We start from the raw sequence: 43,403 nt of genomic DNA, 5'->3' as shown, positions 1-43,403 counted from the left end.
ATGTAGCCGTTGCCGCCGAAGATCTGGATGCCCTCGCCGGCCATCCAGGTGGCCTTCTCGGCGCACCACAGGATGACCGAGGCGCAGTCCTTGCGCACCTGGCGCACGTGGTCCGCCCCCAGCATGTCCAGATTCTTGGCCACGGTGTAGGCGAACGACCGGCCCGCCTGCAGCACGGTGTACATGTCGGCCACCTTGCCCTGGATCAGCTGGAACTCGCCGATGCTCTGGCCGAACTGCTTGCGGTCGTGGATGTAGGGCACGATGTTGTCCATAACCGATTGCATGATGCCCAGCGGCCCGCCGGTGAGCACGGCGCGCTCGTAGTCCAGCCCCGACATCAGCACCCTGGCGCCGCCGTTGAGCGTGCCCAGCACATTGGCCAGCGGCACCTCCACGTTCTGGAACACCAGCTCGCCGGTGTGGCTACCGCGCATGCCCAGCTTGTCCAGCTTCTGCGCGATGGAAAAGCCCGGCATGCCCTTTTCGATCAGGAAGGCGGTGACGCCGCGCGCGCCCAGTTCGGGCTCGGTCTTGGCGTAGACCACCAGGGTGTCGGCGTCCGGCCCATTGGTGATCCAGAACTTGCTGCCATTGAGCAGGTAGTAACTGCCTTTGTCCTCGGCCTTGAGCTTCATTGACAGGACGTCGCTGCCGGCGCCCGGCTCGCTCATGGCCAGCGCGCCCACATGCTCGCCGGAGATCAGCTTGGGCAGGTACTTCCTGCGCTGCGCCTCGCTGCCGTTGCGCTTGATCTGGTTCACGCACAGATTGGAATGCGCGCCGTAGGACAGGCCGACCGCGGCCGAAGCGCGCGAGATTTCCTCCATCGCCACCATGTGGGCCAGGTAGCCCATGTCGGCGCCGCCATATTCCTCGGACACGGTGATGCCCAGCACGCCCAGCGCACCCATCTTGGCCCACAGGTCCATGGGGAACTGGTCTGAGGCATCAATCTGGGCAGCGCGCGGCGCGATCTCGGCCTGGGCAAATTCGCGCACCGCGTCGCGCAGCGCGTCGACCTCGTCACCCAGCTGGAAGTTCAGGCCTGGCAGGTTGTTCATGTCGTGTCTCCTTCGGGGATGTCAATGCCGGACGTTCTCGCGCCCGGTGACGGCCATCAGCGTGGCGTTCATGGTGGCAACCAGCTTGTGCGCGCCGTCCTCGCCGATGGCGTAGGCCTTGCCCTCGGCCACGGTGATGGTGCGGCCCGGCTTGAGCACCTCGCCCACCATGCGAAAGCGCACGCCCTGGGCCGGGGCCAGCAAGTTGATCTTGAATTCGATGGTCAGCACGCCGGCGTCGGCCGCCATCAGGGTGGAGCCGGCGTAGCCGCAGGCCGAGTCCAGCGCGGTGGCGACCATGCCGGCATGCAGGAAGCCGTGCTGCTGCGTCAGGCCGCTCGCCCAGGGCAGCTCGATCACCACCCGGCCGGGCTCCACCTCGGCCAGCGTGGCGCCTATGGTGGCCATCGCGCCTTGCAGGGCGAAACTGCTGCGCACACGCTGTGCAAAGGCGGGATCCCGGGGTTCGAAACGCGGTTCAGTCATGGCGGCCTTGCTGATTGACGTTTACGTCAACGTCAATTATGCCTGCCGCAGCTTGCGCGCACGGCCCGCGGGGACGGCGGCCTCTTGCACCTTGGGGCGGGACAGCAAGGCCCTGGCCTCCTTCTCGTGGACCTTGACCTCCTCCAGATTGGCCTGCAGCTCGGCCAGCTGCTCCTCGATCTGCTTGCGATGGCCGGCCAGCACGGCCAGGAATTTCTTGAGCTGCGGACCGGTGTCGCGCGGGCTGTCGTACATGTCGATGATCTCGCGCGCCTCGGTCAGCGACAGGCCCAGGCGCTTGGCGCGCAGCGTCAGCTTGAGCCGGGTGCGGTCGCGCGCGCTGTAGACGCGGTTGCGGCCACCCGGGCCCGAGCGCTCGGGCTGCAGCAGGCCCATGTCCTCATAGAAGCGCATGGCGCGGGTGGTGAGGTCGAATTCCTTGGCCAGGTCGCTGATGGTGTAGGTGGTGGTCGCCATGAGAGATAAGTTCGCGTGTACGGCAGGGGACAGCAGGGGCTTGCACGCCTGCCTACAATGGCCGATTACATATGACGTTTACGTCAACGTCAATCACTCCACGATGCCCCATCGCGCCGCCCTGAACCTGCTCGAGCAGCAACTGCACTACCCGCTGGGCGACAGTCTGCCTGGCCAGGGCGATGCGCTCGACGTGGCACCCGGCATCAAGTGGATCCGCATGGGCCTGCCCTTCGCCCTGGACCACATCAACCTGTGGCTGTTGCGCGACGAGATCGCGGCGCCCGACGGCAGCGGCGCCGCGCTGCAGGGCTGGACCATCGTCGACTGCTGCATCACCCACGACGCGGCCAAGGCGCAATGGGAGCAGATCTTCGCCAGCCAGCTCGAAGGCCTGCCCGTCCTGCGCGTGCTGGTCACCCACATGCACCCGGACCACATCGGCTTGGCGCACTGGCTGTGCGCGCGCTGGAACGCGCCGCTGTGGATCAGCGCGACCGACTACAACGCCGCCCGCCTGGGCTCACAGAGCACCACCGGTTTCGGCGGCCCCAGCGCGGCCGACTTTTTCGCCGCCCACGGCCTGACCGACCCCGAGACCCAGAAGCAGATCCGCGCGCGCACCAGCTACTACCCCGGCATGGTGCCGGCCGTTCCGCCCAGCTTCCACCGCATGCAGGACGGCGACACCGTGGTCATCGGCGGGCGCGGCTGGCGCTGCATCAGCGGCTATGGCCACGCGCCCGAGCACATCGCGCTGTACTGCGATGCGCTCAAGGTCTTGATCTCGGGCGACATGATGCTGCCGCGCATCTCGACCAACGTCAGCGTCTACGACGTGGAGCCGGAGTCCAACCCGCTCAAGGCCTTTCTCGACTCCATTGACAAGTTCTCGCCCCTGCCCGCGGACACGCTGACCCTGCCCTCGCACGGCAAGCCCTTCACCGGCCTGCACACGCGCATCACCCAGCTGCACGAGCACCACCGCGACCGGCTGGCCGAGGTGCTGCAGGCCTGCGCCGGCGCGCCGCAGTCGGCGGCTGACATGCTGCCTGTGCTGTTCAAGCGGGCGCTGGACCTGCACCAGACCACCTTTGCCATGGGCGAGTCGGTGGCCCACCTGCACATGCTGTGGTTCGAGGGCAAGCTGCGCCGCACCAAGGACGCGCAAGGCGTCTGGCGCTTTTCAGCGGTCTAGCCCCCAGGGGTCCCAGCCCCCAGCCAGGGCGGCGGGGCCGACTCCGACAGCGTGAAGTAAAAGGTCGTGCCCTCGCCAGGCACGGACTCGGCCCAGACCCGGCCCTGGTGTCTGGCGATGATGCGCTGCACCGTGGCCAGGCCGATGCCGGTGCCGGGGAACTGCGCCTCGGTGTGCAGGCGCTGGAAGGCGCCGAACAGCTTGTCGGCATAGGCCATGTCGAAGCCCACGCCGTTGTCGCGCACGTAGAAGGTGGAGCGCTCCAGCAGGCCGACCTCGATGCGCGCAGCGGGCGTCTGCGAGGTGAACTTCCAGGCGTTGCCCAGCAGGTTCTCCAGCACGCCGCGCAACAGGTGGGCGTCGCCCTGCGCCGTCAGGCCGTCTTGCACCTGGACCTGCACAAGGCGTTCGGGCTGCTGCTCCTGCAGGGCCTCGATCGCTTCGTGCGCCAGCGCGCTCAAATCCACCGGCCCGTAGCGCAGCGGCGCCCGGACCACCTTGGACAGGCCCAGCAGGGCGTCGATCAGCTGCTCCATCTTGTTGACGCCGGCCTGGATGCGCGCCAGGAAATGGCTGACCCGCTCATCGCCCTGGCCTTCGAGCTTGTTGGCCAGCGCGCGACTGAAGCCGCCGATGGCGCCCAGTGGAGCGCGCAGGTCGTGTGACACCGAGTAGGAGAACGCCTCCAGCTCCTGGTTGGAGGCGCGCAAGGCCTGCTCGATGCCCTTGAGCTCGGTGATGTCCGAATCGATGCCGACCCAGAACACCACCTCGCCGTGCGCGTCGAACACCGGCGCCCCACGGTAGGTGGTGGTGTGCCAGCTGCCGTCCTTGGCCAGGATGCGGCGCGTGCCGGCGTAGAAACGCATGCTCTCGCGCGAGCGCTCCCAGTTGCGCGCAACCTCCGGCATGTCCTCGGGATGGATGCGCGATCGCCACTTGCCGCCCAGCCAGTCCTCGGCCGTGCCGCCCACCAGCTCGCTCCAGGCGTTGTTGACGTAGATGAGGCGGCCGCGGGGATCGAGGTTCCAGATGATTTCCGGCGCCTGCTCGGCCAGGGCGCGAAAGCGCGCTTCCTGCTGCGCCAGCTCCGCGGTGCGCGCGGCGATGCGCGCCTCCAGGCCGGCATTGAGCTCGCGGATCTCGCTGAACAGGCGCGCGTTGTCGATGGCGATGGCCGACAGCTGGGCCAGCTCCAGCGCCACGTACTCGTCGCGCTCGGTGAACTCGCCCTGCTCCTTGTCCGACAGCATGAGGATGCCGATCTGCCGGCCGGCACGGTCGTTCAGCGACAGCGCCAGCAGGCCGTGCATGGGCGGGTGCCCCGCGTCCAGGCCACCGAAGCCACGAAAGCGTGGATGCTCCAGCAGCTCGGCATGGGTCAGCCGCAGGGGCCGGCCCAGCTCCGCCACCAGCGCGTAGATGCCGGAGCCGTCGGGCGCCGGCGGCCGTCGCCGGAAAGTCGCGAGGCTGTCGGCCACCGACATCGCCGTGCGGGCGCGCCGCCAATCGCCGTCTGCAGCCACCGCCACCATGGCCAGGCGGGCGCCCAGCACCGAGCGGGCCTGGGCCGCCAGTTCGTCCATGGTCTGCTGCATGGACCGCTGGCGGTTGATGGCCTGGGCAGCCTCGGCGGCGCGCTGCAGCATGGCAGTGAACTGGGCCAGCTCGCGCTCGCGCTGCAGCAGCGCGAGCCCGGACTGCTTGCGCGCCGTGATGTCCTGCACCACGCCCGTCAGGCTTTCGGCTGCACCCTGTGCATCGCGCCGCAGCTCGCCGATTTCGTACAACCAGACCTCGCGACCATCGGGTCGGAGGGCGCGGTACTCCATGTCGATCTTCACCAGACCCTGCAGCGCATCCGCATGCATGGCGCCGACACGCTCGCGGTCGCCGGGATGGACGTACTGGACGAAGGCTTCGTCTGTGCCGCCGAAATCCTGCGGCCGCACGTCAAACAGCGCATAGACCTCGTCCGACCACCACAGGCGGGCGCTGCGCACGTCCAACTCCCAGTTGCCGATGCGGCCGATGCGCTGCGCCTCCACCAGCTTGCGCTGGGTTTCACGCAGGGCGCCGAACTGGGCCGCCTGCTCGGTCTGCAACCGCTGCAGCTCGGTGACGTCGGTGAACATCAGCAGGCCGCCGCGGATGGCGCCCTCGCTGCGCATGGGCTGGTAGCTGCACTGGATCAACCGGCCTTCGGGCACCGAGGGGTTGCGCACGAACATCTGCACGTCGCGGCCCGACTCGCCGCGCATGGCGCGGGCCAGCGGCAGCTCGCTGGCCACGAACAGGGTCTGGCCGTCGGCCTGGTAGAGACCGAAGCGGCGCGGCCAATCCTGCGGCGGCGGGCTGGCGTCGGCCGAGAACAGGCGCTCGGCCAGCTCGTTGGACATGATCAGCTTGCCCTGGTTGTCCACCGCCAGCAGGCCGTCCTGCATGCTCCTGATCACCAGTTCCAGCACGGCGTAGGCGTCGCGGCTGCGGCGCAGCTCGGACTGCAGGTCCAGCTGGCGCAGCTGCAGCGACTCGGCCATCAGGTTGAAGGCCGCGCCGATGCGGGCGAACTCGCCCGGCCGCTGCTGGCTGCTCAGCGCCACGCGCGCATCCAGGTCACCACGCTCGAACTGCCGCACCGCGCCGATGACCTGGCGCGCCGGCCCCACGATGGCACGACGGCCCAGCCACCAGGCAGCCAGCGTTCCGGCCAGCAGGGTCAGCCCCAGCAGGGCCAGCTGGCGCCACATATTGTCCAGAGCGCGGCTGGCAACCTGGTCGGCATCGTGGCTCACCACCGCCAGCAGACCCTCGTCAGCCACCGTTCGGGTGGGGGCCGCAGCCCAGACGCGCATCTCGCCGACGGAGTCGGCGCCTTCGCCCACGGCCGCAACCATGTCGCGCGCTGCCTGCCGCAGATCGGGACTGACGAGGGTGCGGATGGTCGACAGTGTTGGCAGGGTCGGGTGCTCCATCAGCACGTCACCGCGCTTGTCGGCAACGACGACGCGTGCCCCCTGCGGCAGGTCCAGCCGCATCAGGGCCGCGGAGGCGGACTGCAGGTCGATCGAGGCGAACAGCACACCGGTCACGGTGTCGCCCTCGGTCAGCGCCAGGGCGAAGGGCAGCGTGCGCCGGCCAGGGATATTGGATTCACCGGCCTGGCCCATGACGAAGGTGCGGCTGGCCAGGGCGCGCTGGAAGTCGGGCCGCCGGCCGACGTTGAAGTCGCCGCGGTCGACTGCCGCATGGCAGACGAGGGAGCCGTCCATGCGCAGCAGGCCGATGTTGAAGTAGATGGGGATGCGGGCGCGCAGGCTGGCGAAATAGGCCTCGCACTGGACCTGGTTGCGCGCCCGAACCGTGGGCATCAGGGCGACGGCCGCCAGCAGGTCGCGGGTGGACTCGACCAGCCTGTCCTGGTTGGCAGCCACCAGCGAGGCCGCGAGCTTGAGCTGGGTCTGCGTCTGCTCGGTGGCCGCGCGCTGCTCGCGCACGGCTGCTATCACCGATGCGAGCGCCAGCGGCAGGATGGCCGCCATGATCAGCAGGATCAGTCGCGTCTGCAGGCCCAGTCTGCTTTTCACGGGATACGGCTTCCTTCCCTCGCAGGGCAGGGCCTGCAAGCGCAGCCCAGTGTATAGGCCGCAGCCGCGGCTGCGCGGTCGGGGCTCACCAGGAGGGCAGCGCCTCGTCACGCAACTGGCCGCGCAGCTGCGCGTAGTCGGGCACCACGGTGCGCACCGTGTCCCAGAAACGCGGGCTGTGGTCCATCACCCGCAGGTGGCTCAGCTCGTGGGCCACCACGTAGTCGATCACCGGCATGCGAAAGTGCACCAGGCGCCAGTTCAGCCGGATGCCACCGTCCGCGTTCGCCGTGCCCCAGCGGGTGCCGGCGCTGCTCAGGCTCAGCTTGCGCCATTGCACGCCCAGCAAGGGCGCGTAGTGGTCCAGCCGCTCGGTGAACAGGCGCTTGGCCTGGCGCATCAGCCAGGCTTGCACCGCATCGCGGATCTGCTCGGCCGTTGCCGTGTGCGGCAAGCCGATGTGCAGGGTCAGGCGGGGCACGCCCGGCAGGGCCTGGGCATCGGTGTTGAGCACGCCACCGACGTCGCTGAAGGCGTGGCGCGGGTCCAGCACCAGGATCACCGTCTCGCCCAGGAAGGGGAAGCTGGCGCCGTCGCGCCAGGCGATGCGGGCCGACTCGATGCGCTGCTGGCGTTGTGCCGTCTCGTCGAGCTTGCGCAGGATCCAGGCCGCCTTGGATTTCACGGCGGCGTCGATCTCATACAGGGGCACCCATTTGGGCGCGGTGACGGTCAGGCCCGAGGCGTCGACCGAAAAGCCGATGGTGCGCCGGCGGGCGCGGCGCAGCGCAAAAGCCACGCGGCTTTGGCCCAGCAAGGCTTCGCGGGCGGCCTGCGGATGGCGAAAGTGCGCCCCGCCTATCACCTGGTCCAGCTGCTCGGCCGGCGCAGGCGCCACAATCGCTATTGATTTGATAGCTGGATCGGCAGCATATCCGGGGGCCACAGCCTTGTTTTCCTCGATTCCGGGGGCGGGAACCGGAGCCGCCGTGTCAAACAGATCGAGGGTGAGCTGGAGCAGCCGGCGCATACGCGCAGTTTAGCGGTAGGCCTCGGGATCGAGGCGGCGCATCTCGGCCTCGATCCAGGCCTCGACTTCGCGCATCAGCTCCTCGGGCTGCCGGCCCTGGCTGGGGATGGGCTTGCCGATGGAGACATCGACCAGGCCGGGGCGCTTGATGAAAGCCTTGCGCGGCCAGACCTTGGCCGAGCTGACGGCGATGGGAATCACCGGCGCGCCGGTTTCCACCGCCAGGCGCGTGCCGCCGGTCTTGTAGGTGCCCTTCTGGCCACGCGGGATGCGCGTGCCCTCGGGGAACATGATGACCCAGATGCCCTGGGCCAGCAGGCGCTTGCCCTGCTCCACCACCTTGTTGAAGGCCTTGGCCTTGAGGCTGCGGTCGATGTGGATCATGTCCATGCGGCCCATGGCCCAGCCGAAGAAGGGCACGTAGATCAGCTCCTTCTTGAACACGTAGGCCAGCGGATGCGGCATCAGCGTGGGCATCAGGAAGGTCTCGTAGGTCGACTGGTGCTTGACCAGCAGGATGGCCGGGCTGGTCTTGCCCTCGGGCAGGTTTTCCATGCCGGTGACGCGCACCTCGATGCCGCACAGGATGCGCGCGGCATCGATCTGCCAGCCCAGCCAGCGCGCCGCCTTCCAGTACATCTGCTCGCCGTTGGCCCAGAGCGAGGCCGTCACCATCCAGATGCCCCAGGGGATGACGGTCACCAGCATCACGAGGGCATGGAGGATGGAGCGCAGCAAGGGCATGGGTGTGGCAGGAAAAGGATCAGATGGCCATCTTGGGGACGGCGTGGCGGGCGATCAGGTGGTCGGCAAACGCCGCCAGATCTGCGTGGACCAGGGTGCCGGGCGGGGCCTCGGGGGGCAGCGCGGCGCCCTTGTAGGTGGCGCCCTTGCCGGTGAGCACCAGGTGCGGCTCGCAGCCGGCCGCGGCGCCGGCCTGCAGGTCGCGGATGCTGTCGCCCAGCGTCGGCACGCCCTTGAGCTCGACGCCGAAACGCTCGCCGATCTGCTCGAACAGGCCGGGTTGGGGCTTGCGGCAATGGCAGCCCTCGTCCGGGCTGTGCGGGCAATAGAAGACGGCGTCGATGCGCCCGCCATGGGCCGACAGCAGCTTGTGCATCTTGGCGTGCATGGCGTTGAGCGAGGCCACGTCGAACAAGCCGCGTCCCAGGCCCGACTGGTTGGAGGCAATCGCCACGCGCCAGCCCGCATGGTTCAGGCGCGCGATCGCCTCCAGCGCGCCGGGCAGCGGCCGCCACTCCTCGGGCGACTTGATGAACTCGTCGCTCTCCTCGTTGATCGTGCCGTCGCGGTCGAGGATGACGAGTTTCATCGGGGTGCTCCGTTCACGCGGCCAAACGGGAGAGGTCGGCGACGCGGTTCATGGCCAGGTGCAGGGTGGCCAGCAGGCCCAGGCGGTTCAGGCGCACATCGACCTGTTCCGCGTTGACCATCACGCCGTCGAAGAAGGCGTCGACCGGTGCGCGCAGCGCAGCCAGGGTCTGCAAGGAGGCGGTGAAGTCGCCGGCCTCGAACTGGGCCTGGGCCTTGGGAACCACCTGCTGCATCGCGGCGTAGAGCGCCTTCTCGGCGTCCTCGGCCAGCAGCACTTCACTGACATGCGGGTCGACGGCTGCCTCGGCCTTCTTCAGGATGTTGCCGATACGCTTGTTGGCCGCGGCCAAGGCCGGTGCTTCGGGCAGCGCGGCAAAGGCGCGCACGGCCACCAGGCGCTTGGCGACGTCGCCCAGACGCTGCGGCCGCAGGGCCAGCACGGCATCGACTTCCTGGGCGCTGTAGCCCTGCTCGCGCAAGGAGCCGGCCAGGCGGTCGTAAATGAAGTCGGCCAGCAGGCCGGCGGTCTGGGCCTGCGCCTGCGGGAACAGGGCCACGGCCTGAGCCAGCAGCGGCTCCAGCGGCAGGGCCAGGTCCTTTTCCATCAGCATGCGCACGATGCCCAGGGCATGGCGGCGCAGCGCGAAGGGGTCCTTGTCGCCCGTGGGCAGCTGGCCGATGGCAAACAGGCCGGCCAGGGTTTCGAGCTTGTCGGCCAGGGCCACGACCACGCCGGCAGCGCCGCGCGGCAGGGTGTCGCCGGCAAAGCGCGGCTTGTAGTGGTCTTCGATGGCATCGGCCACCTCCACCGGCAGGCCGTCGTTGAGCGCGTAGTAGCGGCCCATCGTGCCCTGCAGCTCGGGGAACTCGCCCACCATGTCGGTCACCAGGTCGGTCTTGGCCAGCAGCGCGGCCTGAAGAACGTCAGAGAGGAACCCCGGGTCGCCGTTTAGGAATTGGACGATCTGCGCCGCAATTTTCTGCACGCGCTCCACCCGCTCGCCCTGCGTGCCCAGCTTGTTGTGATAGACCACCTTGGCCAGGCCGGCAACGCGCGATGCCAGCGTCTTCTTGCGGTCCTGGTCGAAGAAGAACTTGGCGTCGGCCAGGCGCGGGCGCACCACGCGCTCGTTGCCCTGCACCACGGCGCTGGCATCGGCGGGGCTGATGTTGCTGACCACCAGGAACTTGTTGCTCAGCTTGCCGGCCGCGTCCAGCAGCGGGAAGTACTTCTGGTTGGCCTTCATCGTGAGAATCAGGCACTCCTGCGGCACGCCCAGGAACTCGGTCTCAAATTCGCAGACCAGCACATTGGGGCGCTCGACCAGGCCCGTGACCTCGTCCAGCAAGGCCTCGTCCTCGATCGCCCGGGCGCCATTGCCCACCTTGGCGGCGGCATCGGCGAGCTGGCGCACGATCTCGGCGCGGCGCGGCGCAAAGCCGGCAATGACCGCGCCATCTTGTTCCAGCGTCTGCGCATAGGCATCGGCGTGGGCAATGGTGACCAGCGGCTTGGCCGCCTCGAAGCGGTGGCCCTGGGTGGTGTTGCCCGCCTTCAGGCCCAGCGCCTCAATCGCCACCACCGCGCTGCCGTGCAGCGCGATCAGCGAATGCGCGGGCCGCACGAACTTGACGTCGGTCCAGCCGTCGGCCAGCTGGTAGGTCATGACCTTCGGGATCGGCAGCCTGGCGATGGCCTCGTTCAAGGCCTTTTGCAGGCCTTCGGCCAGGCTCGCGCCCCTGGCGTTGCTGTCGTAGAACAAGGCCTCGGCCTTGCCGTCCATGGCGCGCTTGAGCCCGGCCACGGCCGACGCGTCCGCACCCAGGGCCTGCAATTTCTTGAGCAGCGCCGGCGTCGGCTGGCCGGACGCATCCAGGCCCACGCTGACGGGCATCAGCTTTTGCGACACGGCCTTGTCGGCGGCGGCGGCGGCCACGGCGCTCACATGGGCGGCCAGGCGGCGCGGGGACGCAAAGGCCGTCAGCTTCGACTCGGTCGAAGCCAGGCCCTGGGCCTTGAGCTGCTCGAACAGCACGCCGGCAAAGGCATCGCCCAGCTTCTTCAAGGCCTTGGGCGGCAGTTCTTCGACAAAGAGTTCAACGAGGAGGTTCTGTGTGCTCATGTTCAGGCCGCCTTCTTTTGCAGGTCGGCCACCCATTCGCGCGGTGCCATCGGGAAACCCAGGCGCTCGCGGCTGTCGTAATAGCTCTGGGCGACGGCGCGCGCCAGATTGCGGATGCGGCCGATGTAGGCGGCGCGCTCGGTCACGCTGATCGCGCCGCGCGCGTCCAGCAGGTTGAAGCTGTGGGCCGCCTTGAGCACCTGCTCGTAGGCCGGCAGGGCCAGCTGCTGCTCCATCAGGTGTTTGGCCTGCTTCTCGTGCGCGGAGAAGGCGGTGAACAGGAAGTCGGCGTCGCTGTGCTCGAAGTTGTAGGTCGACTGCTCGACCTCGTTCTGCTTGTAGACGTCGCCGTAGGACAGGCCTTCGGTCCATTGGAGGTTGTAGACGTTGTCCACGCCCTGCAGGTACATGGCCAGGCGCTCCAGGCCGTAGGTGATCTCGCCGGTGATGGGCTTGCAGTCGATGCCGCCGACCTGCTGGAAGTAGGTGAACTGCGTGACTTCCATGCCGTTGAGCCAGACCTCCCAGCCCAGGCCCCAGGCGCCCAGCGTGGGGTTCTCCCAGTCGTCCTCGACAAAGCGGATGTCGTTTTTCTTCAGGTCGAAGCCCAGGGCCTCCAGCGAGCCCAGGTACAGCTCCAGGATGTTGGCCGGCGCGGGCTTGAGCACCACCTGGTACTGGTAGTAGTGCTGCAGGCGGTTCGGGTTCTCGCCATAGCGGCCATCCTTGGGCCGGCGGCTGGGCTGCACATAGGCGGCCTTCCACGGCTCCGGGCCCAGGGCGCGCAGGAAGGTGGCGGTGTGCGAGGTGCCCGCCCCCACTTCCATGTCGTAGGGCTGCAGGAGCGCGCAGCCCTGGGCATCCCAGTACGACTGCAGTTTGAGAATGATTTGCTGGAAGGTCAACATGTGGAGATGAGCGCTCGCGTGCGCGCCGGACCGGCGTAAACCCTTGATTTTACGGGGTCGGCCGGCGATTACCCTTTGGGGGCCGGGGAGGCGGCAAGGAATGACGACAAGCCAACTGGTCCTGAGCCTGGTGCTGGCCACCATGGTGTTTTCCGTGGCCCTGGAGCTGCGGCTGGAAGATTTCCGCCGCGTCGCCCAGCAGCCACGCGCCGTGGTCTGCGGCCTCATCCCCCAGTTCATCCTGCTGCCGGTGGGCACCTGGGCCGCCACCCTGGTGCTGGATCTGCCGCCCAATGTCGAAGTGGCGATGATCCTGGTGGCTTCCTGCCCTGGTGGTTCGCTGAGCAACGTGATCACGCACTTCGGCCGCGGCAACACGGCGCTGTCGGTCAGCGTGTCGGCCGTGGCCAGCCTGATCGCCCTGGTGGCCACACCCCTGAACTTCGCCTGGATGGTGGCGGCCAACCCGGCCACCGCCGACTGGCTCAAGCAGTTGGAGATCGACCCCTCGGGCATCTGGCTCAGCCTGCTGTTCCTGCTGGCCGTGCCCATGGCGCTGGGCCTGCTCGTGGCGGCCCAGGCGCCCGGAGTCACGCAGCGCATTCGAAAGCCCCTGGCCAACTTCTCGCTGTTTGCCCTGCTGGCCTTCATCGTCATCGGCCTGGTCAAGGAGCGGCAACTGCTGACCCTGGGCCTGCTGCCCACCCTGCTGATTGTGGTGTTGCACAACGCCAGCGGCCTGTTCTTCGGCTGGATCACCAGCCTGGCATTTGGCGTGAGCGAGCGCGACCGGCGGGCCGTGATGATCGAAGGGGGAATGCAGAACTCCGGCCTGGCGCTGGGCATCATCGCCGTACAGTTCCACAGCGACCTGGGCATGGTGGTCATCGCCAGCCTCTGGGGCATCTGGCACATCGTCAGCGGCCTGGCACTGGCTTTTTACTGGAGACACAAGGATGCTCGATCTGCGCATTGAGGGCGGCACCGTCGCCGACGGCAAGGGCGGTGAGCCCTTCACCGCCGACGTCGGCGTCAAGGACGGCCGCATCGTTGAAATCAGCACCCGGCCCTCGGGCAGCGTCGCCCGCGAGACGGTGGACGCCAGCGGCGCCTGGGTCATGCCCGGCTTCGTCGACATCCACACCCACTACGACGGCCAGGCCACCTGGGACCCGACTTTCTCGCCCAGCGTGAACCACGGCGTGACCACCCTGGTCATGGGCAACTGCGGCGTCGGCTTCGCACCCGTGCGCCCGGGCAAGGAAGACGGCCTGGTCAAGCTGATGGAGGGTGTGGAAGACATCCCCGGCGCCGCCCTGCACGAGGGCATCCGCTGGAACTGGGAAAGCTTCCCGCAGTACATGGATGCCCTGGACAGCGAGGGCCGCAGCCTGGACTACCTGGTGCAAGTGCCGCACGACCCCCTGCGCATGTACGTGATGGGCGAGCGCGCCGTCGCCAAGGAAGTGGCAACGCCCGAGGACATCGCGGCGATGCGCGCTCTGCTGCGTGAAGCGCTGGAAGCGGGCGCCGCGGGCTTTAGCAGCGGCCGCAGCGACAACCACCGCACCTCCGAGGGCAAGGAGACGCCGGCCGCCGAGGCCAGCGCCGCTGAACTCACCGGCATCGCCCAGGCCTTCCACGGCCTGCGCCATGGCGTCGTGCAGATGGTCAGCGACTTCGACCTGCTGCAGGGTCCGCAACGCTTTGACGCCGAGTTCGACCTGGTCGAACAACTGGCCCGCGCGGCAGGCCGGCCGCTGTCCATTACCTGGCTGCAACGCGACCCCCGCGGCCAGCAGTACCCGGCCATACAGGCCCGGGTGGAAAAGTCCGTGGCGGCCGGCCTGCCGCTGTACCTGCAAACCGCGGCACGCGGCATCGGTGTGATCAACGGGCTGGATGCCAGCTTCCACCCCTTCATGGGCTTTCCCGGCTACAAGGAAGTGGCCCACTTGCCCCTGGCGCAACGCGCCGCGGCCCTGCGCGAGCCGGCACGCAAGCAACGCATCCTGTCGGAACAATCCGGGCGCCTGGCCGGCGACGGCACGGCCATCCCGCCTCTGGTGGACATCCTGCTGGCACGCATCGATCTGATCAGCGGCCGCATGTTCCCGCTGGACGCGCGGCTGGACTACGAGCCCTCGGTGATGCAAAGCTTTCTGGTGCGCGCCAAACAGGCCGGCACCACGCCGCTGGAGGCGCTGTACGACCACCTGGCCGGCGGCGACGGCAGCAACCTCATCTACTTTCCGATCTTCAACTACAACGAGGGCTCGCTGGACAGCTTGCGCAAGATGCTGGACCACCCGCGCGCCCTGCTCGGCCTGGGCGATGCCGGCGCCCATGTGGGCACGGTCTGCGACGCGAGCTTCTCGACCTTCATGCTCACGCACTGGGTGCGCGACCGCGCCAGGGACAAGATGCCGCTGGGCCGGGCGGTGGAGATGCTGTCACGCCGCAATGCGCAGTACCTGGGCTTGCAGGACCGCGGCGCCATCGCGCTGGGCCTGCGCGCCGACATCAATGTGGTCGACCCGCAGCGCCTGGGCGTGGGCGCGCCCCAGCTGGTGAACGACCTGCCGGCCGGCGGCAAGCGCTTCCTGCAAAAGGCCCAGGGCTATGTGGGCACCTGGGTCCATGGCGTGGCCGTGGCGCGCGAAGGTCAGGTGACCACGGCCCGGCCGGGCCGCCTGGTGCGCATGAAGTAGGCCAGCGCCGGCGCGCCCAGCGCCAGCAGCCACAGCGGCCACAGCCCCAGCCGCGAGACCCACCAGGCATAGGGCGTGATGCCCGTGCGGCCTTCCACTTCGCCCAGCAGCACGCCGCGCGTGTGGCGCGGCAGCGCATGCGTGACCCGTCCGCGGTGGTCGATCACCACGGTGGCGCCGGTGTTGGTGGCGCGCAGCATGGGCCGGTCGAACTCCAGCGCGCGCATGCGGCTGATCTGCAGGTGCTGGTCGATAGCGATGGAGTCGCCGAACCAGCCGATGTTGCTGACGTTGACGAAGATGGTCGGCGCGCTGGAAGGGTCGGCGAAACGCGCGCCCAGTTCCTCGCCGAACAGATCCTCGTAGCAGATGTTGGGCGCCAGCCGCTGGCCCTGCCATTCGAACGAGGACTGGCCGACCGCGCCGCGCTCGAAGTCGCCCAGCGGAATGTTCATCATCTCGGTGAACCAGCGAAACAGCGGCGGGATGAATTCGCCAAAGGGCACGAGGTGGTGCTTGTCGTAGTGGTAGGTGTCTGCACCCGGTTTCAGTCCGATGACCGAATTGGTATAGCCCTCGGCCATGCTGCCCAACGGGATGCCAAGCAGCGCGGCCTGCGCGCCGGCGCCAAAGCGCCGGCCCACGGCCGAGAGATAGCCTTCGGGCAACTGGTTCGGCAGCAGGGGAATGGCGGTCTCGGGGGCGACCACCAGGGTGGCCGTGGCCCGCGCCAGTTCCTGCGCGTACCAGGTCAGCGCCAGCGGGACACCGGAACCAAGCTCGAATTTCTCGCCCTGGGGAATGTTGCCCTGCAAGAGCGCCACCGACAGTTTGCCGCCGCTGTGGGGCCTGTCCGTATCGGAAGGCAGCCATTGCGCCGCAGCCAGCAACACGGCCAGGACTGCCGCCGGCACTGCCGGCTGCCAGGCCTTGCGCCAGGCGCCTTCGGCCAGCAGGGCCAGGGCGCAGGCCAGCACCGCCGCCACAAAGGCGATGCCGTGCACGCCCAACCAGGGCGCCAACCCCGCCAGCGGCCCGTCCACATGGGCATAGCCCCCGGCCCCCCAGGGAAAGCCGGTGAACACGGTGACGCGCAAGAGCTCCGCCAGCAGCCAGAGCGCTCCGAAAACAATAGCGCCCCATGCAGTATCGCCGGGGGCTAGAGCCCGAAAAAGACCACAAACGAGGGCGTAGTAGGCCGCCAGAAAGGCGGCCAGCCCCAGCACCGCAGCGGCGGCCAGCGGCGCCGCCAGGCCGCCGTAGCTGTGCATGGAGATGAACAGCCACCAGAAAATGCCGGTCAGCCAGGCGATGGCGAAGGCCCAGCCGAGCAGCGCGGCGCGGCGCCACGAGCCGGCGTTTTGCACCTGCCAGGCCAGCACGGCCAGCGACAGCAATTGCAGCCACCACAGGGGCTGGCCGTCCCACGGCGTGGCCACGGAAAAGGCCTGGGCCAGGCCGGCGGCCGGCGCGATCGCAAACGGGAGCCAGCGCGCCAGCAAGACGCTCAGCCGGTGAGGTCGTCTTCAGCGGCGGGCGAGACCTTGAACCAGCGCACGGCGCCGCCCTTGGTGTGCAGCACGACGAAGCTCAGGCCGCCCATGGTGTGGTGCTCGCCGCGCTTGGGCACATGGCCCATCTCATGGGCGATCAGGCCGCCGATGGTGTCGAAGTCCTGCTCGCCATCCGTGGGCAGCAGCTTGACGCCGAAGGCCTCGTCGACCCGCTCGATGGCGGTGTCGCCGCTGACCCGGTAGGTGCGGTCGGCCAGGCCGAAGATGTCGCCCTCGTTGTCGTCGATGTCGAACTCGTCCTCGATCTCGCCGACGATCTGCTCGAGCACGTCCTCGATGGTGATCAGGCCGGCGATGCGGCCGAACTCGTCGACCACCACGGCCAGGTGGTTGCGGTTGCCGCGGAACTCGCGCAGCAGGTCGTTCAGGCCCTTGCTCTCGGGCACGAAGACCGCTGGTCGCAGCAGGGCACGCGGGTTCAGCTCGGGCGCGCGCTGCAGCTTGAGCAGGTCCTTGGCCAGCAGGATGCCGATGATGTTCTCGCGGTCGCCCTCATAGACCGGGAAGCGCGAGTGCGCCGTGTCGATGACGATGTGCAGGATCTCGTCGTAGGGCGAATCGATGTCGATCAGGTCCATCCGCGGCGCGGCGACCATGACGTCGCCGGCGGTCTGGTCCGCCATGCGCAGCACCCCTTCGAGCATCACCCGGGATTCGGCCCCGATGATGTCGTTGTCCTCGGCGTCGGCCAGGGTTTCGATCAGTTCGGCCTTGGAGTCGGGGCCGGGATGGATGAACTCAGCGACTTTCTGCAGGAAAGTGCGCTTGTCTTCCCTTTCGGGCGCGGGGCGCGCAGGGTGCGGGTCGGACACAGCCGGGGGGTGCAGGACGTGCGGTGGTGGGGGGAGCGATAGGATAGCCCAAACAGGTGACGCGCTGGCCCGCAGGGCCGGCGCCGGCGCTCAGCCGCCGGACTTGTGGCGGCCTTCGCGCACGCCCTGCCGCACTTCCTGCAGGCCGGCCAGGAACTCCCAGAAGCTCTTGGCCTGGGACTTGAGCCGGTAGTCGGTCTTGGCGATCTGCTCCTCGACCAGGGCGCTGACCCGGCTGTCCAGGGTGGCCGGCGGCAGCCGCAGGTGGGCCTCCGTCTCGGAGCCCGCGCGCTCGAGCGTGGCGCCGGCGTTGCGCGCGATCTTGAGCATGGCGGTGTTCTCGCTCAGTGCATGGATGAACAGCAGGTCCACCCCCTCGTTGCGCGCATGCATGACGGCGCGGTCGAACAGGCGCGCGCCATAGCCGCGCCCACGCGCCTTGGCCAGCACCGAGACGCCGAACTCGGCGCAGGCCGAGGCCTGGGGGTCGCGCGAGAACGCCAGGTGGGCCATGGCCAGCAGTTCCAGATTGCGGTTGTAGATGCCGAAGATGTCGTCGCGCTCGAAGTCCAGGCCATCGGTGTAACGGCGGATCTGTTCGTCATTGGCGGCATAGCCAAAGCGCAGGTAGCGGTCCTGCCCGTCCAGCGCCAGCAGGTGCCTGGCGATGCGCTCGCGGTGGCCCGGCCCGAGTGATCGGATGGGCACGGCCATGGAGTTCGGCCGGAGGTCTTGCAAGGGGGCCATGGTCTGAATTTAAGGGCTTTGGCGCAATTTCACAGGCTAATCAGCCGTGCAAACAGGGGGCTTACACCGGTACGGCCGTGGTGGCCTTGACCCGGTCCAGCACAAAGCTGGTCTTGCAGTCCTGCACGCTGGGGTGCTTGAGCAGGGTGTCCATGATGAAGCGGCTGTAGTGGGCCATGTCCTGCACCACCACCCGCAGCAGGTAGTCCATCTCGCCGGTGAGGGCCGCGCATTCGGCCACCTCGGGCCAGGTCTGCACGCTGGCGCGAAACAGGTCCATGGGATTGCGCTTGTGGCTCTCGGTGTGCTTTTCCAGCCGCACGTTGAGGTAGGCCGTCAGGCCCAGGCCAACCGCCTCGGGCCGCACCAGGGCGACATAACGGTCGATGACACCGGCCTCCTCCAGCCGCTTGACCCGGCGCAGCACGGCGCTGGAGGACAGGCCGACCTGCTCGCCCACCACGTCGTAGGTTTCGCGGCCATTGGCCTGCAGGCGGCGCAGGATGGCCTTGTCCAGCTTGTCGAGTGCTTGCAGTTCGCTCATTTCGCAATTTTATTGCGCCGCTTGGCCAAATCAAGCCCGAATTCGGCATAAAAATGAGCGGCCTGCGGCTTACAGTGCGTCCATTCCCGCACCTCTTTCGGAGTCCACATGAACGCAGCCCTGCCCGCACAAGCCAGCCAACAGTTTTCCGGCTGGGACAACCCGATGGGGACCGACGGCTTCGAGTTCATCGAATACGCCGCGCCGGACCCAAAAGCCATGGGCGAGCTGTTCGAGCGCATGGGCTTCAAGCCGATCGCCAAACACCGCCACAAGGCCGTGACCCTGTACCGCCAGGGCGGCATCAACTTCATCATCAACGCCGAACCGGACAGCTTTGCCCAGCGCTTTGCCCGCCTGCACGGCCCCAGCGTCTGCGCCATCGCCTTCCGCGTGAAGGACGCCAAGGCCGCCTACGAGCGCGCCATCGCCCTGGGCGCCTGGGGTTACGCCAACACTGCGGCACCCGGCGAACTGAACATCCCGGCCATCAAGGGCATCGGCGACTCCATCATCTATTTCATCGACAAGTGGCGTGGCAAGAACGGCGCGAAGGAAGGCGACATCGGCAACATCGGCTTTTTCGACGTCGACTTCGAGCCCCTGCCCGGCGCCGAGCTGAATCCGGCCGGCCACGGCCTGACCTACATCGACCACCTGACGCACAACGTGCACCGCGGCCGCATGGCCGAGTGGTCGGGCTTCTATGAGCGGCTGTTCAACTTCCGCGAGGTGCGCTACTTCGACATCGAGGGCCAGGCCACCGGCGTCAAGAGCAAGGCCATGACCAGCCCCTGCGGCAAGATCCGCATCCCGATCAACGAGGAAGGCAACGAGAAGTCCGGCCAGATCCAGGAGTACCTAGACCGCTACCAGGGCGAGGGCATCCAGCACATCGCCATGGGCTCGACCAATCTGTACGACACGGTCGATGCCTTGCAAATGAGCGGCGTCAAGCTGCTCAACACCAGCGAGACCTACTACGAGCTGCTGCCCAAGCGCATCCCCGGCCTGGGCGAGGACATCGGCGCCCTGCAGTCGCGCAACATCCTGGTCGACGGCAAGCCGGGCGACCTGCTGCTGCAGATCTTCAGCGAGAACCAGCTGGGCCCGATCTTCTTCGAGTTCATCCAGCGCAAGGGCAACGAGGGTTTTGGCGAAGGCAACTTCAAGGCCTTGTTCGAGACCATGGAGCTCGACCAGATCCGCCGCGGCGTGCTCGATACCAAAAAGGCCTGAGCCATGGCGGTCGAGCCCGTTGTCTATGGCGCCAGCGAGCGGCCGCCGCGCGGCGACTACAGCCGCGCCGGCGCCGACTACACCTGCCCGCAGGATTACGCCAGCTACACGCCGGCCGACCACGCCACCTACCGCCGCCTGTACGAGCGCCAGGCCGCCCTGCTGCCCGGGCGCGCCTGTGACGCCTTCATCGCCGCCCTGCCCTCGCTGGGCGTGAAAGACCGCATCCCGCACTTCGACGAGATCAACCAGCGCCTGTACCAGGCCACGCGCTGGGAGATCGTCACCGTGCCCGGCCTGATCCCGGAAGTGCCGTTTTTCAGCCTGTTGGCCAACCGCAAGTTTCCGGTGACCGACTGGATCCGCAAGCCGGAGGAATTCGACTACATCGTCGAGCCGGACGTCTTCCACGACCTGTTCGGCCATGTGCCCCTGCTGTTCGACCCGGTGTTTGCCGACCACATGCAGGCCTACGGCAAGGGCGGACTGAAGGCGCACGGCCTGGGCGCCTGCGAGCTGCTCTCGCGCCTGTACTGGTACACGGTGGAGTTCGGCCTGATCCGCCAGAAGGACGGCTTTCGCGCCTATGGCGCCGGCATCCTCAGCTCGCCGGGCGAGTTGCAGCACGCCATCGCAAGCCCCGAGCCGCAGCGCCTGCCGCTGGACATCGAGCGGGTGATGCGCACGCGCTACAAGATCGACAGCTACCAACAGACCTATTTCGTCATCGACAGCTTCCAGGAGCTGTTCGACAAGACCGCGCCGGACTTCACGCCGGTGTATGCACGGGTCAAGACGCTAGACGAACTGTCCGCCGCACCAGCCGCCGCCTGACACACCGTTGCTCTGACATCCTCTGTTGTGTGGTTGTCGCGGCGATTACGCTCCGTTACACTGCCCCTGCATTTTGTTTGACAACTTTTGGAGGACGCCATGGGCTGGTTTATGCAGGAACACGATATCTACATCGGCAGCATGCTGGATGAACTGAACGTCCGGTTTGCTCCGACGCAAAAGGGCGCGGCAAACCATGGCGGCATCCGGGAGATGATTGAGCTCCAGACCGAATTCAAGCTGTTCAAGAAGGGCCGCTCCTTCCGTACCAGCGTCACGGCACTGAACCTGAGCGCCTGGAACCACGACGTCAAGAACCGCTGGTACGACCTGGTCGGTGCGCTGGCCAAGCATGACTCCAACGTGCGCGGCCAGAATGGCGACGTCGCCATCGTCAGCGCCCTGGTCAAGAACCTGGCCTCCAAGACGCCTCTGCCGGTGTATTTCACGTCGCACGACATGCGCGGCGACAAGGAAAACGCCCAGGTCAAGATTTTCGACAAGAGCCGTCCGATCCACTACCTGGAACAGGACTACCTGACCATCTCCCTGCCGATGCAGCCGGTGAAGGCAGCAAAGGCCGCCAACACGGCCAAGGCAGCGGCCAAGAGCAAGGCCAAGCCCGCCACGAAGAAGTAAATGGCGGCCGCGGCGCGCGCCGGCGAGGCTGCGCCGCGGCAAGCCCAAGCCTTGCGCGGGCAGATCGGCCGCTATTACACCGACCAGCTCGACGCCCACGGCCCTACGCCGCGCGGCGTCGACTGGTCTTGCGCGAGCAGCCAGCATCTGCGCTTCGCCCAGCTCCTGCGCATCTGCGAGCCGGCGCGCAAAAAATTTTCCTTGAACGACTTCGGCTGCGGCTATGGCGAGCTGTTGCGCCACCTGGGCGGCGCGCCGTCCACGACGGCAAAGATCGACTATCTCGGAATCGACCTCTCGCCGACGATGGTGGAGGCGGCACGGCGGCTCCACCCGGACGCAGCCTTTGCCGCAGGCCACACCAGCCCGCGCACCGCGGACTACACAGTGGCCAGTGGTGTCTTCAACGTCAAACTGCGCTGTGGCCAGGCCCGCTGGATCCGCCACATCGAAGACTGTTTGCGCCAGCTGTTTGAGACTTCACGGCATGGACTGGCCTTCAACCTGCTGGCACCCTGGCCGGCCCACATGGCGCAGTCCAGCGCCCTGTTCCGCGCGCAGCCCCAGCCCTGGATCGCGTTCTGCGAAGAAGCTCTGGGTGGGCAGGTCGAGTTGCTGGCCGGCTACGGCCTGGGCGAGTACACGCTGCTGGTCAGACGCAGTCGCTAGAGGGCGTCCTGTGCAGCAGACTGCGGGCTGCCGCCAGCCGGTCGGCAAAAACACTGGCGCCGCTGAGCGCCACCAGGGCCTCGGCCTGGGCAAGGGCCTCGCGGGCCTGGACGGCTTGGGGTGGATCCTGCGAGGCCAGGGCGGTGGCCTGAACGATCAGGGCACGGCATTGGGCGATCCGGTTAGAGCGTTGCAACGCGACGCCGACCGCTTCGGTGCCTAACTCGATCGCCTGCGCGTAGCGTCTGGCGCCAAGTTCGGCCTCCGCCAGCCCGGCGAGAAACTCCGCCTCGAAATCCACGGCAACCTGCAACTCACGCATCATCTGCAGGCCGCGCGCAAGACTGGCACGCGCTTCGGCGTGGTGGCCGGCCGTCAGCTGGGCCAGGCCCAGGCAGGACAGGGCGAAGATTTTGGAATAACTGGTGTCGTGGTCACGCGCGATGGCCGAGACCTCGCGACTGTGCTCCAGGGCCCGCCGCCCATCGCCTTTGCACCAGGCCAGGTCAACGATTGCATGGTGGGCGATCTGCCGCATCAAGGGGTCACTGGCATCCTGCGACAGCTGCGACATCCGCGCCAGATACTCTTCCGATTCGGCGAACCGTCCCATGCGGTTCAACAACCGGACGCGAATGCCGAAAGCCCATTGCTCCACGCCAAAGCCGATGAAGTCACGGTCGAAAGCATCGATCTTGTGCAGGTTCTGCAGCGCGATGTCGTTGGCCGCCAGGCCTTCCGGGAGCCGGCCGGCCCAGGCGTAGGCATGGCTCAGTGCCAGGTTCAAGGTCGCCGACCGGCCTTCATCCGCCGGCCCGTCCGACATGGAGATCGCCTTGAGCAGGCTGGCCACGAAACCATCGGCCGGGCCGCCGCTGGACTGCAACAGGCGGCCATGCGCAAACAGCAGAAGTTGCACGAGCCGCGTGTCGGCCTGGCTTGCCAGGGCGACGGCATCCTCGATGATGCCCTCCACCTCCTCCAGGCCCAGACCCTCGCGCCAACCCAGGTAGACGATGCGCCCGCCGGCCAGGGCGCGCAGGCTGTCCACCGTGGGCGAACGCGCTTCGGAATCCAGCAGTTTGCGCACGCGGTACCAGAGCTTGATGCCGCGGGAAGGATCGGTCGCTCCCACCCAGCGCGCAGCCCGCGCCGTGTGCGTCGCAGCTTCCACCGGGCGTTTGGCGGCTTCATAGTGGTAGGCGATCAAGCCGGCATATTCGTCCAACTGGCTGCGGTAGTACGACTCCATCGACTGGGCCACCGCCGCATGCAGCACCTGGCGCCGCACCTTCAACTGCGCCCCATAGGCGACTTCCTGGATCAGCGGATGCCTGAAGGTGAAATGCCGGCGTCCGCCCGACGATTGCTGGACGATCAGCCCCGCCCCGCACAAGCCGGCCAAGCCGCGCTCGATGACCGCTGCCAGCGGCGAAGCCACGTTCTCCAGCACGGCCAGCGGAATGTCCTTGCCGATGATGGCGCACATCTGCAGCAGTGTCTTTTCCGGCTCGCCCACGCTGTCGACCCTGGCCGCGATCACGGCCTGCACGGTCACCGGCATCGCGCTTTCGATTGCCACCAGGTCCAGCTCGGAGCCGGGATCGAGCACGCCGCTGTCCAGAAGCGAACGCGACAACTCCTCGGCAAAGAAGGGGTTGCCACCGCTACGCCCGGCGATCAACCTGCGCACGTCGGCAAAATGCGCCGCGTGGCCGACCAGTTCAGCCACCAGCACGTCCATGTCGGACTGGCCAAGCTCGGTCAGGTAGATCGGCACATAGTGCGCCGCCTTGGCCCAGGCCGGCTGGTATGAAGGCCGGTAATTGAGAACCACAAAGGTGCGTGTGCCGGCCACGGCTTCGACCAAGGTGGCGATGAATTCTTCGCTGGACTCGTCCAGCCAGTGCAGATCCTCGATCAGCAGCACCGCCGACGCTTCCGGGTCGGAGCGCACCAGCCGCCAGAAGACGTGCAACAGCTGCCGGTGCCTGTCGCGCGGGTTGACCAGCAAGGGCTGCTGACCGGCCAGGCCCAGACCCATGAACTCGCAGACCAGCTCGATCTCCGCGTCGGAGCAGGGCAGCTTGCGCAGGACGGCAGCGATATCGGCCCGGGACGCCTCCGCGTCGTCCGACTCGGACAGGCCAAAATAGAAGGCCCGCAGCAACTCCAGCACCGGCTGCAACGGCGTCGCGTGCCCATACAACTGCACGCCGACTTCGCAAACGGGAATGCCTTGCTCGCGACACCATTTGCCGAACTCGTGGCACAGGCGGCTCTTGCCAGAGCCCGGCTCCGCTGTGATCGCAACGACACGCGTGTCACCCTCTTCGGTGCGGCGCAGCGAATCCTTCAGCAGTTCGAACTGGCGGTCCCGGCCGCGAAAGTGCGTCGCCCAGGTCCGCTCCCCCAGGGACGAGGATGCGATCGGGAGCAGGGCCGTCAAGGAAAAAATCGGTGTCGGTTTGGCGATGCCCTTGAGCATCTGCTCGCCCAGTGGCTGCACCTCACAGGCTGGTGCCAGCAGGCTGCGGCAAGCCTCCGTCAGGCAGATGCCCCCCGGCTGCGCCAGCGCAATGACGCGGCTTGCCAGGTGGATGGTCATGCCGTGGGCGCCGCCGCCCTTGCCCACGTCGGAAGCGTAAGGGTCGGAAGCGACCAGACCCGAGTGCAGGCCGACCCGGATGGCCAGTTGCTCCGGATGGTTCTGGAACACGCTTTGCATGTGCAGGGCGGCCTGCGAGGCAAGCCGGGCATGCCCTTCGAGCGCCTTGGGAACACCGAACAGGGCCATCACGCCATCGCCCAGGGTCCGGATGACCGTGCCCCCGAAGCGCTCGACCGCTTCGCACATCACCAGCACGGCCGGCTTCAGGCGCTGCATCGCCTCCTCGGGATCGAGCCTGGCGATCTGTTCGGTGGAACTGACGATGTCGGCAAACAGCACGGTCGCCTGCTTGAGTTCGCCCCAGCCGGAGGCGGGTGCCGTGATCACGGCACCGGGATGCGCAGGTGCCGGGGGCGCAGGGGCCCAATTCAGCGCAGTTCCGCAACCGCCGCAAAATTTTGCAGAAGGGCTGCAGTCATAGCCACAGGACTTGCATTTGTTGGCAAGCCCTGCGCCGCAGTTCTCGCAAAATCTGTTGCCGTCCGGATTGGCAGCGTTACAGGCGCGGCATTCCATGGTGAAAGATGTTACGCCGCTGCCCAGTCAAGCCAAGACATTGACCTTTTTCCAGGCCGCCTTGACTGCGTCGTGGGTCTTGGAACCCTGGCCGTGTAGCGCCGCCGCAACGCTCAGCGTGGCGTGGGCGGCGTCCAGGAAGGTGGAACGGGCCCGCAGCTTGTCGAAGCCCTTGAACCAGACCGGGCCCAGCGTCTCCCAGGAATGGCCGCCCAGACGCGTCGCCGCCAGGTAGAAGGCATGGTTGGCGATGCCCGAGGCTTTGTGCGATTCGTCGGTGGCCTTGTAGCGCTTGTAGTCCTTGATCTGGTCGTCGGCGCCGTAGGTGAGCTTCTGGTTACCCGGGTCCTTGAGCGAGCGGATGGCCTTGCCAGCCTTGGGCTTGAGGATGTCGTCACCCAGCAGCCAGTCCGCCTGTGTCACGTCTTCCTTGGCGTGCCATTGCTTGATCATGCTGGCAAAGACGTCCGAGAAGGACTCGTTGAGCGCGCCGGCCTCCCCTTTGAGCACGGGCGGCATGCGCGGCCGGTTCACCACGCCCAGCCCGCCCGGCACAAGATGCTGGCTGACACCATGGCAGAACTCGTGGGCGATGATGCCCAGCGAACCAGCCAGGGCGGTGACAGTCTTGCCGTCTCCGTCGCCAATGATCATCTGCTCGCCGGTCCACATCGCATTGACGAAGCTGTAGCCGTAGTGGACCGTGGCGTCGACCCGCATGCCCTTGTTGTCGATGGAGTCGCGCTTGAAGAGGGTGGAGAAAAACTGCAGCGCCACGCCGATGTTCTCGTAAGCTTGGTCCGCCACCTTGTCCCTGGTCGGTGGGTCGTCCTCGTCGCGCAGCAGCTTGCCCGGCAGGAAGGTCAGACCTTGCGCATCAAAAACCGAGCGCTGCAGGGGTTTGGTCGAAGGTTGGGTCGCCGCGCCCGCCAGCGTGGCCGTCGTACGGCGCCCTCGCAGCTTGGCCGAATGCCGGACCTGGCCCAGCAGCTTGTCGCGGTGCTTGGCATCGTCCTCGTGCTCCGCCAGGTGCTTGATCAGCCGCTTCGGCACGGCAAAGCACACGCAACCATATCGTGCGTACATCCCTCATCCTCCCTCTTGTTTACCAGCGCGCCGGCAGCTTCTTGAGCAGGGTGATGCGCTTGACGCCCAGCTCGATGTAACCACCCTTTTCCAGGTCCTTGAGCAGGCGGCTGACCATCTCGCGCGAGGCGCCAACGCGGCTGGCGATGTTCTGGTGGGTGATCTGGGTCAGGATGACCGGCTCGTCCGGCTTGGCCGGACCCTTGTGGCTCTCCAGCGTGGCGATCACCCGGCCATAGACGTCCAGCAAGGCCATGTTGCGTGCCGTCTCGGTGGCGGCGCGGGCCCGCCGGATCACCTGGGCCACCAGGTCGAGCGCGAATTCCGGCTCCTCGGCCAGGTGCTCGCGCAGGCCGGTGCGGCTGACGATGGAACAGACGCAGGGCTCGAGCGTCATGACCGAGGCCGAGCGCGGGCCACCATCGAGCCACATCTCGGCAAAGTAATCGCCGGCCTCGACCACGTTATAGGTGATCTCGCGGCCGTCGGCGTCGTTGGAGTAGATCTTGACCTTGCCCTCTAGCAGCACGAACAGCGACTCGCCAATCTCACCCTCATTGATGATGACGCTGTTCTTGCGGTAGCTGCGGATGGTGCCGCGCAGGGCCAGGGGGCGCAGCTGCGGGTTCAGCGCTGCGATCAGTTTTTCATGGGCGGCGGACAGGCCGGGCATGTTCATGGCGTTCTTCTCCCGAAGCTGCGGACTCTAGCAGAGGCGTTGCCGCGGGACCAGCTGCGCGAAGGCTCAATGCAGCGGTTCTTGCCAGAAAGCCGGTGCCACCGGCGGCAGCACCGCCACCCGGTTGACCAGCTCGCGCACGCCGCTGGAGCGCGTCTTGGCGCACAGACTGCGCACGTGGCTGCGGATGGTGGACACCGCCACCTTCATCTGCAGCGCCACCTGAGGCGCGGAATAGCCCTGGCACAGGACGCCCAGCACCGTTTCCTCGGTGGCGGTCAGGCCATGGCTACGGGCGAAGAAGCACAGCATCAGCGAGTCGCAGACCGAGGCGCGGGCAAACATCACTGCCACACGGGGCGGGTGGCCCCCTTCGGCGCGCAACGGCAGCACGGCCACCATCAGGCCAGGGCCTTCGGCCGCCGTCAAGGTGATCAGGCTGCGCTTGCCTTCGATGGCCTTGGCCAGTGCCTCCAGCAGGACGCGGCCATCGTCGGCGGTGCGGGCATGCAGGGCAGCGCCCTGCAGGGCCAGAACCCGGCGGCGACCCAGCTCATGCCGTGCTGCCTGGTTGGCATGCAGCACCTGGCCGTCGGCACCGGCGACAACCATGCCATAGGCCAATTCGTCCAGTAGCAGGGCCATGCCCGAACCCAAGCCAGTTTTGGCGTCCACCGGCAACGCGTTGCCTGGTCCACCGCCAGCGAAGACATCCATGTTCATCCCCCAACCTTGTGATGCCTGAAGGTTAGGAACTGCAGCGCTGCGCAGGCAGTGAATATGCTCCGCGTTTCCTGTGAAAAATTCACGGGAAACGCTTTTGCTATGAAATCAGGAGCGCCTCAAGACCAGCTGACGAGGGCCAAGCGGGTTTTTTCCCACTCACCGCGCAGTCGCAGCAGGCGCTGCACCGCATCGGCGGGGATGGCCGTCCTGGCATCGTCTTCCAGCTGGCCGCAGGTTTGCTGCAGGGCGATGGCGCCGATGTTGCTGGCCGCGCCCTTGAGCGCATGGGCGGCACGGGCCAGGGCCTGGGCATCGCCGGCGGCCAGCGCGTCCTCCATGGCCTGCAGCCGTGCGGGCGCATCGCCCAGGAACAGCCCGACGACCTCGCGCGTCATGCTCAGGTCCTGGTCGTCGAAATCCCTGAACTCCTGCAGCCGGCTGAAATCCATCAGCAGCGCTTCCGGCACGGGCGCTGCCACGCCCGGCGGCGCAGGCTCCTGGTTTCCCAGCCATTTCTCCAGCGTCTGCGCCAGGGCTGCGACCTGCAAAGGCTTGGTCAGGTAGTCGTTCATGCCAGCTTCTTCGCAGCGCACCCGGTCCTCGGTGGAGGCTGCGGCCGTGAGCGCGATGATGGGTGGCGCGGCCGTGCCCCAGACGGCCTGGATCTGGCGCGTGGCCTGCAGGCCGTCCACGTCGGGCATGTTCACGTCCATCAGGATGGCGCCCAGTCGCAGGCCCGTGGCAGCGGCCCGGGCCACCGCCTCCACCGCCTCGCGTCCGTCCACCGCCGTGCGCACTTCGTAACCGAGTTTGAGCAGCATGGCGCAGGCGACCTTGAGGTTCACCGCGTTGTCGTCCGCCACCAGCACCGTCACGTTCTTTTTCACGTCGGTCACCAGGCTGCCGGTCTTGCTGCTGGGGGCCGCCTCGGCGGTCACGCAGCGCAGGATGGTCTCGAACAGCTGGTTCTGCCGCGACGGCTTGAGCAGGCGGGCCTGGAACAGCTGGGCGTTCTCGTCGCCCGAGGGCATGAAGCCCGAGCTGAGCAGGATGAGCGGGATGTCACGCCAGGCGGGATTGGCCTTGATGGTGCGGGCCAGGGACACGCCGTCCATGTCGGGCATGTGCATGTCGGTGACGATGATGTCGGGCGGCTGCTGCGAGCGCTGCAGCCATTCCAGGGCCTGCGCGCCCGACTCGGCGCTGGCCACGTCCATGCCCCAGAGCTGGAGCTGGCGCGTCAGGATGCGGACATTGGTCGCATGGTCGTCCACCACCAGGGTGCGGATGGCCTTGAGCAGGCCGACGTCGGCCGGGGTGAAGGCCTGTGCCAGCTCGGTCTGCGGCGCCGCCACGGTGAACCAGAAGGTCGAGCCCTTGCCGGCCACGCTCTCCACGCCGATCTGTCCGGCCATCAGGCCAACCAGGCGTTTGGAAATCGCCAACCCCAGGCCGGTGCCGCCGTACCTGCGGGTGGTGGAGGCGTCGACCTGGTTGAAGGCCTCGAACAGCGTGCCCAGCCGATCGGCCGGGATGCCGATGCCCGAGTCCGTCACACGGAACTCGATCACGCAGCGGCCCTGGCCATCGTCGGCCGCCAGTTGGCGCGCCTGCACGGTCACCTCGCCGGAGGCCGTGAACTTGACGGCGTTGTTGATCAGGTTGATCAGCACCTGACGCATCCGCGTGACGTCGCCTCGGATGGCCTGCGGCACGGCGCCCGGCCCCGTCTCGGGGATGTCGATGATCAACTCCAGACCCTTTTCACGGGCGCGGGGAGCGGCGATGTCGCAGGCCTCTTCGACCGCGCCGCGCACGCTCACCGGCTCGGCTTCCAGGTCCAGCTTGCCCGACTCGATCTTGGAAAAATCCAGGACGTCGTTGATGACGGACAGCAGCTGGTCGCTGGACAGGCGCACGGTCTGCAGATAGTCACGCTGTTCGGCGTCCAGCTTGGTCTCGGCCAGCAGGGTGCTCATGCCTACAACGCCATTGAGCGGCGTACGGATCTCGTGGCTCATGGTGGCCAGGAAGGCCGCCTTGGCGCGCGCCGCCGTCAATGCCTCTTCGCGCGATGCGGCGAGCTGGGCCGTGCGCTGTTCGACCCGCGCCTCCAGCGTCTCGTTGGCCCGCTGCAAGGCCTTGGCATCGGCGTCGACCTGGTGGCGGAAGCCCCGCAACTGCTCGGCGCTGTCGTGCAGCACGCGCGACAGCTGGTGGACCTCGCTGATGCGGGTGCGGTGCTCGATCACCGGCACCTCACCGCGCCCCAGCTGTTCGGCGGCCTCGCTGAGGCGACGCAATCGGCGGCCCAGGCCATGTGCAACCAGGAAGGCTACCAGCGTCGCCAGCAGCACCAGCCCCGCCATCGCCGCCAGAGAAACCCTCCAGGCCCGCTGGATGTCGGCTGTGAAGTCGCTTTCCGGCGCCGCGACCACCAGGGTCCAGCGCAGGCCCAGCGCTTCGGCGAAGGGGCGCTGCACCATCAGCAGGGCATCACCGGGCAGCGGCAGCCGGCGCAGCGTTGTCTTGGTGGCCACCGAGTCCGCGCTGCGATGGGCCCGCTCCGCCAGCACCGCCGCATGGCTCTGGCGGATGGCGGCATTGGCGCTCTCGGCCGGGCTGCGCCGCACGCTCTTGCCGTTGACCTCGCGGAGCAGCGCGTCGCCGGCGGAGCTTGCCACCAGCAGGCCTGCTTCGTCGACAACGAAGGCAGCACCTCGCGCGCTGATGTTCTGGGTTTGCAGCAGGTCGGCCAGTTGCTGGAGGTACAAGTCCACGCCGAAAACGCCGGCGGCACCGCCGTCCTCGTCGTACACCGGCTGGGATAGCGTCAAGTACAGCTGCGGTTTGCCGGGCACGGGCCGCACGGCGGAGAAGACCCGCCCCTTGGACTCCAGCGCGAGCTGGTACCAATGCCGCGTGCGCGGCTCGAAATTGGCGTCCTCCGCCAGCATCGGCCGGCTGCGGTCGCCGGGCTGGCTGGCCAGGAATGTGTTGCGGCCTGCGCCCAGAGGGTCGCGGACAACCACCATCGATCCGGCGCTGCCTGCGTTGTCCACGCCGAAATATTCGCCGCGCCGGTTGCCCAGGAAGACGTTGGGCACGTCGGGCGACTGGTGCGTCAGCGCAAACGCCATGGCCTCCATCGTGGCCGGCTTGTTGAGCAAGCTGCGCGCCAGCACCAGCGCGCCAGGTCCGGGCGACTCGGGCAGCAGGCCATTCAAGGCCTTGTGGGCCTCGCCCAGATGGACCTCAGTGCCCAACTGCACGCGCGCGGCAACGGTGGACAAAATGGTGCCGGCCAGTTCTTCGGCAGCGTGCAGGCTGCCGCGGGTGAGCAACCAGGCCACCAACAGCGCCGGCACGGTGGCCATCAGCACCAGGCTCACGGCCAGGATGCGGCGCAGGGAGAACATCCGCATGGCCCGCGCCAGCCCTTATAGCGCCAGACCTGTGAGTTCGGCGGCGTCGATGGGGGTGGAGCGGCCCGGCAGTTCGAGCAGTGCGCGGCGGCCGGTGAGCACGGCGCCAGTGACCAGGCGCAATGCAGCCATGCTGGCCACGACGGCCCAGCCCAGCACCCGAGCCTGCTTTTGCAGCAGCATCGCCGCGCTCACGGCATCACCCACCGGCAAGGCCTGGGAGCCCGGGCCATGCAGGGGATCGTGCAGCGTCGTGAGGGTGACGGGCCCGGCATGCAAGGCGATATTGACCTCGAAGCGCGGCAACTGGCGCCCGGGGTAGGTGATGTTCAGGTACTGGTGGATGGCGCGGCAGGACTCCACCATGCCCACGGCGGCGCGGGCGGCGCGCAGGGCGTGGTTGACCGTCTGGGTGTCGGTGTTGTCGGTGAACACCGCCAGCAGGCCTTCGCCGATGAACTGGATGTGGCGCGCGCCAAACAGGTGGACCGTGTCGTTGGCGCTGCCATAAAACTTCTTGACCAGCTCGGTCAGCTCGGTGGGATTGAGCTTCTCGGAAACGCCTGCGTAGTTGGGAATGTCGACGAACAGCACGGTGGCGCTGGCGAACTTTTCGTCCTCCTCGGTGCCGTCGACCGAGGGCCAGCGGTCGCTCAGCTCCGTCGCCAGGCGCTGCTCATAGAGCTTGGCCAGCTGGTGTTTCTGCTCCTCCAGCGCGGCCTGCACGGCGGCATCCACCGCCATGCCCTGCAGCGTGGCCTGCATCACCCGCTTGTTCAACTGGGCGGCGGCGGCTTCGCGCAATTCGGCGGGCCGGAATGGCTTGGTGATGTAGTCGTCCGCGCCGGTGTTCATGCCCAGGCGCATGTGGCCGCGCTCCTGCAGCGAGGTCAGCAGGATGACGGGCGTGGCCGCGATGGCCGCGTCCTGGCGCAGGGCAGACAGCATCTGGAAGCCATTGAGACCGGGCATCTGCACGTCGCTGATCACCAGGTCGGGGTGGCGCGTCTGGACCAGCTCCAGCCCGAGGGCGCCGTTCTCGGCGGCAACCACCTCGTGACCGTCTTTTTTCAGAACGGACGAGATCAGCATCCGTGTGCCGGCATCGTCTTCCATGACGACGATCAAGGCCATGTATCAAGTCCTTTGTTCAATCCCGGCGCGCATTGCGCCGTCCCCTCCGAGAGGGGTCCCGCCTATCTTACTAGGAGGCGATGCGGGCCAGGCACCAGGACATCACTTCAGGCGTAAAAGCCATGTCGACATGGGCGACGCCGTGCACCAGCTTGTTGTCGGCGCCCGGCAACGTGGCCGTGGAGGTGGGAAACACGATGTTGTCGCAATTCGAATACCAGCAGGTGAAGCCGGCATGGTGGTCCGCCGTGGCGCCGCGGCCCAGCTCGCCCAGCCACTGGCTTTGCAGCCGCATCTGGCGGCCATTGGGCAAATGGCTGAAGCGCCCCAGCCAGGTGCCGCGATGCGGCGTGCCGATGGTGATCACGTGGGCCACGCGCGCCTGCTGTCCTTGCGTGCGCAGCCAGGCCCGTGCGGCCAGCCCGCCCATGCTGTGGCATACCAGGATGGGCGCCATGCCGGTGGCCTGCGTCACCTGCTGCACCGCCTTGTCGATGGTGGCTGCGTAGTCGTCGATCGAACCGAAGACGGGCTCCAGGTTGACTGCGACGAACGCATGGCCACGCTGGCGCAGCGCCAGGAGCCAGGGCGTCCAGAAGCCGCGGTTGCAGACAAAGCCATGGATGAAGACCACGCCGCGGCGCCCGGCCAGGTCCGGCGCCTGCAGATGGTCGGGCACCTGCTTCCAGCGAAACGGCTGGCGCCAGCAGAACACCAGCGGCGCCGCCGCCACTTCGCCAAGCCAGGCTTTGGCCAGTTCGAAAACAGACGGCGGCGGTGTGCTGTCATGGCGGCTGACAAAGTAGAGCGCGACGAATTCCAGTGCCAGGAACAGCGCGTGCGCCAGGAGGATGGCCATGCTGCCCCCCACCGCCAGCACAGGGGACGCGGACCAATGCCAGGCCAGCCAGGCCAGCGCGCAGGCCAGCAGGCAGAAGGTGACGGTTTTCTGGAGGCGCGCCAGCGCCGAGTGCTGCTGCATCAGGCAAGTATCACATCGCGCCCGCCCAGGCGCCCGGCCAGTCCCTGGGCCAGCCGGTTGCTGATGCCGTAGACCGATAGCTGGGGGTTGGCGCCGATGCTGGTGGGAAACAGCGAGCCGTCATGGACCGACAGGTTGGTGATCTGCCAGTGCACGCCATCGGGCCGTGTCACGCCCTGGTGCTCCTGGCCCGCCATGGCACAGCCGCCCATCACATGGGCGCTGACCACCTTGGTCAGCAGCGGCTTCATCGGTAAGGCCTGGACGGCTTGCCGCGCCTGCGCCCAGGCTGTGTAAGGCTGGGCCATCTCGTGCAGCGGCAGCACCTGCCTGGCACCGGCGGCGAACTGAATTTCCATCATGCTCAGGAGGGCGCGGCGCGCGCCGTCCATGACGAAATCGGTCAGCGCATAGTCCAGCGCAGGCGATCCATCGCCGCGCAGCTTGACCGCGCCACCGGCGGCCTGCGGATGGAAGCCGTCGCGCAACAGCGCCAGCAGGACATGGGTGTTGGGGAACTGGCGCAGCATGTCGGCATAGGCTTGTCCCATGCCACTGACCGTGGATGCAAAGATGACCGGATGCAGGGGCGGAGCCTCCAGCTTGTAGCCGATAGCGCCGTCTGCCGGCTGGGTCTCCAGGAAGTGGTCGGAGTAAATGGTTTGCGGCGCGCCCTGCCAGCCTTCGACCTTGTGGTCCATCACCGCGGCCGACATCACCACCGGGTGCAGGAAGGTCCGCGCGCCCAGCAGGCCATGCGGGTCGGGCGCCTGCGAGCGCAACAACACGGCAGGCGAATTGATGGCGCCGCCGGCCAGCACATAGTGAGACGCTACTATTTTGATAGCTGAATGAGCAGATGATCCGGGGGCTGGAGCCCGATTGGACGGGACACACAACAGAGAGGCGATCTTGCCGTTGGCCAGCTCGAAGCGCTCGGCCCGGGTGTCGGTCAGCAGCATCGCGCCCTTGTCCAGCGCCGCCGGCAAGGTGGTGACCAGCATGGACTGCTTGGCGTTGGTGGGGCAGCCCATGCCGCAGGAGCCGATGTTCCAGCAGCCCTTGACGTTGCGCGAAATGGCGGCTGCCGCGATGTCCAGCTTGGCGGCCCCGCGCCGCAGCAGCTCGTTGTTCTCATTGGGGGGCAGCAGCCAGGGCGTGATGTGGAGCCGGCGCTCGGCCTGGGCGAAGTACGGTGCCAGGGCCTCGCTGCCGTAATCGGCCAAGCCGAAATGCTGGCGCCAATGGGCCAGCGTGCTCGCCGGGGTACGGAACGAACTGGTCCAGTTGACCGTGGTGGAGCCACCGACGCAGCCGGCCCTGCAGGATGTTGATGGCCTTGTCTTCAGTCTTGCGCGCAGCGCTCTCCTGGTAGAGCGCGGGATAGGCTTGCGCCTCCTGCTGTTTGAAGTCGCTGCTGCTCAGAAGCGGCCCCTCCTCCACGATGACGACCTTGAGGCCTGCGCGCGTCAGCAGTTCGGCCGTGATCCCGCCACCGGCGCCGGAACCGATGATGGCGACGTCGCAGACGATGCGCGGCGGCGCTGGGCCGCGCGGACCACCCAGCACTTTCCAGCCGCGCTGCAGGCCTTCGCGAATCGGGTCGGGCAAGCCGCTCACGGGTCAGATCTTCAGCGGGCCCGGATAACCCAGCAGGCTCCAGGTCGAGGCGTCGGAAAAGTAAGCGCTGCCGACGATGTCGTGCAGCGCCTGGTAGGCCTGCTGGCGCAGGCTGATTCTGGACAAGCGCATGGATTGCAGCGCGGCCTGGATGTCGGACAAGGACGCTGCGTCCCAGTTGTCGGCCAGGCCGGCCAGCGTGCGCCGGCCCACGCCGCTGGCCAGCAAGGTGAGCAATTGCGACAACTCGGTTTGTGCGTGTGGCGGCAGGCCCGCCACCAGGCCGTCCGCGCGTTCCAACAAGCCGGCGATGGCGGTCTGGCGCGCCGGCTCCTGCGACGGAAGCATACCATCGAGCATGGCACGCCCCACACCGCCGAACACCATGCGTGCGGACGTGGACAGCCGCTCGCCATCCAGGCCCGGCCCCAGCGTGGCCAGCATGCCGCCGCCCACAGCCAGGGCCGTAGCGGACACGGCGCCCAGTTGAAGCCAGCGTCTTCTGTGCATCAGCCAACTATCGCACGCACATGGGAACAGCCCGTAGAGGGTGCCGCCTAGATAGACTAGTGGTTTGCATGGAAGCCGCCAGAACCATCCGTGAGGCCATCGCATCGGTCGCGCTGCTGCGCCAGGCCGCACTGGACTCGCCCGCGCTCGGGCAAGCCGTGGGCGAGATCAAACGCCTGCAGGCCGCGCGCTTTGCCGGCACGTATGCGGACTTGCTGGCCAGCAGCGCCTATGCCGCGCCGGCGCGCTTCTTTCTCGAAGAACTGTACGGCGACAGGGACTACGAGGAGCGCGATGCGCAGTTCGGGCGAATTGCCGGCACCATCGGCAAGCTGTTTCCCGCCCAGGCCGCCGACACGGCCGTGGCCCTGGCCCGCTTGCATGCACTGACGGAAGACCTGGACCAGGCGATGGCGGCAGCCTGGCTCGCCGGCGGGGCGCAGGATCCGGCAACCGTGCCACGCTACATCGCAGCCTGGCGCGCGGTAGGACGCAGTGCCGAGCGCCAGGCGCAACTGGCCGTGGTGGTCGATGTCGGTCGCCAGCTGGCGCGCCTGACGCGTGCACCGGGTCTGCGCACCATGCTGCGGATGATGCGCGGACCGGCCGCAGCGGCAGGCATGGGGTCGCTGCAGCGCTTCCTGGAAAACGGCTTCGACACCTTCGCCGCCATGGCCAGGCAGCCCAATGGCGTGGAGACCTTTCTGGGCAGCATTGCGCAGCGCGAGTCCTCCTTGATCGCCAATCTGTTCGACGCGGACCTTGTCGCCTGCGAGACGCAACTGCAGCATCTCCTAGGACAAGCCCGGTAACAGGCCGCCCGGTCCTGCCGCGACAATCCCGGACACAAGGAGTTGCGCATGGACAAGTACTGGCTCAAGAGCTATCCGGCAGGTGTTCCCCACGAAATCGAGCCGGAGCAATACCGCTCACTGACACATCTGCTGGAGGAGTCCTTCCGCAAAAACGCCTCGCGGCCGTTTTCTGTCTGCATGGAGCGCTGGATGCAGTACGCAGAGCTGGACCAGCTCTCCGCCGCACTGGGCGCCTGGCTGCAGGCCCAGGGGCTGGAGCCAGGCGCCCGGGTGGCGATCATGCTGCCCAATATTCCGCAGTTTGCCGTCACCATGGCCGCGGTGCTGCGCGCCGGGTACACCTGTGTGAACGTCAATCCGCTGTACACCGCGCGCGAACTCGAGCACCAGCTCAAAGACTCTGGCGCTACCACCATCGTCATCCTTGAGAACTTCGCCAAGACGCTGGAGGAGGTGATCGAGAGGACGCCTGTCAAGCACGTGGTCATGGCCTCGATGGGCGATCTGCTGGGTTTCTGGTTCGGCCACTGGATCACCTTTGCAGTGCGACATCTGGCCAAAATGGTGCCGGCTTACAAGCTGCCGCTGACCGGAGGCCGGACCGTGACGCCGTTCAACCAGGCGGTGAGCGCAGGCCGGGCCATGAGTTTAAAGCCCACGGCGCAAACGCTGGACTCGGTGGCCTTCCTCCAATACACAGGCGGCACGACCGGCCTGTCCAAGGGCGCGGTGCTGACCCATCGCAACATCGTCGCCGCCATCCTGCAGGCTGAAGCCTGGTTCACGCCGGCGCTCAAGCGGGTGGGCGACGTCAGCAAGACCAACAGCATCGCCGCGCTGCCGCTGTACCACATCTTCGCGTTGACCCTGTCGTTGCTTGCGATCCGCTGGGGCTCGCATTTGACACTGATCCCGAACCCGCGCGACTTCGGCAAGTTCATCGAGGTTCTCAAGCGCCGGCCTTTCCACATGCTGCCTGCGGTCAACACGTTGTTCAACGCCCTGCTGCAGCATCCGCAGTTCAAGAGCGTGGACTTTTCCCAGCTGTGCGTCTCGCAGGCCGGGGGGATGGCGGCGTCGGAAGGCACTGCGCGCCATTGGCAGGAGGTGACCGGCTGCCCCATGGTGGAAGGCTGGGGCATGAGCGAGACCTGCGCGATCGGTACCAACAACCCAATTCTGAGCAAGGAGTTCTCCGGCACGATCGGCCTGCCCCTGCCGGGCATCGACATCGCGATCAAGGACGACGATGGCGCCAGCCTGCGCCAGGGCGCGTCGGGCGAGATCTGCATCCGGGGGCCCAACGTGATGACGGGCTACTACCAACAACCGGAAGAGAACAAGCAGGCCTTCACTTCCGATGGCTTCATGCGCACCGGCGACATCGGCATCATGGACGAGCGCGGATTCACGCGCATCGTCGATCGCAAGAAGGACATGATCCTGGTCAGCGGCTTTAACGTCTTTCCGAACGAGCTGGAAAACGTCATTTCGCTTTGCGCCGGCGTGGTGGAATGCGCCGCGATCGGCATTCCCGACGAGAAGCAGGGCGAGGCCATCAAGGTTTTTGTGGTCAAGAGCGACCCGACGCTGACTGAAGAGGATCTGGCGGCCTACTGCCGGCAGAACCTCACCGGCTACAAGATGCCCAAACACATCGAGTTTCGCGACGACTTGCCCAAAACCAATGTCGGCAAAATTTTGCGGCGCGAGCTTCGCGCCGGCAAATAGGCAGGTGGCGCCCGCCGGCGCCGTCTTCGCATGAGCGCCACGATCGCACTTCCACGCGGGATCTCCGTTCTGGAGCGGGGCTGGCTGTCGGCAAACAACATCTTTTTGCAAGACGGGCAGCAGACAGCGCTGGTGGACAGCGGCTATTGCACGCATTCCGGGCAGACGCTCGCGCTTGTGGACGGCCTTTTGCAAGCACGGCCCCTGGATTTTTTACTCAATACGCATCTGCACAGCGACCATTGCGGTGGCAACGCGGCATTGCAGCGCCATCACCCGCAACTTCGCACCCTGATTCCCCCCGGGCAGGAGGCCAACGTCAGGAATTGGGACCCTGTTGCCCTAACCTACGAGCCGACCGGCCAGCAATGTCCTGCTTTTCAGATCTCCGGCGTGTTGAAGCCCGGCAGTGAAATGCTGCTGGGTGGTCGGTCATGGCAAATTCATGCTGCGCCCGGGCACGATCAACACTCCGTCGTGCTGTTCGAGCCTCGCGATCGCATCCTGATTTCCGCTGATGCGCTCTGGCGAAACGGTTTTGGTGTGGTGTTCCAGGAACTGGAGGGCATGCACGCTTTCGACGAAGTGGCGGAGACACTGGATCTGATTGAGGGATTGGCCGCTGCGATCGTGATTCCTGGCCACGGCCAGGTGTTCAGCGACGTCTCCGATGCGCTGGCGAATGCGCGCCGGCGCCTTGATGGCTTTGTGCGCGATCCTGAGAAGCATGCGACGCATGCAGCCAAGGTGCTATTGAAGTTCAAGTTGCTTGAGTTGCGGCAACTGAGCCTGACCGACTTCAATCGATGGACCGAAACGACGCCCTATTTCGGCCTGGTGCATCAACGGTGGTTCGCTGCGCAGCCGATTGAGGAGTGGACCACAAAGTTGGTCGATGAACTGGTCCGGGCTGGCGCGGCCAGGCGCGAAGGCATGACCATCATCGACGTTTGAACCACATCGGTTTTGGATTCCCCAAAGACAAAAGCCCCAGCATTTCTGCTGGGGCTTTTGAGGCTGTAAGAGCCTGACGATGTCCTACTTTCACACGGGAACCCGCACTATCATCGGCGCTGAGTCGTTTCACTGTCCTGTTCGGGATGGGAAGGAGTGGGACCAACTCGCTATGGTCATCAGGCATAACTTGGTGTCATCTTGACGAAGTCAAGACAACGAATTCATAGAGTTTGGAATCAGCTTTTAGCAATTTTGAATGCGTCAACTTGGCATAACACCTTGATCAGACTGATCAAAGTTATAGGGTCAAGCCGCACGAGCAATTAGTATCAGTTAGCTTAACGCATTACTGCGCTTCCACACCTGACCTATCAACGTCCTGGTCTTGAACGACTCTTTAGGGGGCTCAAGGCCCCGGCAGATCTCATCTTGAAACGAGTTTCCCGCTTAGATGCTTTCAGCGGTTATCTCTTCCACACTTAGCTACTCGGCAATGCCACTGGCGTGACAACCGATACACCAGAGGTGTGTCCACTCCGGTCCTCTCGTACTAGGAGCAGGCTTCCTCAAATCTGCAGCGCCCACGGAAGATAGGGACCAAACTGTCTCACGACGTTTTAAACCCAGCTCACGTACCTCTTTAAATGGCGAACAGCCATACCCTTGGGACCGGCTACAGCCCCAGGATGAGATGAGCCGACATCGAGGTGCCAAACACCGCCGTCGATATGAACTCTTGGGCGGTATCAGCCTGTTATCCCCAGAGTACCTTTTATCCGTTGAGCGATGGCCCTTCCATACAGAACCACCGGATCACTATGTCCTGCTTTCGCATCTGCTCGACTTGTCAGTCTCGCAGTTAAGCACGCTTATGCCATTGCACTATCGTCACGATGTCCGACCGTAACTAGCGTACCTTCGAACTCCTCCGTTACGCTTTGGGAGGAGACCGCCCCAGTCAAACTGCCTACCATGCACTGTCCCCGACCCGGATAACGGGCCTAGGTTAGAACCTCAAACACACCAGGGTGGTATTTCAACGTTGGCTCCACAAGATCTAGCGACCCTGCTTCAAAGCCTCCCACCTATCCTACACAGATCTGTTCAAAGTCCAATACAAAGCTACAGTAAAGGTTCATGGGGTCTTTCCGTCTTTCCGCGGGGAGATTGCATCATCACAAACATTTCAACTTCGCTGAGTCTCAGGAGGAGACAGTGTGGCCATCGTTACGCCATTCGTGCAGGTCGGAACTTACCCGACAAGGAATTTCGCTACCTTAGGACCGTTATAGTTACGGCCGCCGTTTACTGGGACTTCAATCAAGAGCTTGCACCCCATCATTTAATCTTCCAGCACCGGGCAGGCGTCACACCCTATACGTCCACTTTCGTGTTTGCAGAGTGCTGTGTTTTTATTAAACAGTCGCAGCCACCGATTTTTTGCAACCTCATTGGGCTCCAGGAGTAAATCCCTTCACCTACTAAAGGCACACCTTCTTCCGAAGTTACGGTGTCAATTTGCCGAGTTCCTTCTCCTGAGTTCTCTCAAGCGCCTTAGAATACTCATCTCGCGCACCAGTGTCGGTTTGCGGTACGGTCGTGTGTAGCTGAAGCTTAGTGGCTTTTCCTGGAAGCAGGGTATCACTCACTTCGGGTGCAAGCACCCTCGTTATCACCCCTCATCTAAGCCCGGCGGATTTACCTACCAGGCACGACTACAGGCTTGAACAGACACGTCCAACAGTCTGCTGAGTTAACCTTCTCCGTCCCCACATCGCACTACACATCGGTACAGGAATATTGACCTGTTTCCCATCAGCTACGCATCTCTGCCTCGCCTTAGGGGCCGACTCACTCTACGCCGATGAACGTTGCGTAGAAAACCTTGCGCTTACGGCGAGGGGGCTTTTCACCCCCTTTAACGCTACTCATGTCAGCATTCGCACTTCTGATACCTCCAGCACGCTTTACAACGCACCTTCACAGGCTTACAGAACGCTCTCCTACCACTTGCAATAAATTGCAAATCCGCAGCTTCGGTAACTGGCTTAGCCCCGTTACATCTTCCGCGCAGGACGACTCGATCAGTGAGCTATTACGCTTTCTTTAAATGATGGCTGCTTCTAAGCCAACATCCTGACTGTTTTAGCCTTCCCACTTCGTTTCCCACTTAGCCAATTTTAGGGACCTTAGCTGGCGGTCTGGGTTGTTTCCCTCTTGAGTCCGGACGTTAGCACCCGGTGCTCTGTCTCCCAAGCTGTACTCATCGGTATTCGGAGTTTGCCTTGGTTTGGTAAGTCGCCATGACCCCCTAGCCAAAACAGTGCTCTACCCCCGATGGTAATACTTGAGGCACTACCTAAATAGTTTTCGGAGAGAACCAGCTATTTCCAAGTTTGTTTAGCCTTTCACCCCTATCCACAGCTCATCCGCTAGTTTTGCAACACTAGTCGGTTCGGACCTCCAGTACCTGTTACGGCACCTTCATCCTGGCCATGGATAGATCACTTGGTTTCGGGTCTACACCCAGCGACTGGACGCCCTATTCGGACTCGGTTTCCCTACGCCTTCCCTATTCGGTTAAGCTTGCCACTGAATGTAAGTCGCTGACCCATTATACAAAAGGTACGCAGTCACCCTTGCGGGCTCCTACTTTTTGTAAGCATACGGTTTCAGGATCTATTTCACTCCCCTCCCGGGGTTCTTTTCGCCTTTCCCTCACGGTACTAGTTCACTATCGGTCGATTACGAGTATTTAGCCTTGGAGGATGGTCCCCCCATATTCAGACAGGATTACACGTGTCCCGCCCTACTTGTCGTTAGCTCAGTACCACACAGGTCATTTCACGTACGGGGCTATCACCCGCTATGGCCACTCTTTCCAAAGTGTTCCGTTATGTCTTGTGCTATCACTAACAGGCTGTTCCGATTTCGCTCGCCACTACTTTCGGAATCTCGGTTGATGTCTTTTCCTCGAGCTACTGAGATGTTTCAGTTCACCCGGTTCGCCTCGCATGACTATGTATTCATCATGCGATACCCCTAAGGGTGGGTTTCCCCATTCGGAAATCTCCGGATCAAAGCTTATTTGCCAGCTCCCCGAAGCTTATCGCAGGCTATCACGTCCTTCGTCGCCTGTAATCGCCAAGGCATCCACCATATGCTCTTATTCACTTGACCCTATAACTTTGACGCCTCTCACGAGAAGCAAAGTCAATCAAGGAATCGCCAGGTCTTTCACCTGGCGCGTTATGCCGTACTTCAAAAAATCGATTTGACTCGAAATTGAAGTTCATATTTGACGCAATCAAAAATTCATGTTGCTGGCGGCACGGTCTGCACGAAACCTTTACGAATGTGCAGTTTCCGCCAACAACGCTGATTCGACTCTATGAATTGTTAAAGAACAGCCGATTGATCGATAGATACCGATCAACAACAAAGGAGCCTCAAGATCTTTCGATATCGAAGCCGCTTTGGTGTTGAACTACAAAATTGCCAGAAAGGTTGGTGGAGGATGACGGGATCGAACCGACGACCCCCTGCTTGCAAAGCAGGTGCTCTCCCAGCTGAGCTAATCCCCCAGGATTGGATAGGAGGAATGGTGGGTCTGGGTGGTCTCGAACCACCGACCCCCGCCTTATCAAGACGGTGCTCTAACCAACTGAGCTACAGACCCGAGCCGGTCGCTTAAGACCAGGCGCGAACCTGAGTCGTCGGCGACATCCTTCCAACAACCGATAAGTGTGGGCGTTTAAATTAGATTGCAGTTTCCAGAAAGGAGGTGATCCAGCCGCACCTTCCGATACGGCTACCTTGTTACGACTTCACCCCAGTCACGAACCCTGCCGTGGTAATCGCCCTCCTTGCGGTTAGGCTAACTACTTCTGGCAGAACCCGCTCCCATGGTGTGACGGGCGGTGTGTACAAGACCCGGGAACGTATTCACCGTGACATTCTGATCCACGATTACTAGCGATTCCGACTTCACGCAGTCGAGTTGCAGACTGCGATCCGGACTACGACCGGTTTTATGGGATTAGCTCCCCCTCGCGGGTTGGCAGCCCTTTGTACCGGCCATTGTATGACGTGTGTAGCCCCACCTATAAGGGCCATGAGGACTTGACGTCATCCCCACCTTCCTCCGGTTTGTCACCGGCAGTCTCATTAGAGTGCCCAACTAAATGTAGCAACTAATGACAAGGGTTGCGCTCGTTGCGGGACTTAACCCAACATCTCACGACACGAGCTGACGACAGCCATGCAGCACCTGTGTTACGGTTCTCTTTCGAGCACTAAGCCATCTCTGGCAAATTCCGTACATGTCAAAGGTGGGTAAGGTTTTTCGCGTTGCATCGAATTAAACCACATCATCCACCGCTTGTGCGGGTCCCCGTCAATTCCTTTGAGTTTCAACCTTGCGGCCGTACTCCCCAGGCGGTCAACTTCACGCGTTAGCTTCGTTACTGAGTCAGTGAAGACCCAACAACCAGTTGACATCGTTTAGGGCGTGGACTACCAGGGTATCTAATCCTGTTTGCTCCCCACGCTTTCGTGCATGAGCGTCAGTACAG

Annotated in this window: 31 protein-coding genes, 2 tRNA genes, 3 rRNA genes and 2 pseudogenes; 10 read left to right on the top strand and 28 right to left on the bottom strand. The window is 65.4% G+C overall.

The window, feature by feature from the left end:
• The 3 genes from Q0632_RS08905 to Q0632_RS08895 all read right to left on the bottom strand — a co-directional run.
• Positions 1–1,064: acyl-CoA dehydrogenase family protein (locus Q0632_RS08905; RefSeq protein WP_298927491.1), on the bottom strand; the 1,064-nt coding region annotated here is incomplete at its 3' end.
• A gap of 21 nt (positions 1,065–1,085) precedes the next feature.
• Complete coding sequence (locus Q0632_RS08900) at positions 1,086–1,550, bottom strand: PaaI family thioesterase (RefSeq protein ID WP_298927488.1); 465 nt, start codon at positions 1,548–1,550, stop codon at positions 1,086–1,088.
• A gap of 36 nt (positions 1,551–1,586) precedes the next feature.
• On the bottom strand, positions 1,587–2,027 hold the full coding sequence (locus tag Q0632_RS08895; RefSeq protein WP_298927485.1) for a MerR family DNA-binding transcriptional regulator: 441 nt from the start codon (positions 2,025–2,027) through the stop codon (positions 1,587–1,589).
• A 121-nt stretch (positions 2,028–2,148) separates the two neighbouring features.
• On the opposite strand from Q0632_RS08895, the gene Q0632_RS08890 reads away from it, so the two are divergent.
• Positions 2,149–3,225 carry an MBL fold metallo-hydrolase gene (locus Q0632_RS08890; RefSeq protein WP_298927499.1) on the top strand — a complete coding sequence of 359 codons (1,077 nt, stop codon included), beginning with the start codon at positions 2,149–2,151 and terminating at the stop codon, positions 3,223–3,225.
• On the opposite strand, the gene Q0632_RS08885 is transcribed toward Q0632_RS08890, so the two are convergent.
• The 6 genes from Q0632_RS08885 to glyQ all read right to left on the bottom strand — a co-directional run bounded on the left by Q0632_RS08885 (position 3,222) and on the right by glyQ (position 12,208).
• Positions 3,222–6,812 carry a PAS domain S-box protein gene (locus Q0632_RS08885; protein ID WP_298927483.1) on the bottom strand — a complete coding sequence of 1,197 codons (3,591 nt, stop codon included), beginning with the start codon at positions 6,810–6,812 and terminating at the stop codon, positions 3,222–3,224. The two genes, Q0632_RS08890 and Q0632_RS08885, sit on opposite strands and share 4 nt — an antisense overlap.
• An 85-nt stretch (positions 6,813–6,897) precedes the next feature.
• On the bottom strand, positions 6,898–7,842 hold the full coding sequence (locus tag Q0632_RS08880; protein WP_298927480.1) for a M48 family metallopeptidase: 945 nt from the start codon (positions 7,840–7,842) through the stop codon (positions 6,898–6,900).
• A gap of 9 nt (positions 7,843–7,851) precedes the next feature.
• Positions 7,852–8,586, bottom strand: coding sequence for a 1-acyl-sn-glycerol-3-phosphate acyltransferase (locus tag Q0632_RS08875; RefSeq protein ID WP_298927476.1), 735 nt, complete (start codon positions 8,584–8,586; stop codon positions 7,852–7,854).
• A gap of 19 nt (positions 8,587–8,605) precedes the next feature.
• Positions 8,606–9,175, bottom strand: coding sequence for a D-glycero-beta-D-manno-heptose 1,7-bisphosphate 7-phosphatase (gene gmhB / locus Q0632_RS08870; RefSeq protein WP_298927473.1), 570 nt, complete (start codon positions 9,173–9,175; stop codon positions 8,606–8,608).
• 13 nt (positions 9,176–9,188) lie between these two features.
• Positions 9,189–11,300 carry a glycine--tRNA ligase subunit beta gene (gene glyS / locus Q0632_RS08865; protein ID WP_298927470.1) on the bottom strand — a complete coding sequence of 704 codons (2,112 nt, stop codon included), beginning with the start codon at positions 11,298–11,300 and terminating at the stop codon, positions 9,189–9,191.
• Between the two features lie 2 nt (positions 11,301–11,302).
• Positions 11,303–12,208 carry a glycine--tRNA ligase subunit alpha gene (glyQ, locus tag Q0632_RS08860; RefSeq protein WP_298927467.1) on the bottom strand — a complete coding sequence of 302 codons (906 nt, stop codon included), beginning with the start codon at positions 12,206–12,208 and terminating at the stop codon, positions 11,303–11,305.
• Between the two features lie 43 nt (positions 12,209–12,251).
• On the opposite strand from glyQ, the gene Q0632_RS08855 reads away from it, so the two are divergent.
• Together Q0632_RS08855 and Q0632_RS08850 are read left to right on the top strand one after the other, a co-directional pair.
• A complete protein-coding gene (locus Q0632_RS08855; protein ID WP_298927464.1) occupies positions 12,252–13,184 on the top strand; it encodes a bile acid:sodium symporter family protein in 933 nt (310 codons plus the stop codon).
• Positions 13,165–14,919, top strand: a complete 1,755-nt coding sequence (locus Q0632_RS08850; RefSeq protein ID WP_298927461.1) for an amidohydrolase family protein — start codon at positions 13,165–13,167, stop codon at positions 14,917–14,919. Before Q0632_RS08855 ends, Q0632_RS08850 begins: the two co-directional genes overlap by 20 nt.
• On the opposite strand, the gene lnt is transcribed toward Q0632_RS08850, so the two are convergent.
• The 4 genes from lnt to Q0632_RS08830 form a co-directional block, all read right to left on the bottom strand.
• Positions 14,874–16,418, bottom strand: coding sequence for an apolipoprotein N-acyltransferase (lnt, locus tag Q0632_RS08845; RefSeq protein ID WP_298927497.1), 1,545 nt, complete (start codon positions 16,416–16,418; stop codon positions 14,874–14,876). The genes Q0632_RS08850 and lnt overlap by 46 nt on opposite strands.
• Before the next feature lie 8 nt (positions 16,419–16,426).
• The gene (locus tag Q0632_RS08840) at positions 16,427–17,305 is read right to left on the bottom strand and encodes an HlyC/CorC family transporter (protein ID WP_298927458.1); all 879 of its coding nucleotides are present in this window, start codon (positions 17,303–17,305) and stop codon (positions 16,427–16,429) included.
• 90 nt (positions 17,306–17,395) lie between these two features.
• Positions 17,396–18,052 carry a GNAT family N-acetyltransferase gene (locus Q0632_RS08835; protein ID WP_298927455.1) on the bottom strand — a complete coding sequence of 219 codons (657 nt, stop codon included), beginning with the start codon at positions 18,050–18,052 and terminating at the stop codon, positions 17,396–17,398.
• 61 nt (positions 18,053–18,113) lie between these two features.
• A complete protein-coding gene (locus Q0632_RS08830; protein ID WP_298927453.1) occupies positions 18,114–18,596 on the bottom strand; it encodes an Lrp/AsnC family transcriptional regulator in 483 nt (160 codons plus the stop codon).
• A gap of 108 nt (positions 18,597–18,704) precedes the next feature.
• On the opposite strand from Q0632_RS08830, the gene hppD reads away from it, so the two are divergent.
• From hppD to Q0632_RS08810, 4 genes are all read left to right on the top strand, one after another.
• The gene (hppD, locus tag Q0632_RS08825) at positions 18,705–19,835 is read left to right on the top strand and encodes a 4-hydroxyphenylpyruvate dioxygenase (RefSeq protein WP_298927451.1); all 1,131 of its coding nucleotides are present in this window, start codon (positions 18,705–18,707) and stop codon (positions 19,833–19,835) included.
• A gap of 3 nt (positions 19,836–19,838) precedes the next feature.
• Positions 19,839–20,669 (top strand): phenylalanine 4-monooxygenase, encoded by an 831-nt coding sequence (gene phhA / locus Q0632_RS08820; protein ID WP_298927448.1) that lies wholly within the window; start codon positions 19,839–19,841, stop codon positions 20,667–20,669.
• Positions 20,670–20,768: 99 nt separating this feature from the next.
• Positions 20,769–21,308 carry a hypothetical protein gene (locus Q0632_RS08815; protein WP_298927445.1) on the top strand — a complete coding sequence of 180 codons (540 nt, stop codon included), beginning with the start codon at positions 20,769–20,771 and terminating at the stop codon, positions 21,306–21,308.
• The gene (locus Q0632_RS08810; protein WP_298927439.1) at positions 21,309–21,977 is read left to right on the top strand and encodes a trans-aconitate 2-methyltransferase; all 669 of its coding nucleotides are present in this window, start codon (positions 21,309–21,311) and stop codon (positions 21,975–21,977) included.
• On the opposite strand, the gene Q0632_RS08805 is transcribed toward Q0632_RS08810, so the two are convergent.
• From Q0632_RS08805 to Q0632_RS08765, 10 genes and pseudogenes are all read right to left on the bottom strand, one after another.
• Positions 21,961–24,975 carry an adenylate/guanylate cyclase domain-containing protein gene (locus tag Q0632_RS08805; protein WP_298927436.1) on the bottom strand — a complete coding sequence of 1,005 codons (3,015 nt, stop codon included), beginning with the start codon at positions 24,973–24,975 and terminating at the stop codon, positions 21,961–21,963. The genes Q0632_RS08810 and Q0632_RS08805 overlap by 17 nt on opposite strands.
• Before the next feature lie 63 nt (positions 24,976–25,038).
• Positions 25,039–25,164 (bottom strand): annotated as a pseudogene (locus Q0632_RS22350) (zinc ribbon domain-containing protein); the annotation flags it as partial.
• A 27-nt stretch (positions 25,165–25,191) separates the two neighbouring features.
• Complete coding sequence (locus tag Q0632_RS08800; RefSeq protein WP_298927431.1) at positions 25,192–26,250, bottom strand: M4 family metallopeptidase; 1,059 nt, start codon at positions 26,248–26,250, stop codon at positions 25,192–25,194.
• Between the two features lie 19 nt (positions 26,251–26,269).
• Positions 26,270–26,929 carry a Crp/Fnr family transcriptional regulator gene (locus tag Q0632_RS08795; protein ID WP_298927428.1) on the bottom strand — a complete coding sequence of 220 codons (660 nt, stop codon included), beginning with the start codon at positions 26,927–26,929 and terminating at the stop codon, positions 26,270–26,272.
• 66 nt (positions 26,930–26,995) lie between these two features.
• Positions 26,996–27,646, bottom strand: coding sequence for a LuxR C-terminal-related transcriptional regulator (locus tag Q0632_RS08790; RefSeq protein WP_298927425.1), 651 nt, complete (start codon positions 27,644–27,646; stop codon positions 26,996–26,998).
• A gap of 125 nt (positions 27,647–27,771) precedes the next feature.
• Positions 27,772–31,080, bottom strand: coding sequence for a response regulator (locus tag Q0632_RS08785; RefSeq protein ID WP_298927422.1), 3,309 nt, complete (start codon positions 31,078–31,080; stop codon positions 27,772–27,774).
• 15 nt (positions 31,081–31,095) lie between these two features.
• Complete coding sequence (locus Q0632_RS08780; protein WP_298927419.1) at positions 31,096–32,214, bottom strand: response regulator; 1,119 nt, start codon at positions 32,212–32,214, stop codon at positions 31,096–31,098.
• A 70-nt stretch (positions 32,215–32,284) separates the two neighbouring features.
• The gene (locus Q0632_RS08775; RefSeq protein ID WP_298927416.1) at positions 32,285–33,196 is read right to left on the bottom strand and encodes an alpha/beta fold hydrolase; all 912 of its coding nucleotides are present in this window, start codon (positions 33,194–33,196) and stop codon (positions 32,285–32,287) included.
• Positions 33,196–34,816: pseudogene (locus Q0632_RS08770) on the bottom strand (GMC family oxidoreductase N-terminal domain-containing protein). Before Q0632_RS08770 ends, Q0632_RS08775 begins: the two are co-directional and overlap by 1 nt.
• A gap of 3 nt (positions 34,817–34,819) precedes the next feature.
• Entirely contained in the window at positions 34,820–35,326 is a 507-nt protein-coding gene (locus Q0632_RS08765) for a hypothetical protein (protein ID WP_298927413.1), read from the bottom strand.
• 68 nt (positions 35,327–35,394) lie between these two features.
• On the opposite strand from Q0632_RS08765, the gene Q0632_RS08760 reads away from it, so the two are divergent.
• The 3 genes from Q0632_RS08760 to Q0632_RS08750 are packed head-to-tail and all read left to right on the top strand — an operon-like array spanning position 35,395 to position 38,826.
• Entirely contained in the window at positions 35,395–36,138 is a 744-nt protein-coding gene (locus Q0632_RS08760) for a hypothetical protein (RefSeq protein ID WP_298927410.1), read from the top strand.
• Between the two features lie 48 nt (positions 36,139–36,186).
• Positions 36,187–37,872, top strand: coding sequence for an AMP-binding protein (locus Q0632_RS08755; RefSeq protein ID WP_298927407.1), 1,686 nt, complete (start codon positions 36,187–36,189; stop codon positions 37,870–37,872).
• 30 nt (positions 37,873–37,902) lie between these two features.
• Complete coding sequence (locus Q0632_RS08750) at positions 37,903–38,826, top strand: MBL fold metallo-hydrolase (RefSeq protein ID WP_298927404.1); 924 nt, start codon at positions 37,903–37,905, stop codon at positions 38,824–38,826.
• Positions 38,827–38,897: 71 nt separating this feature from the next.
• Here Q0632_RS08750 and rrf read toward each other — a convergent pair.
• The 5 genes from rrf to Q0632_RS08725 all read right to left on the bottom strand — a co-directional run.
• Positions 38,898–39,010 (bottom strand): 5S ribosomal RNA (gene rrf / locus Q0632_RS08745).
• Between the two features lie 121 nt (positions 39,011–39,131).
• A 23S ribosomal RNA gene (locus tag Q0632_RS08740) occupies positions 39,132–42,009 on the bottom strand.
• A gap of 328 nt (positions 42,010–42,337) precedes the next feature.
• Positions 42,338–42,413: transfer RNA gene (locus Q0632_RS08735), tRNA-Ala, on the bottom strand.
• 18 nt (positions 42,414–42,431) lie between these two features.
• Positions 42,432–42,508 (bottom strand) — tRNA-Ile (locus Q0632_RS08730).
• A gap of 98 nt (positions 42,509–42,606) precedes the next feature.
• Positions 42,607–43,403 (bottom strand): 16S ribosomal RNA (locus tag Q0632_RS08725); the annotation flags it as partial.

Origin of the sequence: uncultured Ramlibacter sp., from assembly GCF_936925435.1 — a bacterium.
Lineage (GTDB): Bacteria > Pseudomonadota > Gammaproteobacteria > Burkholderiales > Burkholderiaceae_C > Ramlibacter.
This window is presented reverse-complemented; position numbering and strand designations above follow the sequence as displayed.

Excerpts from the sequence above, each read along its gene's own strand:
- Q0632_RS08875 (WP_298927476.1), bottom strand. The coding sequence starts at position 8,586 with ATGCCCTTGCTGCGCTCCATCCTCCATGCCCTCGTGATGCTGGTGACC.
- gmhB (WP_298927473.1), bottom strand. The coding sequence starts at position 9,175 with ATGAAACTCGTCATCCTCGACCGCGACGGCACGATCAACGAGGAGAGC.
- phhA (WP_298927448.1), top strand. The coding sequence starts at position 19,839 with ATGGCGGTCGAGCCCGTTGTCTATGGCGCCAGCGAGCGGCCGCCGCGC.
- glyS (WP_298927470.1), bottom strand. The coding sequence starts at position 11,300 with ATGAGCACACAGAACCTCCTCGTTGAACTCTTTGTCGAAGAACTGCCG.
- Q0632_RS08835 (WP_298927455.1), bottom strand. The coding sequence starts at position 18,052 with ATGGCCCCCTTGCAAGACCTCCGGCCGAACTCCATGGCCGTGCCCATC.
- glyQ (WP_298927467.1), bottom strand. The coding sequence starts at position 12,208 with ATGTTGACCTTCCAGCAAATCATTCTCAAACTGCAGTCGTACTGGGAT.
- Q0632_RS08795 (WP_298927428.1), bottom strand. The coding sequence starts at position 26,929 with ATGAACATGCCCGGCCTGTCCGCCGCCCATGAAAAACTGATCGCAGCG.
- Q0632_RS08810 (WP_298927439.1), top strand. The coding sequence starts at position 21,309 with ATGGCGGCCGCGGCGCGCGCCGGCGAGGCTGCGCCGCGGCAAGCCCAA.
- Q0632_RS08895 (WP_298927485.1), bottom strand. The coding sequence starts at position 2,027 with ATGGCGACCACCACCTACACCATCAGCGACCTGGCCAAGGAATTCGAC.
- Q0632_RS08830 (WP_298927453.1), bottom strand. The coding sequence starts at position 18,596 with ATGAGCGAACTGCAAGCACTCGACAAGCTGGACAAGGCCATCCTGCGC.
- Q0632_RS08790 (WP_298927425.1), bottom strand. The coding sequence starts at position 27,646 with ATGGATGTCTTCGCTGGCGGTGGACCAGGCAACGCGTTGCCGGTGGAC.
- Q0632_RS08850 (WP_298927461.1), top strand. The coding sequence starts at position 13,165 with ATGCTCGATCTGCGCATTGAGGGCGGCACCGTCGCCGACGGCAAGGGC.
- Q0632_RS08800 (WP_298927431.1), bottom strand. The coding sequence starts at position 26,250 with ATGTACGCACGATATGGTTGCGTGTGCTTTGCCGTGCCGAAGCGGCTG.
- Q0632_RS08780 (WP_298927419.1), bottom strand. The coding sequence starts at position 32,214 with ATGGCCTTGATCGTCGTCATGGAAGACGATGCCGGCACACGGATGCTG.
- Q0632_RS08760 (WP_298927410.1), top strand. The coding sequence starts at position 35,395 with ATGGAAGCCGCCAGAACCATCCGTGAGGCCATCGCATCGGTCGCGCTG.
- Q0632_RS08765 (WP_298927413.1), bottom strand. The coding sequence starts at position 35,326 with ATGCACAGAAGACGCTGGCTTCAACTGGGCGCCGTGTCCGCTACGGCC.
- Q0632_RS08775 (WP_298927416.1), bottom strand. The coding sequence starts at position 33,196 with ATGCAGCAGCACTCGGCGCTGGCGCGCCTCCAGAAAACCGTCACCTTC.
- Q0632_RS08750 (WP_298927404.1), top strand. The coding sequence starts at position 37,903 with ATGAGCGCCACGATCGCACTTCCACGCGGGATCTCCGTTCTGGAGCGG.
- Q0632_RS08785 (WP_298927422.1), bottom strand. The coding sequence starts at position 31,080 with ATGCGGATGTTCTCCCTGCGCCGCATCCTGGCCGTGAGCCTGGTGCTG.
- Q0632_RS08755 (WP_298927407.1), top strand. The coding sequence starts at position 36,187 with ATGGACAAGTACTGGCTCAAGAGCTATCCGGCAGGTGTTCCCCACGAA.
- Q0632_RS08880 (WP_298927480.1), bottom strand. The coding sequence starts at position 7,842 with ATGCGCCGGCTGCTCCAGCTCACCCTCGATCTGTTTGACACGGCGGCT.
- Q0632_RS08900 (WP_298927488.1), bottom strand. The coding sequence starts at position 1,550 with ATGACTGAACCGCGTTTCGAACCCCGGGATCCCGCCTTTGCACAGCGT.
- Q0632_RS08815 (WP_298927445.1), top strand. The coding sequence starts at position 20,769 with ATGGGCTGGTTTATGCAGGAACACGATATCTACATCGGCAGCATGCTG.
- hppD (WP_298927451.1), top strand. The coding sequence starts at position 18,705 with ATGAACGCAGCCCTGCCCGCACAAGCCAGCCAACAGTTTTCCGGCTGG.